At 41.5% G+C, this 40,903-nt stretch carries 27 protein-coding genes; 14 read left to right on the forward strand and 13 right to left on the reverse strand.

Annotated elements, in window-relative coordinates; all coding sequences use genetic code 11:
- The 10 genes from AC1DND_RS00005 to AC1DND_RS00050 all read left to right on the forward strand — a co-directional run.
- Positions 1-3,144: two-component regulator propeller domain-containing protein (locus tag AC1DND_RS00005; RefSeq protein WP_477578065.1), on the forward strand; the 3,144-nt coding region annotated here is incomplete at its 5' end.
- Positions 3,145-3,834: 690 nt separating this feature from the next.
- Positions 3,835-6,114: a fasciclin domain-containing protein gene (locus AC1DND_RS00010; protein ID WP_477578067.1), complete on the forward strand. Its 2,280-nt coding sequence runs from the start codon at positions 3,835-3,837 to the stop codon at positions 6,112-6,114.
- A 68-nt stretch (positions 6,115-6,182) separates the two neighbouring features.
- The gene (locus tag AC1DND_RS00015) at positions 6,183-9,422 is read left to right on the forward strand and encodes a SusC/RagA family TonB-linked outer membrane protein (RefSeq protein WP_477578069.1); all 3,240 of its coding nucleotides are present in this window, start codon (positions 6,183-6,185) and stop codon (positions 9,420-9,422) included.
- 10 nt (positions 9,423-9,432) lie between these two features.
- A complete protein-coding gene (locus AC1DND_RS00020) occupies positions 9,433-10,986 on the forward strand; it encodes a RagB/SusD family nutrient uptake outer membrane protein (RefSeq protein WP_477578071.1) in 1,554 nt (517 codons plus the stop codon).
- A gap of 22 nt (positions 10,987-11,008) precedes the next feature.
- Positions 11,009-12,763, forward strand: a complete 1,755-nt coding sequence (locus AC1DND_RS00025; RefSeq protein WP_477578073.1) for a fasciclin domain-containing protein — start codon at positions 11,009-11,011, stop codon at positions 12,761-12,763.
- 245 nt (positions 12,764-13,008) lie between these two features.
- Entirely contained in the window at positions 13,009-14,481 is a 1,473-nt protein-coding gene (locus AC1DND_RS00030; RefSeq protein ID WP_477578075.1) for a fasciclin domain-containing protein, read from the forward strand.
- 16 nt (positions 14,482-14,497) lie between these two features.
- Positions 14,498-17,695: a SusC/RagA family TonB-linked outer membrane protein gene (locus tag AC1DND_RS00035; RefSeq protein ID WP_477578077.1), complete on the forward strand. Its 3,198-nt coding sequence runs from the start codon at positions 14,498-14,500 to the stop codon at positions 17,693-17,695.
- 21 nt (positions 17,696-17,716) lie between these two features.
- Positions 17,717-19,429 (forward strand): RagB/SusD family nutrient uptake outer membrane protein, encoded by a 1,713-nt coding sequence (locus AC1DND_RS00040; RefSeq protein WP_477578079.1) that lies wholly within the window; start codon positions 17,717-17,719, stop codon positions 19,427-19,429.
- Positions 19,430-19,475: 46 nt separating this feature from the next.
- Complete coding sequence (locus AC1DND_RS00045) at positions 19,476-20,780, forward strand: pectate lyase family protein (RefSeq protein ID WP_477578081.1); 1,305 nt, start codon at positions 19,476-19,478, stop codon at positions 20,778-20,780.
- Between the two features lie 5 nt (positions 20,781-20,785).
- Positions 20,786-22,930 carry a hypothetical protein gene (locus tag AC1DND_RS00050; RefSeq protein ID WP_477578083.1) on the forward strand — a complete coding sequence of 715 codons (2,145 nt, stop codon included), beginning with the start codon at positions 20,786-20,788 and terminating at the stop codon, positions 22,928-22,930.
- A gap of 171 nt (positions 22,931-23,101) precedes the next feature.
- On the opposite strand, the gene AC1DND_RS00055 is transcribed toward AC1DND_RS00050, so the two are convergent.
- A complete protein-coding gene (locus AC1DND_RS00055) occupies positions 23,102-23,491 on the reverse strand; it encodes a winged helix-turn-helix transcriptional regulator (RefSeq protein ID WP_477578085.1) in 390 nt (129 codons plus the stop codon).
- Between the two features lie 99 nt (positions 23,492-23,590).
- Between AC1DND_RS00055 and AC1DND_RS00060 the strand changes: the two genes are divergently transcribed.
- The 3 genes from AC1DND_RS00060 (at position 23,591) to AC1DND_RS00070 (ending at position 27,971) form a co-directional block, all read left to right on the forward strand.
- Entirely contained in the window at positions 23,591-24,565 is a 975-nt protein-coding gene (locus tag AC1DND_RS00060; protein ID WP_477578087.1) for an NmrA/HSCARG family protein, read from the forward strand.
- 247 nt (positions 24,566-24,812) lie between these two features.
- A complete protein-coding gene (locus AC1DND_RS00065; RefSeq protein WP_477578089.1) occupies positions 24,813-25,787 on the forward strand; it encodes a glycoside hydrolase family 5 protein in 975 nt (324 codons plus the stop codon).
- Positions 25,788-26,147: 360 nt separating this feature from the next.
- Entirely contained in the window at positions 26,148-27,971 is a 1,824-nt protein-coding gene (locus AC1DND_RS00070) for a glycoside hydrolase family 2 protein (RefSeq protein ID WP_477578091.1), read from the forward strand.
- A 204-nt stretch (positions 27,972-28,175) separates the two neighbouring features.
- On the opposite strand, the gene AC1DND_RS00075 is transcribed toward AC1DND_RS00070, so the two are convergent.
- From AC1DND_RS00075 to AC1DND_RS00130, 12 genes are all read right to left on the reverse strand, one after another.
- Positions 28,176-28,790 (reverse strand): TetR/AcrR family transcriptional regulator, encoded by a 615-nt coding sequence (locus AC1DND_RS00075; protein WP_477578093.1) that lies wholly within the window; start codon positions 28,788-28,790, stop codon positions 28,176-28,178.
- A gap of 131 nt (positions 28,791-28,921) precedes the next feature.
- On the reverse strand, positions 28,922-29,245 hold the full coding sequence (locus tag AC1DND_RS00080; RefSeq protein ID WP_477578095.1) for an SRPBCC family protein: 324 nt from the start codon (positions 29,243-29,245) through the stop codon (positions 28,922-28,924).
- The gene (locus tag AC1DND_RS00085) at positions 29,229-29,957 is read right to left on the reverse strand and encodes an SDR family NAD(P)-dependent oxidoreductase (RefSeq protein ID WP_477578096.1); all 729 of its coding nucleotides are present in this window, start codon (positions 29,955-29,957) and stop codon (positions 29,229-29,231) included. Before AC1DND_RS00085 ends, AC1DND_RS00080 begins: the two co-directional genes overlap by 17 nt.
- Positions 29,958-30,022: 65 nt before the next feature.
- Positions 30,023-30,919, reverse strand: coding sequence for a 3-hydroxyacyl-CoA dehydrogenase (locus AC1DND_RS00090; protein WP_477578097.1), 897 nt, complete (start codon positions 30,917-30,919; stop codon positions 30,023-30,025).
- An 85-nt stretch (positions 30,920-31,004) separates the two neighbouring features.
- A complete protein-coding gene (locus tag AC1DND_RS00095; protein ID WP_477578099.1) occupies positions 31,005-34,058 on the reverse strand; it encodes an efflux RND transporter permease subunit in 3,054 nt (1,017 codons plus the stop codon).
- A 10-nt stretch (positions 34,059-34,068) separates the two neighbouring features.
- Entirely contained in the window at positions 34,069-35,115 is a 1,047-nt protein-coding gene (locus AC1DND_RS00100) for an efflux RND transporter periplasmic adaptor subunit (protein ID WP_230143762.1), read from the reverse strand.
- 5 nt (positions 35,116-35,120) lie between these two features.
- Positions 35,121-35,420: a hypothetical protein gene (locus AC1DND_RS00105; protein WP_477578101.1), complete on the reverse strand. Its 300-nt coding sequence runs from the start codon at positions 35,418-35,420 to the stop codon at positions 35,121-35,123.
- A 26-nt stretch (positions 35,421-35,446) separates the two neighbouring features.
- Positions 35,447-36,199, reverse strand: a complete 753-nt coding sequence (locus AC1DND_RS00110; protein WP_477578103.1) for a TolC family protein — start codon at positions 36,197-36,199, stop codon at positions 35,447-35,449.
- A 206-nt stretch (positions 36,200-36,405) separates the two neighbouring features.
- Positions 36,406-37,014 carry a TetR/AcrR family transcriptional regulator gene (locus AC1DND_RS00115; RefSeq protein ID WP_477578105.1) on the reverse strand — a complete coding sequence of 203 codons (609 nt, stop codon included), beginning with the start codon at positions 37,012-37,014 and terminating at the stop codon, positions 36,406-36,408.
- Positions 37,015-37,309: 295 nt separating this feature from the next.
- Entirely contained in the window at positions 37,310-38,206 is an 897-nt protein-coding gene (locus AC1DND_RS00120; protein WP_477578107.1) for a helix-turn-helix domain-containing protein, read from the reverse strand.
- A gap of 59 nt (positions 38,207-38,265) precedes the next feature.
- Positions 38,266-39,084, reverse strand: a complete 819-nt coding sequence (locus tag AC1DND_RS00125; protein ID WP_477578109.1) for an SDR family NAD(P)-dependent oxidoreductase — start codon at positions 39,082-39,084, stop codon at positions 38,266-38,268.
- Between the two features lie 284 nt (positions 39,085-39,368).
- Positions 39,369-39,596, reverse strand: coding sequence for a winged helix-turn-helix transcriptional regulator (locus tag AC1DND_RS00130; RefSeq protein ID WP_477578111.1), 228 nt, complete (start codon positions 39,594-39,596; stop codon positions 39,369-39,371).
- 178 nt (positions 39,597-39,774) lie between these two features.
- Here AC1DND_RS00130 and AC1DND_RS00135 point away from each other — a divergent pair, with 178 nt between their 5' ends.
- Positions 39,775-40,569, forward strand: a complete 795-nt coding sequence (locus AC1DND_RS00135; RefSeq protein WP_477578113.1) for an NADPH-dependent F420 reductase — start codon at positions 39,775-39,777, stop codon at positions 40,567-40,569.
- The last annotated feature ends 334 nt before the right edge of the window (positions 40,570-40,903 follow it).

The raw sequence follows: 40,903 nt of genomic DNA on the forward strand, positions 1-40,903 counted from the left end.
CTTTGGATGAGCGCACGTGATGGTGGGATTAATAAAGTGGTTTCGCTTATTGATAAATTTAATTACCACCGTTTGGTTAACGACCCCAATAACCGTTCAGAAAATGAAGTAAGGGCTATGATGCACGATCAGAAAGGGCGCTTATGGGTTTGCAGTAAAGATGGCAGGATTCGGGTTTATGAGAATGACAAAGAAGTTGATGTTTTTGGAAGAGGAAATAAACCGATTGGTACCGTTTACAGCATTATTGAAGATAGCAAGGGCAATGTTTGGTTGGGGACAAAAGGCGATGGCCTGTTTAAAGCCACACCAACCGATCAAAAACGGAATCTTTATACGCTTAAGAATTTTAGAAATAACCCAACAGATGTAAACAGTTTGAGCAGCGATCTGGTATATTCAGTTATTGAAGATTCAAGAGGGCGCATTTTGGTAGGCACGCTGGGTGGTGGTATTAATTTGTTGAGCAATATTGATGGCAAAGAAGGTTTTAAGAATTTTTACAATGCTTTTCATCATTATCCATTTGGTTGGGCCAAGGTTATCCGATATTTATTAGAAGACAACAGTGGCAGGATCTGGATTGGAACAAGCAATGGTTTGTTGCGCTTTGATCCGAACAGGCCTGTTGCCAATGGTTACCGGTTTTTAGCTTACCGTAAAATCCGCGGAGACCATGCCAGTTTGGGGAATAATAGCGTACAGTATATTTACAAAGATAAAGCTGGGGGAATCTGGATTGCTACTTTTGGTGGCGGATTAAACAAAGTAATTGCCGATCCGAAAAATCCTGATCTATTACGCTTTGAGGTTTTTACTATACAAAATGGACTGGCGAATGATGTGCTGCTAAGCATGAGTGGCGATAAAGAAGGTAACATCTGGATTGCTACCGAACGCGGTTTATCCAGGTTTAACCCAAAACATAAAACATTCAAAAACTACGATTCTTTCGACGGATTGCCAAAAGTTGGTTTTTCTGAAGCTACCTGTTTTACGGCAAACAATGGGCAGCTTTATTTTGGTCTTACTGATGGTTATATCAGATTCAATCCTTCAAAAATTGCCGATCAGCGTACTTCAGCGAAAATGGCGCTGACCAAAATTCAACTGTATTATAAGGATATTGATCCCGGAGATAAAGATTCTCCTTTAAAATTTACCATAAACGAAACCAAGTCGCTAGTGCTCAACTACGATCAGAATGTAATCAGTATTGATTACACGGTGCTCGATTATCGTGCTTCCAACAAAATAACCTATGCCTATAAACTCGAAGGTTTCGATAAAACCTGGCACCAGGTAAACGACCTGCGGAGGGCAACCTATACCAACATTCCGCCAGGCACCTATACCTTTAAAGTGAGGGCTACAAATGATGATCTTTTTTTAACCCTGCCCGAAAAAACGTTAGAAATCATTGTCCATCCACCTTTTTATTTAAGCTGGCCTGCCTATCTGGTTTATTTTTTGCTGGCTATTGTTGTTGCTGTTTTAGCAAGACGGATTATTGTAACCATGATCAGGTTACGCAACAAGGTTTTGGTAGAACAGAAATTAACGGAGGTTAAACTCTCTTTTTTTACCAATATCTCGCACGAACTCAGAACGCCACTTACCCTGATTGTAAATCCATTAGAAGAAATATCACGTAACGAAAAGTTATCAGACAGGGGAAGGGAATTTATAAATGTGATCCACCGAAATGCGAACCGGATGATCAGGTTTACCAATCAGCTACTTGATTTTAGAAAACTGCAGAACGGAAAGATGCAGCTTAATGTTGCTGAAATTGATTTGGTGGCTTTATCAAAGGAGGTTGCCAGTCATTTTTCTGCCATGGCCGACGAAAAGCAGATTAAATTCGATGTTTTTGCCGATCAGCAACCGGTTTTGGCCTGGATAGATGGAGAAAAGATTGAAATTATCCTTTATAATTTGCTCTCCAACGCATTTAAATTTACACCACCTCATCGAAAAATCTGGATCGAGATTAAAACAGAAGAAGAAACCGGCGACATACTGATTCACATTATTGATGAGGGCAAAGGTATTTCAACAGATAAACTGGAGGAAATATTTGAAATCTATCACGAAGAAAGTATTACCGCAGATACCAATTTAAAGGGAACAGGAATTGGTTTGGCACTAGCCCGTGGATTGGCTTTAAGTCACCATGGCAAGCTGTGGGCCGAACAGCACAGCAGTGGCGGCATGATTTTTACCCTGCAGTTAAAATCTGGATATGGCCATTTCGATGCTTCGGAAGTGAACTTTACGGTAAAGAGCAGCCTGGAAGAACCGTTAAGTTTAAGCGTGCCTGCTGGAAACCAGGTGTCACCAATCAATTCGAATACCAATGGCCAGCACCCGCAATTGTTAATTGTAGAGGATAATCCAGACCTTCGAAACTTTCTGGAGCTTAGGTTTAAAGATCATTATCGTGTTAGCACAGCTGGCGACGGCGCTGAAGGTTTTGAAATGGCATTAGCCATACTGCCCGACTTGATTATCAGCGACGTAATGATGCCTAAAATGGATGGCATCCAAATGCTCGATCAGTTAAAAAATGATGCTGCTACCAGCCACATTCCCGTAATTTTACTCACCGCTAAATCTTCTATTGAAAGCCGGATTGAAGGTTTAAAATATGGCGCAGATATTTATTTAACCAAACCTTTTAATACCGATTTCCTTTCTGCGGCGATTGATAATTTGATCCTGTCGAGGAAAAAACTCTTCGAGCAACTCTCCAATAGACAAGAGCAGCGTATTGTATCCCTTCAGCCCGATGAAATTGTAATTACCTCAAAAGACGAAAGCTTTTTGAAAGAGATTATCAAAATTGTGGAAGAGGGGATGATCCAATCTGATTTTAACATTGATGAGGTTGCGGCGGCAATTGGTATGGGAAGAACAACTTTCTATAAAAAGCTAAAGAGTTTGACCTCATTGAGTCCTGTAGAATTTGTACGCGATATGCGCCTTAAACGAAGTAAACAACTGTTAGATTCGGGCAAGTGCACCGTTTCAGAAGCGGGTTATCTATCCGGTTTTAATAGTTTGCCTTATTTCAGTACCTGTTTTAAGGAAAAATATAGTGTTTCGCCATCGGCTTATCTAAAAGCAATGGTACATATCTAAATTGAAATTAGTTGTGGTTTTCCCGCAGATTTAAGGTGATATACGCAGATTAGATTGTCTTCCCCCTGTGTTGGTCTACGAAATCAGCGGCAACTAAAAAAGAAGCAAGGTTTATATTTTCTCCCGCAGATTTAAGGTGATTTCCTAAGAATTATGATTGATTTTACTCTGCATTAATCTGCGAAATCAGCGGGAACCAACGGCAGCAAGGTTTATATTTCCCCCCACAGATTTAAGGTCATTTCCTAAGAATCATGATTGACTTTCCTCTGTGTTAACCTGCGAAATCAGCGGGAACCAAAAAGTAACAAGCTTTATATTTTTCCCCCCACAGATTAAGAAGAACCCCGCAGATTTAATAATTATTGTTTTACTCCGCGGTAATCTGTGAAATCAGCGGCAAAAACCTCCAAAGCCACACTTTCACCAAATAACGAAAGCAATTCGTCAATTTCTGAAAACTCATTTTAGCGGTTTGAGATAGATTTGTATTGAATAACCAAATATATAACTGAACAAGTAAGCCGATAGCTTAAAGATTTACATTGAATTTTATTAGAAGGATAGCCATCTATAATGTCCTGGGTTTAGCGCAGAAATGAAAAGCAATTTTATTTCTCAACCGCTTTGCTGTATTCAATTTTTCTCTTCCGCCACTGCTTGCTTAAACCTGTACTAACCAAATAATCTATGACCAGACTTTTTACAAGTTCGTGTTGTTTTCTGTTTTTTCTTGCCGTTTTATCAGGATGCCAGAAAAAAGAATTTGATGCATTTTATGAGCGCCCAGCAGGTTTGGGAGATCCTATTTACCAACAGCTTGAAGCAAGGGGCAATTTTAAACACTTAACCGCGGTAATTGACAAAGCGGGTTATAAAGATATTTTAAGCAAAACAGGCTGGTGGACTTTCTTTGCACCGAATGATGCGGCTTTCGAACGTTTTTTTAAAGATCAGAATATTAAAGGTACTGTCGAGATCAGCGATTCGATGGCTACCTCAATTGTAAAGTATGCCTTGGTATACAATGCTTACCGCAAAGATCAGTTGAGTAACTACCAAATGGCAGGCGGGGCCGAAACGGGTCTTGGTTTTGCCTTTAAAAGAAAAACTGCTTATTACGATTGGGTACAACAAAAAGGTGATGGAGTGCGGGCAAAAGTTATCGCCACCAACCGCAATGTACAATCGGTTAGAGGCGTAAATACTTCTGCTTATGTAGATGGTGATAACAACAATAAATACATCCCTTATTTTACTACTGCATTTATGACCACAGGAGGTATGAGTGCTGGCGATTATAACGTATTTTATCCAGGTTCTACCTATAATGGGTTTAACGTGGCAGCAGCAGCAGTGGTAAATATGGATATCAGTGCTGAGAACGGCATGATCCATGAGGTAGACCGTGTTACCCTGCCTTTAAAAAGCATCGACCAATATATCAGTAGCAATGCCAATTACAGCGAGTTTAAAGCACTGCTTGATTCGCTAAAATTTTATGTCTCTAATGCATATCAAACCCACCGCAACTTTGTAGCTACAGGCAGTTCCGATTCGGTATATGTAAAAGGCTATAACGGTTTACTGGCTTATTCTATCAATAATGAGAATTACCAGCAGCCTGGGGTAAACAGTTATCTGGCTAATGAATCTCAAAAATCAAGCTGGACCATCATGGCGCCAACCAACGAGGCTTTTAGGGCTTACCGGAAAAAAATATTGGCCAAGTATGGCAATTCCTTCTTTAAAAGTACTCCACCAAGCATAGTTATCGATTTTATCAATTCGCACATGTGGCCAACAGCTTTATGGCCAAGTAAATTTGCCCAAGGTCAAAATTACCTGCTCGAAACCACCACGCTGAGCTTAGATAATGCCGTGGATAAACAGATTTTGAGTAATGCCGTTTTTTATGGGGTAAACCAGGCACACAGCTCAAATGTATTCAGAACAGTTTATGGTGTACCTTATCTTGATCCGACTACCAATCTTACTTTATTAGCCTATGCTGACGGAGGGTCAGGCGTTAAAATATATACCACACAACCTGGCGTAAGGCAAACCTTATTGGTAATGCCCGATGCGGTGGTAACAGCAGCAGGTTACCGCTACAATGAAGGCAGTATCGGTACCACAACAACTGCATGGGGCTATCGTACTTCCCCAACAGCCAGTTATTCGCACAACCAGATTTACCGTGATAATGCCTTTCGTTTATTTAAAACAGGTGTTTTGCTTACGGCAACTGGCGAATTAACCAGTTTAGGTGGTTCAGGTATTGTTGAAAGTCAGAGTGGCGATTATGTACGCTACCGAAATGGAAAAATCCAGACCAGTGGAACAGTTGATACCGGTATCGATATCAACATTACAAAAACTGATGCGACTTCGATAAACGGCATTGTATATTATGTTGATGCGCCATTGGCTTTTACCGATAAAAATGTAGGGCAGCACCTGCAAAATCTGGCCACCAGCGATCCTACACGCTTTTCGTCTTTTTATTGGTTTGTTTCTACCTCTTCACTCTACAATGCAACAACAAAAGCCATCTCAGGTATGAATACAGGTATTGATAATAAATATACCATGCTGGTACCGGATAATGCTGCTATTACGCAAGCCATTAAAGATGGTTTATTACCTGGAACAAAAGCTACCGGCGCTTTACCTACAGCAGCACCAACCGCTGAAGCCCAAAAAGATCAGGTAAGAAAATTTATCCTTTACCACATCATTAATGGCGAATCAGTTGCAGTTGACGGTAAAAAAGCCGACAACTATTTAACCTTATTACAAACAGAGTCTGGAGACAATACTTTGCTGAACATTTTGAATCAGCCGAGCAACCTGATCATCACCGATCGGGCGGGGCGCACCACACAGGTAAATTTCAGTTCGAGTAACCAGCTCTCTAACCGTACCCTTATCCATTCCATTTCCAATTATCTCAATTACAATAAGTAACACTTACAGATAAAACTAGATTATATAAGATGAAAATATTTCTATATAGAATTTTCTGTCTATCTGTTATGATTTTAACAATCATGGGATATTCAGGAACCCTCCGTGCACAGCAGCCCGTTACCGTGCGTGGAAAAGTAACCGACAAAAAAGACAAACTCGAAATTATAGGTGCCTCGGTTATTGAGGTAGATCAGAATAAAAGAACCATTACTGGGGTAAGTACCGATATCAATGGGAATTTCGCCCTAAGGGTAACCAACACCAAAAACCAGTTGGTGGTATCATTTATTGGCTATAACAGCCATAATGCAGGTGTAATTGGTAACCGCACAACCATAAATGTAATATTGGAGCCTAGTTCGAACAGTTTGCAGGAAGTGGTGTTAACCGCCAAAAAAATGGTGAATAACGGAACAGGCTTAAACATAGCCGAACGTAACTCTACTATTGCATCAGCAACTGTTAGCGGGAAAGCTTTGGAAGAACTGGCGGTAACCTCCATCGATCAGGCTTTGGCCGGACGTTTATCAGGAGTAGATTTTGGGACCACTTCAGGAGATCCGGGAGCAGGAATGTCGATCAGGATCCGTGGTACTTCATCCATCAACGGTTCTGCCGAGCCGCTCATTGTACTTGATGGCATGCCTTATGAAACAGAAATTCCTTCTGATTTTAATTTCGGAACAGCCGATGAGCAGGGTTATGCGCAGCTTTTAAATATTGCACCATCCGACATTAAAGATATCACCGTTTTAAAAGATGCAGCCTCTACAGCAGTTTGGGGATCGAGGGCAGCCAACGGCGTACTCCTGATCAATACCAAACGTGGTGAAAGGGGAAGACCTGTGGTATCGTACAATTTTAAGGGTTCGATGGCGCAGCAGCCTAATCCCATTCCTTTTTTAACAGGCGATCAATACTCTATGCTCATTCCAGAAGCGGTAATGAATGCCACAGGTTTGCCACTCGACTTTTTAGGCAACAACGGACAGAATAAAGCTTTCCAATACGACCCGTCTGATGCCTATTATTACTACAACTATAGCAACAACACCGATTGGGTAAAACTGATTACCCGCAATGGTTATACACAAGATCACAACGTTTCGATGAGTGGGGGTGGTGAAAAAGCACGTTATTATGCATCGGTTGGTTATTTAGGTCAAACCGGAACTACTTTGGGAACCGATTTATCTAGGATTACGGCTAAGATTAATTTGGATTATATCGTATCGAGCAAACTGAGGTTCAGGACAGATGTAACCTATACACATGTGGATAACAACCTCAACTACGATAAATCCTTGCGTAGCACGGCGATTAATAAAATGCCGAATATGTCTGATTATGAGTATGATGAATATGGAAATAAAACTTCAGCTTATTTCTCACCGATTTCCAATATCCAGGGCCGTTATAGTGCAACCTACAATCCTTTGGCCATGGCAAATGAAGGTGCAAGCCATTTAATAGGCGAGCGTATTACACCAAAATTTAATCTTCAATATGATATTTCTCCGGTTTTATTTTCGACGGTAGATGTTCAGTTCGATATCAACAATACCAAATCGAAAACCTTTTTACCTCAAATTGCCACCGGGCAACCAAGTACCGAACCAACCGTAAACCGGGCTTCTGATGCTGATGGCGATTCATACAACATTCAGTCGAAAATTAACCTGATTTACCGTCCGCATTTAAGCGAAAAGCATAATCTTCAGGGTTTGCTTTCTTTTCAAACCAACGATACTAAATCGGCCTCTTATACAGTTGCCACAGCAAATACAGCCTCTTCTGAATTTCAAGACCCATCTAATCCATCCATTACCAATGGATCTGGTTTGGGCTTAAACTCCAGTCAGGCGCAATCCAGAAGCGTTGGGGTGTTGTTGCAGGCACAATATGAATTTTTAGACCGCTACATCATCAACATGAATGGCAGGGTAGATGGTAATTCCAAGTTCTCGCCAGATAACCGTTTTGGTCTTTTTCCGGGGATTTCTACCCGATGGAGAATTTCGGGCGAACCATTTATGAAAAACCTCAAGTTCATTGACGATTTAAGTTTACGCTTAAGTTATGGCGCAAGTGGAAAAGCACCAGGCAGTAACTATGCTTATTTTAACAATTATACGCCGTTTTCATGGTCATATGCCGGTCGTGCAGCAGTTTATCCTTCTAACATCGAGCTTTCCAGGTTAAAATGGGAAACCGTAGTAGGTAAGAATCTGGGTTTCAATTTATGGCTGCTCGATAGTCGTGTTAAAATCGACGCGGAGATTTATCAGAACACCACTAAAAATATGTTTTACAATGACCTGAGGATCGCCGCTACCACTGGTTACAATGCCATTGATATGAATATTGGTACCATGAACAACAATGGTTGGGAAATCGGTATCAATACTACGCCTGTTAAAACCAAAAAATGGATTGTAAACTTTGATTTCAATATTTCGAGGAACATCAATTCCATCCAATCCATTTCAGAGTTCTATCCAAGAGAAAGCTCTGTAGGGCTTCCGGCGCAAGGATCTTATAAATCTTTCCTGATTATCGGTAACCCATTTGGCTCGTATTATGGCTTTAAGTACAAAGGGGTGTATAAAGATGCTGATGCGACCATTGCCAGAGATCAGAACGGGAAAGAAATTGTTGGGCCAAACGGCCAGACCATTTACATGCGTTACAATTACCCAACGGTTGATTATGTATTCCAACCGGGTGATGCGATGTATGAAGACATTAACCACGACGGAAACATTGATGAAAAAGATATGGTTTATCTCGGCAATTCGGTGCCAAAATTTACCGGTGGTTTTGGGCCAAGCGTAATCTTTAATGGCAACCTGAAAGTACAGGCATTTTTTAGCTACCGCTATGGTTACGATATCGTAAACACCGCTAAAATTACCACCACCAATATGTATGGGGTTAACAACCAGAGTACTGCGGTTTTAAGGCGCTGGAGAAACCCTGGTGATGTGACTGATATGCCACGCGCTTTATACGGTGTAGGTTACAACTGGTTAGGCTCCGACCGTTATGTAGAAGATGCTTCCTTTATCCGTTTAAGCTCGGTTACCGTACGTTACAACTTTACCCAGAATATGCTGAAAAGGGTCGGTGTAAAAAGTGCCAGCATTTATGTAACCGGACAAAATTTATATACCTGGACGAAATATACCGGACAAGATCCTGATGTAACCTCTGTAGGGAGCAGTAATCCTTTTTCTTATGCAGCTGATGGTTCGCTTACACCACCCTCTAAAACCTTTACGATGGGCCTAACCCTTGGACTCTAAATGATTAACCATGAACAGAAAAATTAAATATACGCTACTGGTTTTCATTACACTGCTTAGTGTTTTTGGAACATCGTGCAAGAAATGGTTGGATTTAAAACCTCAGGACGGTTTAATCCGCGATGAATACTGGCAAACCAAAGAACAGCTTGATGCTGCGGTGATGGGCTGTTATGCCTCGCTTTTAGGCGGAAGCAATATACCCTTGGCCAAATACCTTTTTATCTGGGGCGAGCTCCGCGCCGATATGGTGGTGCCTGGTTTAGAAATCTCTTCCGATGATGACGAATCGAAACTGAGTGGATTGCTGAGGGATGAATATGATATTATGCGCACACAGATCGCCTCCACCAATACGCTGGTAAACTGGGAGGCCATTTACAAAACCATCAATTATTGCAATACGGTAATCAAATTTGCACCTGAGGTAATCAATAGGGATAAAACTTTAACGCAAACGGCTTTGAACGGTTATTTAGCCGAAGCCCATGCTTTACGCGGATTAATGTATTTCTATCTGCTCCGTTCGTTTGGCGAAGTACCACTTAAACTCGAACCCACTTATAACGATTCGCAGATTGGTGCTATTGCCAAAAATACCCAGCAGGAAGTGTACCTGCAGGTGATTAAAGATTTATTGTTTGGCAGCGAAAACGGACAGGTAACCTATGGCAGTATGGCCGAAGATCGGGGCAGAATGACTAAATTCTCTGCTTACACCGCATTGGCCGATGCTTATTTATGGAATGAGGAATACCAAAAAAGTATCGATGCCTGCAATAAGGTAATCGAATCGGGTAAATACAGATTATTGCCAAATGGCACGCAGCAGACCGATTTTTACAATACGGTATACCTTAACGGGAATTCGGTAGAAGGGATTTTTGAGTTTCAGTTTGATAACCAAAAGCTCAATCCCTTTGCACCCATGTTCGGCATAACCGGAAGAGAGTTTAGGGCAGCAGATTGGATTGCAGAAGGTGGATTGTTCGGGACAGATCTGGCTAACCTGAGTAATAAAGATATCCGCGGAAATGGTACCTCGATGTTCGAAGCTAATTCTGCCATCTGCAAATTCACCAATTTTAGAACGGCAGCTACTTCCTTCACCCACTGGTTTGCCTATCGTTATTCGGACGTGTTATTAATGAAAGCTGAAGCCTTAACCTGGCTGGTACCTGGCAACAGTGCCAATGGAACCCAGGCCATTGAATTGGTTGGTCAAATCAGGGCAGCCCGCAACGCACAAACTTTTGTAGCTGATAAATTTATCGAAATACCCGATCCTGCATTAACAGCTAATGTTTCGCAATACGTATTTGAAGAACGGGCACGCGAATTTGCTTTCGAAGGCAAACGGTGGTACGATATTCTGCGCAATGCCAAAAGAGGTAACTATGCAAACGAAAAACTACTGATCGACATTGTTTCGGCCAGTGCACAACCAAGTAAACAACAAACGGTAATCAATAAATACCGCGATCATAGAAGTCATTATTTCCCGATCTATTCGTATGAGTTGCAAACAAACAAGGCGCTTGTTCAAAATCCATTTTATCAATAATTGCTAACCAAAAAATAAAGCTATGAAACAGAATGTTAAAATAGTGCTGCTGGGATTATGCAGTTTATTTATGTGTCTTTGGGCTTGCCGTAAAGACTCGGTAGTACAGGGAACATCAAATGTGGTAAATATGACCCAGTATTTAACAAATCACCCTGAGCAGTTTTCAGAATTGTCAAAGATCCTCGAAATCTCCGAAACGGCTTCTTTTTTGAATGCTTATGGATCTTACACACTTTTTGCACCGACTAACGATGCCATTAAAGCCTATTTGCAAACTAAAGGGAAAAGTGCGGTAGCCGATATTTCCGCTGCGGACTGGAAGAGTTTTATCCGTTTGCACCTGTTGGAAGATTCCATACCCACATCGAGGTTTACCGATGGTAAGCTGTTCGATTTAACGATGTACGGCCAATATTTAACCACTTCTTCCGAGCTGATTTCAGGGGTGACGAAAATCCGTATCAACAGGCAGGCAAGTGTAATCCAGCCTAATATTTCAGTAGGGAATGGTTTGATCCACAGTATTGATCATGTATTAACTCCGGCTACTTTAACCGTTGCGCAAACCGTTGCTGCAAATCCTGATTATTCGATTTTTACCGAAGCGCTCAGGGAAAGTGGTCTGTATGATAAACTGAACATCCTTCCAGCCAATAATCCAGACGAAAAGCAGAAATTTTTAACGGTAATTCCCGAAAGTAATGCCACCCTCGCAGCCGCAGGCATTAACAGTTACGCGGCTTTAAAAGCCARATATTCGGCTACGGGAAATGTAACACAGCCAACAGATGGTTTACAGCTTTTTTTAAACTATCACATTTTATATGATGCCAAATATTTAGCCGATATCATTACCGCGAGTGCGCACAATACTTTAGCACCTTTGGAGGTTTTAACCTCAAAACTTTCTGGCGAAACCGTATTGATGAACGATGATACCTTTAATGGTGTTTACGAACCTGGTTTTTCACTCCTTCGCGATAAAAGTGATGTTACGGCCAGCAATGGTGTAGTACATCAGCCTTCTGCACATTTCGATATTAAGGTACGCGCACCATTCAGGGTAGATTTTGATGTTTGCGCTTTCCCCGAAATGTTGAAGAATACACAGTATTATAAAAAGAACAATTATTTCTTTACCGGAGATGAGGCTGCTGCTTTAACCGAAATTAAATTCTCGGGAAGAGAAGAAGGAAAAGATCCAACCAAATCGCTGATTTACAGATACGGCAGCGCCGGAACCTCGACCAACTCGTACAACAAAGATATTTTGGTTATCCCTTTGGCTACCGGCGGAACCTCAAATACTTCGGAATGGGTAGAATTTAGAACACCGTTGCTGATTAAAGGAAAATATAAAATCTGGGTATGTATTTATGCCCAGGCCGAATCGAATACCACTACCGAGGTTCAGGCGAGTATTGGTTTGGATGGCACTACTGATAGGGCTCCTTTATCCAATTCGCGCATTTTAAACTTTACGGTAAAACGCCCGGGAATAAACAAAGTAGTAAATGGGGTAACGGTGATTGATGCTGATGCAGAAGAAGCTGTAGGTTTTAAAACCTATATGTCGAGTACGGCAGGCGCACAGATTGGAAAGTTAATGGGCATTGCAGATTTACCACAAACAGGCCGTTATTGGTTACGTTTAAAAGCCATAAACGGCTCGCAGGCCACCAATAATGTCGATATGATTCACATTATTCCGGTTAACGACGATCAGCAATACTGGAAATATAATGTTGATGGATCTAAAATATTAAGGCCATAATGAAACTTGTATCGTCATTCCCAACTTGATTGGGAATCGTAATGCAATAGGCTTTAAGATTCCCGCCTGCGCGGGAATGACGACCCGGTATGTAAACAAATGACTTCGATTGCTTGACTGATATTATGGGCAAGTTCAACTGATAACAATTAAAGTAAATGACACCGCCTCTTATTGAGGAATGACTTAAATAAAAAAATATACCAACCAAAATGATGATTGATTTTAAACCAAGATATTTTGTTTTGATATTTCTATGTACCTGTTTGGCTTTTGCTGGCTGTAAGGATGCATGGAAAGACCATACCGAGATCAATATCGAAAGATTAGACCGGACCCTTTTTGAGCAGATCAGTAACGATGCCAACCTGAGTACTTTTACTTCTTATGTGGTAAAAACGGGTTACGATGCTGTGCTGAAATCGTCTAAATCTTTTACTGTATGGGCACCCAGTAACGAAGCATTGAAAAGTATCGATGCCACAGTAGTAAACGATACAGCTGCATTAAAGCGCCTGGTGGGGAACTATATTGCCAATCAGAGCTATTTCACCACATCGCCAAAACCTTCTATGGTCATCAGGATGCTGAATGGCAAGAATACCATTTTCACCAAAACTACTTTCGAGGAAGCAAATATTAGTCAGGCTGATGTTTACGTAAAAAATGGCGTTTTGCATACCATAAACGCCGCATCAATGCCCAAAGCCAATGCCTGGGAATTTTTGCAAAGCCTTGGTACTGCTAGTTTGCAGAAAGACTTCATCAAAAGCCAGGAGCAGGAAGAGGTAGATACCAGCAAAGGTGTTTTGCTGTACAAAGATCCGGTGACAACTAAAGGCGTTTACCAGGAAGGCACAACCTTTAAAGTAATCAGGAACAGGTATTTTCAACGCATTTCCAATATCAGCAGCGAAGATAGTTTGATGACGTATATCATTTTAAATAATACGGCTTTTACCGCTGAGCAAAATAAACTGGCTGCCTATAACAAACATGCCAATGCTCTTTATGCCGATACCTTAACCAAGTGGAGTGTAGTGAGAGACTTGGTTGTAAATAAGGTATATGGATTAAATGAACTACCCGATTCGATGACTACCGTTACCGGAGTGAAAATCCACCTAGATAAAAGTGCAATTGTGGAAACCCGTTTGTTAAGCAATGGTATTGCCTATGTGGTAAATAGCATTGGTTACAAACTGATGGAGAATAAAATCCCAACGGTTATCATCCAGGGTGAAATGCCCGATTCGTTACGTGTACCTGCCAACCCACTGGCTAGGATCAAAAATGATCCACAGGGTAAACGTTTCACCGACCTGCAAACAGGAAGTATTACCTCAAGTCCAAGCCCACTTTACTACTATCGCTACAAATCGACCGTTCATTCAGTAAAGTACGAGGTGTATTGGAGGGCGATAAACGATATCCTGGTAGCGCCAATCAGTATGAAAGTAGATTTTAATACCAGCAGAAGTTTTGGTAGTGTACTTTTCCCGCTGGCAACTGTAGGTTACCGTTCTGTGCCATCCATAATTGGTTTGGCGCAGGGTAGTGATGCTTACCGCGATGCCTATAAAGAAGTCTATTTAGGTACTTATACTGCTGATACTTATGGAACACTGTATACTTTTTTGGCTTCATCTTTAGCCGCATCGAGTACCGCACCAACCGCCCTTTCTTTAGATTATATCAAACTAAAACCAGTTAACTAAGCCCTTAAAAGAATTTATGTACAACTATACAAAAACGGTTATCAAAGGAATTTTACCGTGTTTATTGTTCTTTGCACTGAACAACTCTTTGTTGGCTCAGGAAAAAGATTCGGTAAGCACCACGGTAATCAAATTTAAAAGGCCTACCGGACCGCAGGTGAGTGGTGTGGTAATCGGTGCATCGAGCAAAAAGCCATTGCCCGGTATCAGTGTTTCGGTAACAGGTTATGCTGCTGCGCTTACAGATGAAAAGGGAAATTTTAAAATCGGTGTACCCAATTACAATGCCGTGCTGGTGATTTCGGCGCAAGGTTACCAATCTAAAGAAGAAGCATTGAAGGGACGTAAAACGATCAGCAAAATTGCCTTGTTTGAAGAACGTTACGTTTCGGTATATGATGCTGCAGTATTGCCATTTGGCACTGCTTTAAAAAACCGCACACCCTACTCGGTTAGCACGGTAAACCTGAACGGAAGCTGGGAGCGCACTAACGAAACACCAGATTCTTATTTGCAGGGAAAAATTGCCGGGTTAGAGGCGCTTAGAAGATCAGGTACACCCGATATTGGAGCCGATCTTTACCTGCGAGGGTATAATTCTTTATATGCAGCTAACCAACCCTTAATTGTGGTTGATGGTGTAATTTATGATGTAAATACGTATGGAAGTTCCATTATCGCTGGTCACCAAAATAACCGATTAGCCAATATCGACCTTAAAGATATTGACAATATTACCCTCATTAAAGATGGCACATCGATATATGGAACCAAAGGTGCCAACGGTGTATTAATGATTACCACAGGCCGGGCTAAAGATGTGGCCACGCGATTGGATTTTTCGGCCTATGGGGGCTACAATGGTACAGTAAGTCGGTTACCTGTAATGGAAGCTGATAATTACCGTATTTTCTTGTCTGATCTGCTTAAAACCAAGCCGGGCATGACCGATGCGCTGATTAAAGCAGAACCTTATATGAACGATAATCCGAATCCAGGTTATTACAATTATCACCAGAATACCAGCTGGCAGGATCAGGTAATGAGTAGTGGCATCAGTCAGAACTATTACCTGAAAGTAACCGGAGGTGACGATATTGCTACTTATGCTTTATCTCTGGGCTACCTGAATAACGATGGTTTAACCGATAGTACCAATTTAACCCGTTACCAAACCCGTTTTAATGCCAATCTGAATCTTTCGGCTAAATTAAAATCGCAGGTAAACCTCGCTTTTACCCGTAGCGAGCAAAACCTGAGAGATCAGGGACAGGCTTATGCCACCAACCCACTATACCTGGCGTTGGTTAAAGCACCTTTTCTTTCTCCTTTTGAGCTGTCAGAAACTGGTGTTCAATCGCCAAACCTTGCCGATACTGATATATTTGGTACAAGCAACCCCAGCGCAGCGATTAAAAACATCCAGGCACTTAACCGCAGTTACCGTTTTTCAGGTTCTGTTGGTTTTAATTATGAATTTAATAAAGCTTTCAAAGCCAATACACTTGTAGGTATTACTTATGATAAAGTACGCGAAAATTATTTTACGCCCATGTTGGGTATTGCCCCGGTTTTATTGCCCACTGCAGTTGGTTACAATAAGGCTGCAGCAGGTGTACAGCGTTTGTTTACTGTAAATACCGATACCTGGGTATCATACAACAAGGATTTAAATGAGGTAAGTAAATTAAGTGCAAACTTAGGTTTCAGGTTGCAGCACAGCAGTGCTGAAGTAGATAACGGTGCTAGTTTTAATACGGCCAGTGATGATTTCGTAACCCTGGGCGGTGCACAAAGTACGCTACGTGTGGTAGGCGGAACTTTAGGCAAATGGAACTGGTTGAACAATTATTTTAATGTGAATTACGAAGCATACAATAAGTACTTCATTTCGTTCAATATTGCCGCCGATGCTTCTTCGCGTTTTGGCAAAGATATACCTAATGTGTTGAATTTTAATGGTGTGAAAATGGCTTTGATGCCGTCTGTTGCAGCTTCTTGGCTGATCTCATCAGAAAGTTTTATGGCTAATAACAACTTTATAGAAAGCCTGAAACTGCGGGCCAGCTATGGCTTAACCGGCAATGACGATATTGGCAATTATACCGCCAAATCGTACTATGTATCGCAGAATTTTTTAGGCAGACAAGGATTGGTTAGGGGAAATATTGGCAATACTGCCCTAAAATGGGAGCAAAATGCCAAATTAAATGTTGGAGTGGATGCTTCCTTTTTGAAGGAAAGATTAAACATCAGCTTAGATCTTTACAGGAACAAGATTAGCGATATGCTGATTTACAAGCCACTGCTAACGGCAACAGGTTTCAGCTATGCCCTAAGTAATGGCGGTACCATGACCAATAGGGGGTTGGAACTTTCTATAAACGGCAGATTGATAAACCATACCGATCTGAAATGGGATATGGGACTAACCTATAGTTTAAACAGGAACAAGATTAGCCAGTTGGGTGGTAACGATCAGTTACTTACACAATATAGCGGAGCCACCATTATCACGCAAATCGGCGACGCCGCTAATTTATTCTACGGTTATAAAAGTAATGGTGTATATACTTCAAATGCTGATGCCATTGCCTCGGGCCTGAGCAATAAAACAACCGATGGTGCTTTTATTCCTTTTCAGGGTGGGGATATGAAATTTGCAGACCTGAATGGCGACAAAGTTATAGACGAGCGCGACCGCCAGGTGATCGGTAATCCAAATCCAGATTTTGTTGGCGCTTACAGCAATAAACTAAGCTATAAACGCTGGTCGTTAGATGCACTTTTCACTTTTAGTTATGGCAACGAAATCTATAATAGTACACGTGCCATTTTAGAAAGCATGAACGGTTACAACAACCAAAGCCTTGCGGCGGTAAACCGTTGGCGGGTTGGTGGACAGGTAACCGATGTGCCGCGTGCATCCTGGGCCGATCCATCGCGTAATAGCCGCTTTTCCGACCGTTGGATCGAAGACGGTTCATACCTGAAACTAAGAACCGTATCCTTAAGCTACAATGTGCCTATAAAAGCCAATTTTATCCGTTCGGCAACCGTTTATGCCATCGCCAATAATGTATTTACCGTGACTAATTATCTGGGTTACGACCCTGAGTTTAGTGCCGGAAATAGCGTATTTGCCAGAGGTGTAGATATAGGTTTAGAACCCAGCTTTAGATCGATGTTCCTGGGTGTTAGAATCGGCTTGTAACTTTTAAAGAAAAATATTGAGATGAATAAGAATTTATATATCACCATTACCAGCTGTTTATTGTTCCTACTGGTATTGAGCAGCATCTTGTCCTGTAAAAAGGCATTCGATATTGAACCCGAAGATGCCTTAGAAGCTTCGCAAACCTATAGAAATGTGTACGATGCCGATGCAGCTGTATTGGGCATTTATGGCAAATTTGCGAAGCTTGCCGATAAATACATGCTCTTGAATGAGCTGCGTGGCGATTTGCTGGATGTAACCTCCAATGCCAATAACTATTTAAAACAGCTGGGCACGCAAACCGTTGCAGCCGATAATCCCTATGCCGATCCGAAACCTTTCTACGAAGTTATTATCAACTGCAATGATGCCCTGAAGAACTTCAACATCATGCGGGAGAAAAAGCTGTTGGATAATACTCAGTATTACCAACGTTATACTGATATCCTGTTTCTGCGCAGTTGGTTATACCTGCAATTGGGCATCCATTATGGCACTGTTCCTTATGTAACCGATGCCTTAACCACCATTGCCGACCTGCAGGATGAAAGCAAGTTTCCAAAACTCGCTTTTGAAGATCTGTTAAGTCGTCTAATAGCTGAGACAGAAGCCACTCCGAGAGAATATTTAAATCAGAATACTTCAGCAGCAAGTCCAACGCTCATTTTGCCAATGGATGTATATATCGTTAAAGATGGTGTTTTTAAGTTTTTTATCCAGCGCCGCTCATTTTTAGGCGACCTGAACCTTTGGAAAGGAAATTACCTCAAAGCTGCAGGTTATTATAAAGATGTAATGGAAACAGGTACCAATTCGAGTACAGGCAGCGACCAGCAGATCGATTTGTACGATACCTATCGAGTAGGTGATGACAACTCGCAGGATCATTCTTTAAAAACCACAGCTGTACTTAATCCATGGACAAAGATATTTTCTGCACCATTGGCCGATCGTATTGCCAACTGGGAACGGATGTGGACATTGCCTTTTAGTAGTAACTTTTCACCGGGCAATCCATTGTTTACACTGTTTTCAAAATCAGGCGATTATCTGGTCAAACCATCCAGTTTGTCAATCCTCAACTGGAACAACCAGGTCCGTACAGATGGAAGTTTAACCGACAGAAGAGGTTTAGATATGTCGTACCGTTTAGTGAATGGCATTGAGCCTGAGGTATTAAAATATTCGCAGAATTATAATTTAAGCACACCTTTTGATAAAACAGGCGTTTGGGTAATTTACCGCGCGGCGGTTTTACATCTGCGTTATGCAGAGGCGGCCAACCGGTTAGATCGACGGGTTTTGGCTGGTGCTTTGGTAAACAGTGGAATTAAAGCTGCTTTTGGTACCAAAGCACTTTATAATGGCGTACCTGATAGCTATCCTTTTGATTTTAATGGCGATGGTGGAACCATCCGGGGCAACTGGTACCGTAATTCGGGCATCAGGGGTCGTGCTGTAAACCAGGATTATCCAATCACCRTAGCCAATACCGTTTTAGAAGTAGAAGACCGGATTATGCAGGAGGAAGCCTTAGAGACCGCATTCGAAGGTTATCGCTGGCAAGATCTGTTGCGCATCGCTTTACGCAGGCAGGCTACTGAGCCAAATTATCTGGCCGATAAAATTGCCGCCAAGTTTGAAGCCGCAGGCGATGGCGCATCGGCTGCTCTGGTACGCTCGCGTTTGGCCAATAAAGAAAACTGGTATTTACCTTTTAAATTAAAATAAGATCCTACATCATCCTATTATATAAATCGCAATTAAAATCTACCTAATGTTAAATAGAAAGAAACCCGGTCAGTTGATGACCTACCATAGTGTGAAAAAATATTTTAAAAGTTTAGTATGTATATTGTTTTTAGGCTTAACGGTGCATATGGCCAAAGCGCAGCAACTGGCTTTTCCTGGTGCGGAAGGTTTTGGCCGTTTTGCCATTGGCGGTCGTGGAGGCACAGTGTATCATGTAACCAACCTGAACGATGCCGGTGCCGGCTCTTTTAGAGATGCGGTTAGCAAACCGGGCAGAACGGTTGTGTTTGATGTTTCAGGTGTCATCAAAATCGGTGGCAAAATTGCCGTATCGCCAAGAACTACCATAGCCGGACAAACCGCTCCAAAAGAGGGAGTCACCATTTATGGTAATAGTGTTTCTTTTAAAGATTCGACCATCGTGCGTTATATGCGTTTTAGGGGCAGCATTAACATGTCTAAAGGTTCGTGTACGGTAGTTGCCGATGACCTGAACGATATTATATTCGACCATGTTTCAATCGAATGGGGGCGTTGGGATAACCTGCACATCAAAAAAAGTAAAAATGTAACGCTACAATATTGTGTGGTTGCCGAGAGTATCGATCCGCAACGTTTTGGCGCTCTTTTAGAAGTGCCAGAATATGTAACGATGCATCACTGTCTGTTTGCAGGCAACCAGAGCCGTAATCCCAAAGCAAAGGCCAAAATCGAATTTATAAACAATGTGGTGTACAACTGGGGTAAAAGTGGTTTTGTAGGCGGACATTCGAGCGCTGTTCATTATCAGGATCTCGTAGCTAATTATTTTATCTCCGGACCAAGTTCTACCGATAGTTTTTTAAGCATGTTCAGCAAAACTGATCATGTTTACCACCGCGATAATTATACCGACCTCAATAAGGACGGAAAACTAAATGGCCGTCTCATTACTGATGAAGACTTTATCAAGGAAACAGCCACGCTTCTCAAAGAACCTTCACTTCTGCCAAAAAGCAGTGTTAAAATAAGCACGGCAGTAAAGGCTTATCAAACAGTTCTGGCAGAAGCAGGTTCTTCATTAAAAAGAGATGCTGTAGACCTCCGTATTATGGGCTATTTAAAAAGTATTGGCACAAAAGGTGCTATATTTAAGACGGAGGCCGATGCCGGGGGACAACCAGAGGCGAAGCTGGTTAAATTAAGCGTAAAGGATGCAGACCAAGACGGGATTCCAGATGCTTGGGAAAAATCAAAACGCTTAAACCCGACAGATGCTATGGATGCCCAGAAAATTAATGCAAATGGCTATAGCAACCTGGAGCAATATTTAAATGATTTAGTAAAATAAGCGGTATGTGTAGAATCAAAAACCAATTTAAGCGCTTGATGCTTTTCGTAATGCTCTTCATCTGCACGACTGTTTTTGCACAGATTGATCGGGAGGCATTGGTAACGCGGCATACCGTTATCGTAAAAAAAATAGACTCCCTTTCTTCCTTATCGGTTGGCAATGGTCGCTTTGCTTTTACCGTTGATGCTACAGGGCTGCAAAGTTTTCCGGATCGCTATGCCAAAGGCGTTCCACTTGGTACCCAATCGCAATGGGGATGGGGATCGTACAAAAATGAAGGTAAGTTTAACATCACCGAAGCCTATAAATATTACGATCAATACGGCCGCAAAGTACCGTATACCGTACAGTTAAATACACCACTTAGGGCTAAAGAGGCTACTAATTATTTCCGCCAGAATGTACACCGTTTACAATTGGGGAATATTGGTTTCGATCTGATTAAAAAGAACGGACAGCTCGCCAAAGCCAACGATATCAAAGACATTAACCAAAACTTAAACCCCTGGACGGGTGAAATTAAGAGTAGCTTTACCTTAGAAGGAATTCCTGTTGAGGTAACTACGGTTGGACATCAGGATCTTGACCTGATCAGCGCATCGGTTTCGTCGCCTTTAATTGCCGTTGGAAGATTAAAAATCAGGGTTAGGTACCCCGTAGCTACTGGCGAATGGGCAGATGTAGGAAATAATTGGAGCAATAACAACAAACACCATTCACAAGTAGTGGCGCAAAGTGCCGATGGGGCAGTAATTAAACGTCAGATCGATTCTGCAGTTTATTATACTTCCTTTTCGTGGAAGGGTAAGGCTCAGTTGACGGAGAAACAGGCACATTATTTTACCATTACACCCAATAAAGTTAGTCAACAGTTCAGCTTCAGTTGTCTTTTTTCACAGCAGCGAAGCACACAGGCTGTTCCTTCTTTTGGATTGAGCCAACAAAATAGCCAGGAGCGATGGAAAGCCTTTTGGATGAGTGGTGCTGCGGTCGATTTTAGTGGAAGTACTGATAAACGTGCATTTGAACTCGAACGCAGAATAATCCTTTCCGAATACCTCACCAAAATACAATGTTCGGGCGATTTCCCCCCACAAGAAACCGGCTTAACCTACAACAGCTGGTTTGGTAAACCGCACCTCGAAATGCATTGGTGGCATGGGGTTCATTTTGCACTATGGGGCAGACCAGAATTGTTAAACCGGAGTACTGACTGGTATTTTAAGGTTGCGGATAAGGCAAAGAAAATTGCGCAGATACAAGGATTTGATGGCTTACGCTGGCAGAAAATGACCGACAATAAAGGGAATGAAAGCCCCTCATCAATCGGTGCCATGTTGATCTGGCAACAGCCGCACCTCATTACCTTTGCCGAACTCGAATACCGTGCACATGCAGATGAAAAAGTATTGCAGAAATACAAAGACCTTGTATTTAAAACAGCCGATTTTATGGCTTCATTTGCCCATTTCGATGCTGCAAAAGGATGTTATGTACTCGGGCCTGGGCTAATTCCCGCCCAAGAGCGTTTTAAGGCCGAAACTACCTTTAACCCTACATACGAGCTGGCTTACTGGGAATGGGGTTTGAAGACCGCTCAAGAATGGCGTTTGCGTTTAGGTTTGCCACGCAACCCAAAATGGGATGAAGTGATGGCTAAATTATCACCTCTACCAATACAAAATGGCGTGTATCTGGCTGCAGAAAGTGCGCCTGATTCTTACACCAATCCCGAATATAAAACCGATCACCCTTCCGTATTGGGGGCATTTGGTATGTTGCCGGAAACAAATTTATTGGATAAAGCAACTATGCGTAAAACCTTTGATCTGGTTTGGAAAGACTGGAGCTGGAATGATACCTGGGGATGGGATTTTCCGATGACGGCCATGACGGCCACACGCTTAGGAATGCCCGAAAAAGCGATTGATGCCTTGCTGATGCCAGTACAAACCAATACTTACCTTATTAATGGCCATAACTACCAGGACGACCGCCTGCGCATTTATTTGCCTGGAAATGGTGGTTTACTTACCGCTGTGGCTTTAATGTGTGCTGGCTGGGACGGAAATAATACTACAAATCCTGGCTTCCCTAAAGATGGAACATGGAAAGTGCAATGGGAGGGCTTTAAGAAGATGATGTAGGAGGGAATGGAATAGGTAAGATGAGATGTATGATGGGAAGTGTGGGATGTGAAATCGAATAGGTTAGGCTATTAGTCCGGAGCCGGGTATTAACCGGGCTCAAGACCAAAACCTTAAAGGGTTGCTCGTTAAAAAGGCAACCCTTTTTGTTAGACTTTCAGTATGTTATCGTTAATGGTTATTTTCAATAGGATTTTTAACAAATTCGCCTTCTTGCATCGCAATCTGATTACCCCATGAGGTAATCGCTTCTAAAATTGGGGTGAATGTTTTTCCAAAATCGGTTAGGTTATAAATCACTTTTATCGGCGGTTTATCGCCGTAAACTTTTCTCGACACCAGGCCATCTTTTTCTAATTGCTTTAATTGCAGACTCAATGTCATTTCGGTAACAGATGGTATGTCTTTGCGAAGCTCATTGTACCTTTTTGCTTTATCCTTTAAATGATAAAGAATAACCGCCTTCCATTTGCCACCCACCAAGCTCATTGCAAGGCTAACCGTACAAGGATAAATTTCCTCCTTTAGTTTTACGTAATCGCTAATACATTCTGTTTTCATCCTACTGTTTTAACCTATCCTTTTGGATAGTTATTGCAAATTTATATTACTATAGATAGTTTTGCAACTATAATTTTTATAGTTTATAAAATCATATAAATGAAACCGGATTTTAAAGCAAACGAGGTAATCGAAAAAGACAAGCCATTGATCACTATCGTTGGCGTTTTGGGCAAACAGGGGCGCAGCGCAGCACTGACACTATTACAAAGCGGGCGTTATCGTGTACGGGGCATTACACGCCGTGTAGATTCGCCAGAGGCACTTAATTTGACTGAAATGGGCGCTGAGCTTTTGAGTTTACCGCTTGATTTGGGGCATGAGAAAGATTTCGTTGAAGCATTCCGGGGATCGGAAGGCGTTTTCATCATGACACCAAGTATTGTGCCGCCGCATACCCACGAAATGGAGCTGGGTAAACAATTAGCGGATGCGGCGGTTGAGGCCGGAGTTAAGCATATTATCTTTAGTAGTTTGGAAAATGTAGAAAAAATTACAAACGGAAAAAAGTTTGCTCCTCATTTTACTGATAAAGCAATGATTGAAGCATATATCCGCACGCTTCCAATCACCAGCTCGTTTATTTACATGGCCTTTTTCTATACCAATCTAATGGAGTTTTATCCCCCGAAATTGTTTGGAGATACGCTTGTATTTCCGATTTATTTACCTGAAGATTTTCGTGCCCCATTTGTTGATCCCCTTACCGCTACGGGGCCAGCGGTTTTAGAGATATTTTCTAATCCGCATGAGTATGCAGGTAAATCTTTGCCTGTTATCGGCGACATTATTTCGCCCCGGGAAATGATAGACACATTTATTCGGGTCACCGGTAAAAAGGCTGTCTATAGTTCCGCATTTACACAAGAGGCACTGCTTCGTCATTTCCCTGAATTCGGTACAAATGAGCTTTTGGTAAAGGAAATTTTAGGAATGGCAGAATATGCTGTCGATTATGGTTATTTCGGCAAGGAACGTGATTTGTTATGGAGCCGCAATATTAACCAAAGCAGTTTAAGCTGGGAACAATTTCTGTGCAGTACCGGATGGCAAGGCCAAAAGCAAACTTACTGATTGCTTTCAATCACCTACTTCATCGAAGGTAGACTTTGGAAATAGTTTGATAATGATTATTTTAAATTTTATTTAGTTGGGATATGGTGTTTTTTTAGCTTATTGCAGGTTAAAATACTACCATCAAAAGTTCTAACCAGTTTTTCTGTGTAAAATTACCTCCGGGGTAGCCATAAGAGCAGTTTAGATGATGGTTTACTTTTTGCCGATAAATACAGTCAATGTACCGTATTAAATAAATTTCCTTATGAAAAGAGTTTTGTTACTTTCAGTTTTTGCCTTTTCCACCATCATTGCCTTTGCACAAAACGTAAACTGGGTTGAGCGGAACGGCGCCTTAAAAGTTGTTGGTGGGAAAATCTTAAACCGTAAAAATATTGATCCACAGCTCCGTGGTGTAAGTTTGTCATGGAGTATCTGGGGAGGCAAAAAGTATTATAACCAAGATGTTGTAAACTGGCTTAAATCTGATTTTAATATCAATTTATTGCGTGTGTCTATGGCGGTTCAGCCAGATAATGGTTACCTGCAGGATCCCCTTGGACAGGAAAAGCTCATAACCGAGACAATCGATGCTGCCATTAAGAAAAATCTGTATGTACTGATTGACTGGCACGATCACCATGCAGATGAGCATCTGAATCAATCAAAAATGTTCTTTGCAAAAATGGCTAAAAGGTACGCCGGGAAACCGAATATTATTTATGAGATATTTAATGAGCCAGAAAAAATGGCATGGCAAACCGTTAAGGATTATGCCGTGCAGGTAATTGCCGAGATCAGGAAATACGATGCTGAAAATGTAATTGTTGTTGGTAGCCCGCATTGGGATCAGGATATAGATGTGGTTGCCAAAGATCCAATCAAAGGATTCAGCAACATTGCTTATTCTTTTCATTTTTATGCGTCTGAACCAAGCCATCAAGAAGTTTTAATGAGGCGGGCCGATGATGCAATTTCTGCTGGTCTGCCCATTTTTGTAACAGAGTGGGGTGTGGGCGAGGCTAATGGCGATGGTATATTCGATACCAGTAAAACCAATAAATGGTTTTCTTGGATGGAGAAAAATAAATTGAGCTGGGCAAACTGGAATATTACCGATAAAAAAGAAACAACTGCACTGTTAATGCCTGGTGCATCTCCAAAAGGAAAATGGAAGGCAGAAATGCTTAGTCCGGCAGGGAAATACATTAGGACGAAGCTCCGGAACCTGAACAAATAAAATCAGGTTTCCTGGCTTAAATAGATAAGGCCATTCCTGAAAAATTCCACGCAAACGGAAAATTATTCCCATCAGATAACCGGCAATTTCTCCTTGTGATTGTGAGCACTTCCCTGATTATATTGATATCCCCTGAACTGATTAACGCTATACAACCAGTTCATAAAGGAACGTCGCGATTCCCTATTCTTTTATGTTATGTCCATGGCTTCAGGTGGAATGAACTTTATAATCCATTCAAAAAAAGTTTCATAATAAAAAGATGCTTGTTGGGTGTTTTTTTATGTAATAAATCGATTTAGATTGACGAAAAATAATATATTAGTGTTTTAGAATCAAAGATCCTAATCTCCAGATAATATGAAAAATATAGGTTTGCCAATCCTATTCCTGATAACACTATTGCAGGTATATGGTGAAAATGTTTGCGCCCAGACTGCAAAACTACCAACTAAGTGGACTGAGCAGGCGATGGCGGCCCAAAATCCTTTTCCAGATTATCCCCGGCCCCAGATGGTACGCGGAGAATGGAAGTCGTTAAACGGTAAATGGGATTATATCGGTGGAAAAAATAAACTTAATGCATTCAATCCGAAAATGCCGATTGCATTTGATGGAAAACAAGAACAGATACTTGTTCCATACTGCCCTGAATCTGTGATCTCAGGTATTGAGCGCAATCAGGAGGTTAACATGTGGTACCGCAGGCGTTTCGAAATCCCACAGAATTGGAAGGGTAAAAATATTTTAATCAATTTTGAGGCTGTTGATCATGATGCAACTATTTTCGTTAACGGAAAAAAGGCAGGGTCTCATGCGGGTGGCTACGATGCTTTTTCGCTGGATATCACCCCATTGCTAAAATCTGGGCTTAATGAGTTAATTGTTGCCGCTTACGATTCCAATGACGGCAGAATGCCTTCGGGCAAAAATGGACCACGGGGAGATTATACCTTCAGCTCGGGCATCTGGCAGAGCGTATGGCTTGAACCGTTGGGCGCAGCTCACATCAAAAATATTAAGCTATTGCCCGATCTGGAAAATAACAGGCTCAAGGTAACTGTCGATGCAAATTCCTCTATGGTATCCGCGGTAGCACTTGATGGCAATAAGATCGTATCCCAGGCGCAGGGAAGTAACGGAAAGACTTTTTATCTGCCCATCCCAAATCCAAAGTTATGGTCTCCCGATGAACCTTTTCTTTATGATCTTAAAATCACGCTCAAAGATCAGAACGGTGAAACCGTTGATGAGGTAAAGAGCTACTTCGGTATGCGCGACATCAGGTTGGGCAAGGTGTCTGGTGTGATGCGTCCGCTGCTGAACGGAAAGTTCATCATGCAGGTTGGCCTTCTCGATCAGGGCTATTGGCCAGATGGAATTCTGACCGCTCCCACCGAGGAGGCGCTGAAATCTGATCTGGAATTTACAAAAAAGGCAGGTTTTAACCTCATCCGTAAACATATGAAAACCGAGCCGAAACGTTTTTACTATTGGGCAGATAAACTGGGCGTGCTGCTTTGGCAGGACATGCCTGCAATCTGGTACCAGAATGAGGATACCGCAAAAGTACGCTCCGTTTTTCGCAAGGAGCTCAAGGCGGTAATGGATGAATATTACAACTCACCCTCAATTATTGCCTGGGTACCCTTTAATGAGAACTGGGGTGCTTTCGATGTACCGGCGATTACGGACTGGGTAAAAAATTACGATCCCTCACGACTGGTAAATGGAAATTCGGGATTTAACAACAATCCCGGTTATCAGAAAGCGGCCGGTGATCCGGGTAATGGAGACTTTGTGGATACTCATATTTATATAGRCCCTTATGATGCCTCCAGACCGGACGATAAAAGGGCGGCATCTTTGGGAGAGTTCGGCGGTGTGGGGCTCTTTGTTAGGGGGCACATGTGGCCTGTGGAAAACAATGCATATGCCTATGAACCTACCAGTGCTGCGTTGACGGATAGGTATGTACTGCTGATGAGCCAGGTTGAACAGCTGATGAAGTACAAGGGCCTTAGTGTAGCCGTTTACACCCAGACAACCGATGTGGAACATGAGGTTAACGGATTGCTGACCTATGACCGTGCAGTTGAAAAAATGGATATTAAGCGGGTAAATGAAATAAACAGGGCGGTGATAGCTGAGGGAAAAAGGTTAAACTCTCTGGGTGGGCACTAGAATAGATGGCAGGATGGGTTATTGAATTATTGATAAGAATTTCATTTTTACTGTTAGGAATTTCATGGCAACCCGCTCTGTGATGAGGCTTATGGTTAGCATATGAGGCTAATACTGGGCCATTGTTAAATTTATCTCTATTGCCACGATCGATAAATTTACTTGTTTTTATTATCGGCAACAAAATTGCTTAAAACCGGACATTTAATTTTGATATTGAACCATGATGTTTTTATCCATTATTTCAGATAGAAAAGAACAGGTTTTTTGGCTTACGAGATCAGAGATATCATTTCTTTTCGCAATGCCTGATCCTTGAAATCTCGATCTTGTGGCTGCATCGTTCAGAAATATCATATCGAGTTCCCTTAAGAACTGGATGAACACCCCCTTAAACATATGGGGGCTATTGTCATCTCTCCCAAAGACAGCTTTTGAAACCAAATTCATATTTTCAGTCACACATACCCTTCTTGATAAACCCAGGTTGTCTAAAAAACCTATTTTTCTTAAGTAATCCGGGGAATGGTATAGCCGACTATATTTTTCAAATGTTAAACGCTTTATTTCAACCAGTTCATCGATAAAATTGGATAGCGACTCATATCTTATACACTGCTTTTTGATCAAAATACGTTCTTCATTCGTTATTTTTTCTAAAACACAGATCACCAGCTCGTCTTTGTTCTTGAAATACCAATATAGAGATGGAATACTCACCCTTAACGATTTGGCTATATCTTTAAGGGGAGTTTTTTTAATTCCAAAATGTGAAAAAAGCTGTATAGCGGCATCTATTATCTTACTTCGATTTAACATATCATATAAATTTTATAAGGATATCAGACAACGCTAACTGATCAAAATAATTTACAAATGGTCTAAACTCCCATTATTAATCTGTATGTATCTCTATGTTTAAATATAATTAAAGAGGGCTCCTAAGTATATTAATTCTTTGATTGTTGTTCTGATCGTTCTTTCAGGTTTATTAGCCATTCTCCAATATGGTTACTAACCATATTTGGTGCAAAAATCTTCTCCATTTTTGTTTTTGGTCCATTTTGAGACTCGTTTGAAACAACTTTGCAGCCATCTTTGGTTGGGATAATCACCCACGCATTGTAAACGGTCATTTTTTTGTTATCGGTTTCACCTAACCAAGCGATTTGATACGGAGGATTGAATTCCCTGATGGCTGAGGTGAATTTGCCCGCCGGATTCCAGATAAAGACACTAGATAAATTAAGTCTGCCTTCAGGCGAATTGGACAATTTGATGCGCGTTAAACCAGTTTTGAAAACCAACTACTTTTTTTCCACTCCCTTCTAGTAGATGCTTTACACCCTGTATTGCCACTTCTTTGGGAGTCATCGGCTTGGTTTTATGAAGGTTGGTAGTTTGCATCTCAGGTGTGGTAAATCCGGTATCCACAGTACCAGGATAAAGAGACGAAACGGTAACTCCGGTACCTTCCAATTCGGCAGCGAGTGTTTCACTAAATGCCTTTACGAAAGCCTTGGTGGCAGAATACACAGAAAAATAAGGCATCGGTAAAAATGCGACCACCGATGCTGTGTTCATAATCCGGCCAGATTTGCGGCTGACCATATCTTGTGCAAAAAGTTTAGTCAATACAACCAAACTGGAAATATTTAATTGAATCATACTCAATTCTTCTTCCAGTGGCGTTTCAGTAAAATTGCCATAGTTGCCAATACCAGCATTATTTACCAGGTGGGTCACCAATAGGTTTTCATCTTTCACCTTTTGGTAAAGGTTTTTAGCAGCATTCACATCAGAAAGATCTGTAGCGAAATATTGAACCAGAATGCCAGACTTGTTTATTAGTTCTGATTGCATTTGCTGTAATTTGTTCTCTGTACGGGCAACCAAAATCAGGTTCTTTTTTTGTGCTGCCAATTGATTGGCCATTTCGTAGCCAATTCCGGATGATGCTCCGGTGATTAATATGTATTCTTTCATCTTTAGTAAAATTTATGTGGGTAATGCTTTAATTCGTTTTACAGGGTACTTCTAACCTTTATTTTCTATTTCAGGAAATCAGCGTTTTGATAAGCTGGGTTTGGATAAGTATAAAAACCTTCTCCTGTAGAAATACCGAGTTTATTTTGATCAATGAAGTTCTCTTTCATAAAGCCCTGTCTTTGCTTCCAGATCTCGTCTCCACTTGACTCTGCAATTGAGCTCACTACATTGTAGGCTGTATTCATTCCAACAAAGTCTAACATAGCCATTGGCCCCAGATCAACCCCCAGGCTTTTCATCCAGGTCTTGTCAATAGAGGCCACATCGGCAACACCATTTCGGTAGAGGTCGAACCCAGCTATCAATAAAGGCAATAAAAGCGAGTTCGTGATGTAGCCGGGCTGTTCTTTATAGATTGGTATGGATATCATCCCGATCGATTTAGCGAATTGAACTATCTGCTCAAAAATTTCGGGATCTGTACTGGGATGTCCCATAATTTCCGCCAAGTTATTCTTTAGCAGATTAGTGGCGAAGTGCAAAGCCAAAAACCGTTCAGGCCTGCCTGTTTCAGCCGCAAATTGGCTTGGCAACAATGTAGAAGTGTTGGTGCAGAAAATTGTTTTCTCCGGAGCCAAAGCACCCAGTCTGGAATAAAAATCTTTTTTTATCTGAATGTTTTCCGGAATCGCTTCAATCGTGAGATCGGCATCTTTTACGGATGCCGCCACATCTGTTGTAAAGTTTATGGTTGACACTGCAATATCCAAATCGGCAGGTTTCGCGTTCAAATCCTGCTGATACGATTTTTTAAACTGCTCGAACTTCAGCTTTGCATTCGCCAATAGTTCTTCGTTGATATCGAACAAAGTCACATTATAGCCATGGTAAGCGGTTTGAAAGGCAATCTGCGCACCCAGTACGCCAGATCCAAATACGGTAACGTTTTTAATTTTCATCTTTTAATTTTTAAGTATGCGTTAATAAGGTTAATCAAGAACAGTCTCAATTCCAGAAACAAGTCTTCCCATCTATTTTGACATATCATATCTTTTCGTGCAATTGTGGAGGTATAAGCTTGTACATTACCGGGGTAACGATCCTTGATAATATAGTAGAGCTGATCAGCCCTCCAATCAGTACAATGGCAAGTGGCGCTATCTGCGGATTGGGATTCATGGCAATCGGGATGAGACCGCAAATAGCTGTAATAGAAGTAAGTACAACAGGAAGAAATCTGGTTTCACCGGCAATATGGATCGCCTCATCTATGCTTTTTCCATCTTCCCGCAATTGGTTGGTAAAATCAACCAGTAACAACGAATTCTTTACCTGTATGCCCGATAAACCAATGAAACCGATGATCGATACCAGCGACATCGGATTTCCTGTCATCAGCAGAAATATTACCCCACCCAAAACGCCCAAAGGAATAATTGATAAAACGATAATGATCCCCTTAAATGTCTTAAACTGTAGCAGCAGCACAGCGATAAACAGGAATGTACTCAGGATGATCACTGAAAGGAAATTTCCGCCAAGCGCATCACCTTCCGATTCAGCCTCCCCAGACAGTTTATAATAATAGCCTTTGGGCATTTTTAATTTGTTGAGTTCGGGCACAATATCCTTGAGGATATCATTTGCCAAAACATTATCCTTGGTGAGCGAGGTAACCTTTGCAAACCGTGATTTATTGAAATGATTAATTGCAGTTGGAGAGGTTTCCAGCCCAATGGTTGCAATCTGATCGATCTGAATTGGTGCACCCTGGATATTGTTCACATAAAGGTTCTTTAATGCATTTAGATTTGAAAACTTATTACGTGGAATGGTAATCACCACATTCCTCGAATCACCCCTGTCATCAATGTAATCCCCAACAGTTAGTCCGGCAACAGCCAACCTGATCACCTTGTCAATGTCGCTGGTCAGTACGCCCAATGTCCGCGCCTTTGCCTTATCAATCTTGATCTTTACATCTGACTTATAGGCATTGAGTTCATTGTTGATGAAAAAAGTACCTGGATGTTTACGTAACAGCTCCTCCACTTTGAACGAGAGCGATCGCAGGGTATCCTGATTCTCTCCAAAAACCCTGACCACAATATTCGCCTCTATCGGAGTGCCTTGTTCAAAATCCTTCACCTCTATTTTTGCATAGGGGAAATCAGTGAATTTGCTTCTAAGCGTTTTAATCAGTTCAGTTTTGTCATTTGGGCTTGTCTCTTCTTCCAATTGCACAAAAATCTGAGCAAAATCCGGTTTTATATCCTGCTGATGCACGTTGTAATAGATCTGTGGGTTACCTTTTCCTACATTTGAGGTGTAGTAAACGATTTCCTTATGCTTTTTCAGTTCCATTTCCACCAGCTTTGCGGCGCTATCGCTTTCTGGGATATTTGCCTGTAGCGGCATTTTAATATTGATCAGAAACATTGGCTTTTCTGAGGTTGGAAAAAGTTTAAATCCTGCCAGTGGGAAGAGTAAAAAGGCTAATACGCTTAATGCAATGGAAATACTAATGGTTGCCTTTGGCCACTTTAGCGCCAATGGCATAATACCACGATACGACCAGGTCAAAAAGCCCTGCAATTTTTTTAAGAAATAATTTCCTTCCCCATGGGTATGGGTTTTCAGGATCTTGCTGCCGATAAAAGGCACGAGTGTAAGCGCCACGATCATAGAGGCCAGTACACTGGTAATAATGGCCATAGGTAGGCTTCGGATAAATTCTCCGGCCATATCAGGCAGAAAAGCCAATGGTAAAAATGCAATCACAAGCGTTGCGGTACAGCCTACAACAGCTGCCCCAATCTGTTTGGTACCCTTTAAAATAGCATCCTTTCTGGAATGGCCTTCCCTTAACCACCTTTCTATATTCTCTACAACAACGATACTATCATCAACCAATAGCCCCAATGCTACCACAAGCCCAACAATACTGAGCTGGTTGAGTGAGAAGCCTAAAAGGTTCATTGCAATAAGACCAAGGGCCAGTGAGAGTGGAATGGAAATCATTACGATCAGTGATGGTCTGAAGCCCAAAGGCAACAGGGTAACCACTACTAATAGTATGGCCAATCCAAAATCAAAGCCCAGGTGTCCCAGCCGCTTTGATACCATATCTGCCTGGTCAAAATTTTTAACCATTTTAATGTTCTGCGGCAAGGTTTGAGAAAATTGTTCCAATACTGGAGTGTACTCTTTCTTAACCTGACTGATGTCCACATTGTTCTTCATCGAAGAGGTAACCAATATACAGCGTTGTCCATTGATCCTGGTAATGTGGTTAATGGTACCGTCCATATAGCTAACATGGGCCACATCCTTTAGGTATATGATTTTTCCATTGGAATTATAGATTATCGTATTGGCCACATCTTCAACATCTTTAAACTTACCACTGGTCTTCACATTAAAGACCTTACTATCTATATTAATACTTCCTCCTGGAATGTCGGCCGCTTCACTTTGCAGACTGCCTATAACCAGGTTCAATGGTATTTTTAGCTGTGCTAGTTTATCGAGTTGCATGTCGATGCGGATTTCCTGCTCTGGCATTCCGGTATACTTTACCTCTCTCAGATTGGTGATCTTTTCCAGCTGGGTCTTCAATTTGTCTGCATTGTCGCGCAATATTTTGGACGAAGCGGTGTTTGAGATCAGCGCAACCTGAATAATCTTTACATCTGACGAAGCAATTTTTTCGGTTTTGATCTGATAAATGTCCTTTGGAAGTTCACCGTTTTTCAGCGCATTGATTTCCGTTGATATTTCCTGGTATTTGTTATCCACATCAACACCATATTTGAACTTGATCTGTATCGCTGCTACACCATCTTCAACCGTGGTCAGGATCTTATCGATGTTCTCCAAGCCATAGATTTTATTTTCTATGGGCTTTACCACTTGTTCTTCCATATCCTTCGGGCTGGTACCAGGGTAGATTACCGTTACCAGATATTGCGGAGGGTGGGTAGTAGGATCCTCCGAGCGGGGCATGGTAAAGAGCGTAAGCAGGCCCACCACTGCCACAAGCACAAATATGATCAGGGTAAACTGGTAGTTCTTTACAGCAAAATTTGTAATTTTCATCTCGTGGTTTTTATTTGATAATTTTTACGGTGGACTGTTCGTTGAGGTAGGCGCTATTAGAAATAACTATGCGATCTATTCCTTCCAGTTTATCTTTTAGGTAAACATTTTTATTGTCAAACTTCAGGATGGTTACAGGCACTTTTCTAACGCTGTTTGCATCCTTAGGGGTAAAGATGTAACCCGTCTCTCCATCTGCCTCTACAAGGGCACTGAATGGGATCACGGTCCTGTTTTCTGAAGCATTGGTTTCGATTGCCGCCTTCCCAAACATGCCAATTGCAGGTTTCAGATTGCCCATCTGAAGCTTCAGCTCTACCTGAAAAGATCCGATAGCGGCATCAGCCGATTGAAGTTTACGCAGTACCGTTGCCTGGAATGGCTGTTCGGGATAACCATCAAGATAAACAACCGCCCGTTGCCCTGCACTGATTCCTGCCCACTCCAGGTCGGTTACCCCAACCTTTAACAGGTAGCTGTCAGTTTTTTGGGTTGAGCCCGTCATCAGCACCGGCATTCCGCCACCAATCACTTCGCCTACACTGGCAACCTTTTTGGTTACAAAACCATCAGAGGCCGCGTAGATTCTGGCATAACGCTGATTGAAGGCGGTTGCCTCACTTGTTTTTTTTGCAACATCCAATGCCGTTTTGGTGTTCTGCAGCTGTTCCAGCGTAAAAACGCTGTCTTTATAAAGGTTTACTGCTCTGGCATAGTCGCGAGCGGCCTTATCTACACCAAGATTCGCTTGGGCCAGACCGGCTGCAATCTCGGTGGTATTCAGGGTGGCCAGCAATTGCCCCTTTTTAAAAAATTGTCCCTCATTTACCAGGATGCTACTGATTACCCCACCAATTTTGAAGGAATAATTGGCATCATTTTCAGTGCCGACTAATCCAGTGACCTGAATGGAATTTGTTACCCCAAAAGAGGAAAGGGGCGCAACTTTTACAGAAATGATATCTGGCTGGCCAAGAGGATTTGTATTTTTCGGTTTTTCTTTGCAGGCAAACAATAGTGATGTAAGCGCAATAAGTGTGAGTTGTGTCTTCTTCATGATATTTATTGTATGTTGAAACTGGCGTTGGCACGTTGGATAGCGGTAAGGGATATCCAGGTGTCGAATAGGGCAATGTTGGATTGAAGTTGGGCATCTACCCATTGGTTCTGGGCATCAAGTAGTTCTATATAAATGGCCATTCCCTCTTTATAGAGCTTGGTCATGTCATTATAATAGGTCTGACTGGTTTTTAGTTGTGATTGGGCCGCCCGGTACTGAGCTGAAGCACTTTGCAGGTTTGCCCTACGCACATTCAGTTCGGTAAGTAGTTGCTGGGTTACATGATTGGTCTGCGCCGACACRGCCTGTTCACTGGCAATAGCCTGTTTTATCTTATAACTGTTCCTTCCTGAGGGGTAAGGTTTTTATTTATTCCTTTGGCAATTTCAAGCTTCGCCAGTTCCTCACGACCGTTAACATCATTAAGCAATAAATTATCCTGGGCAGGCAGCAATGGAACATCGTCGGTCAGAATGGGATCCGTTAATGGCCTGTTTAAAAGAAAATTGAAATAATAACGGGCAGATTCCTCTGTTTTTTGAGCAGCGGTAAGTGATGCGTTTATTTTTGATACCTCGTTCTGGCTGCGGATCACAGCCGTACGGTTGATCTTGTTGTTCTCAAAGAGTTTCCGGTTTACCCTTTCACCTTCTTCGAGCAGTTTCAGAAAGGATTGGTAAATCCTTATTGCATTGGTAGCTTTAAGATAGTTGTAATATGCCGTTTTAATTTCTTTGACCAGTTCACGTTTATACATCTGTATTTCCGCTTTTTGCAAGTCTACCTGTTGTGCTTTGATCCGCTTGTTATATACGAGTTCGGCATTTAGGATGGGAAGACTGGTGCGGAACTTGGCATCGTAGAAGTTATCGGGATTAAGCAGTATGCTCTGGTTCTCGAGCTGGGGAAAAGAGTTACTTCCTGTGAGCTGGTTCAACGTGGAGTAGGCGGCGTTAAAAAGATCACCTGTAGGAAAATCAATTGTTCTGCCTCCGTCGGCTTTCGTGTAAGTTGTAGAAAAAGTTACGCTGGGCAGGAACATGCTTTTTGCCTCTTGAAGGGCATAGATGTTCTTTTGCAAAAGGAAGTTTTGCTCCTTGATGCTCTGATTTGACGCTAGCCCCTGTGCGATATAGTCGTCCAAACGATTTTGGGCATTTAGCCCCAATGGGAGTAAGATGACTGAGCACTTTAAGACGGTCAGTCTGTAAATAGTAGGCAGGTTTCGAATGTAATTAATCATTGTAATAAAATTAAACAGTGTTCAATAAAATATTAAAAAAAAGGTTAACCCTTCTCAAGTAGTGAAACAAAACATGCATAACCATTCTCCATAAGTTCCTTGTTGGTCTTGTGTTCAAAACTCATAGTTCTGTCTTTGCAGAAAAGAGCACAGATGCCATGAGTAGCAGATAGGATCATAAATGTAAGATACTCTGAATCCATGTCTTTAAAGCGGCCAGCCTGTTGGCATTCTAATACCAAGTCATGCAGGTACTTTATTGCTTCTTTTGCAATCTGGAAACCGCTTTCTTCTGAATTTTTTAACGGCTCTTCTACCAGGAACATGAGGTTATAATAATCCTTATTCTCCTGGGCAAACTGGATGAACGCACGTCCAGAGGCTTTCAGGCGTTCAAATGGATCGATAACCGAATCCAGCACCCGAAGTTGTCTAAGAAGTAGGCTAAAGCCCTCTTTATGGAGTTCCTGAAAGATTTCACCCTTATCCTTAAAATGGAAATAAATTACCCCTGCACTATAGCTGATCTCACTGGCAATGTTACGCATACTGGTCTGCTCATAGCCATTCTGAAGAAATACTTTTCTAGCACCATTTAATATGCGCTGTCTCATTTCTTGCTTCTCTTTTTGCTTTCTTTCTGTAATGCCCATTGATAAAATAATTTATAAAGATATTAACCTGATTTAGGAAATAACTTTTTCATTTGCAACTTCTCATTTTAATTGACGGTACAAATATATTGAACGGTGTTCAATAATGCAAATGTTTTTTTAAATGATTGTATATTTTACTTAACCTTGATGATTTTGGTGAAAAGCTTATAATTTAAGATTCAGTATCTCTAACAACGTTTAGAGTTCCTTGTTGCAAGCCCCTCAACCGAGACTTTTCAAGGAGTGGAAATTATATCATAACTTTAAGAGGGCTACCTTATCAACGTTGCGATTAATTTAGGAAGTGGTCTTTGAATTGAGTGGGTGATGTTCCCACTTCTTTTTTAAACAGCCGGGAAAAATAGGTGGTGTTTTCAAAACCAAGTAAATGCGAAATCTCCGATACATTCAATTCGCCTTCGGCCAATAGATTTTTAGCTTTACCAATCAGGAAAAGATGGATTAGCTCTAATGCCGTTTTTCCCGTCTCTTCCTTTAGCAGATCGGTTAAATAGCGCGGAGATATATGAAGCTTTTCTGCCATTAGAGAAACAGAGGGAAGTCCAATATCTTTCGTTTTCCGCTCTTCAAAATTAACTGCAAGTAATTCGTTGAACTTTGTTACTGTTGAGCCGGATAAATGTGTACGGTTGATAAACTGTCTTTTATAAAAGCGCTGTGCATATTTGAGCATGGCGTCAAGATGACTAACTATGATGGCCTTGCTAAGTTCATCGGTATTATTGTGATATTCTTTATCAATGCTGAAATACAAATTCCAGATGATTTCCTCCTCTGCAGGAGAGAGATGCAAGGCCTCATTCACCTCATAATCGAAATAGCCGTATTTCTTAATGTCGTGGTAAAGGATAGTTCCGGGTAAGAAGTCTTCATGGATAATAATCAGAAAACCTTTCTCTTCAAGTTCGACATTTTTAAAGGCTACTTTCTGGTGGGGCTTTACAAAAGACATCGAGCCACGGTCGTGGTCATATTTTGTTTTCCCATATTGCATGCTGCCCGATTTCAGCTTCTTAAATCCTATGATGTAAAATTCTGAAGAAAATTCGAGTATACTATTTCCGTCACAGGTGCCCCGCTCACCGTATGCCACACTAAAAAGCGGATGCTCCGGAGGGTTAACGCCAAGCGCTTCATGCAGCTCGCTTATTTTTTTAAAGTGATCCATTTTTCAGCAGTGATAAAAACAGAATCCAGCAAATCCGGATCCTGTAAAGTTAACTTTCATTAGCCATGTGCTGCCACAGAAACGTCGTGCCATGATTCCCATGTTTTCAGGCGCTCTTCGTAAGTATATTTTACCCAAGGGTAAGCAGTCTTGCCCAGTAGCAACCTCAATGGCGGATTTTCTGTATCCACCAATTTTAGAACCGCTCCGATAGTTGCAATAGGATTCCCGGAATCTTGCTCTCCGGCATGCTCATAAAAATCTTTTCTCATCTCATCGTAAGCATTTACTATTGCACTTAAGGCAAGCGAATTGGTACCAAAAAAATCTGTGGAGAAACCAGCCGGTTCCAGTATGGTTACCTTAATGCCAAAACCACTCACTTCGCCGGCCAATGTTTCAGTAAGACCTTCGATTGCGAATTTCGATGCACTGTAAAGCCCCATTAATGATACCGTATTTAGTCCCAGCGCACTTGAAAGCTGAATGATGTGCCCCGATTTCTGTTCGCGCATAATGGGCAGGACAGCCTGCACAGTCCATAATGAACCCAGTACATTCGTTTCAAATTGCGATCTCACGTCCTGCTCGCTCAACTCTTCTACAGCTCCAATATGTCCGTAGCCAGCGTTATTGATTAAGACGTCGATGCGGCCAAAGTGTTTTTTTGCAATTTCGATCGATTCAAAACTCAACTCTCTATCGGTTACATCAAGTTCTAAGACCAATAGATTCGAAGGGAATTCCTTTGCGAGTTCAGCCAATGTTTCCGGGTTGCGCACAGCCGCAACAACATTATCGCCACGTTGTAAAAATGCTTCTGTCCAGATCCTGCCGAATCCGCGTGATGCACCAGTTATAAAAATTGTTTTTGCCATTATATTATTCTTTAATATTTGATGATGACAAAGTTCAGTCAATTGTTAACAGCTATTGTGATACAAAAGTAGGCAATAATGGAACGTTTCTACGTTTGACCTATATTATGCTCTTTTACTTCAGTGCTTTACAAAAAAAAAGGACAGTTCTTGCAGAGCGGTTGCAAAATCTGTTTTGCCATATATGTTTTACCGGAAAGGAGCAGAGCTATGGAATCGTGTTGAGCACTTTTGAAGGTATTTTGATATGATTGATTAACTGTTGCGAATAATAGTCAAGTGCATTACTCTTTTGTGACTACTTTCCTGTGGTTGATTCCCCAATCTTTTAAGGAATATATTATCGGTGTTAAGGTATCTGCATAAGGTTGCAGGGTGTACAGGATTTTGACGGGGTAGCCATCTAAAACGGTACGCTTTAATAGTTTATGCTGTTCCAGGTCCTTGAGTTCTTTAGCCAGGACTTTAGGGGTTATCCCTGGAATGCTTTCCTGTATGTCTGTAAAACTCATCCTTTGAACAATATCACTTTCCTTTGGGAAAGTACTATACAAAGGAAAGTAAAATGTGATAACTTTGCAATAATTATTTTAAATAGGCTGGTTGATAAGGATTAATGAAACAATTGAATTTTTTATCTACTAATCAATATGATATGAAAAGACTTTAAGGAAAGGTTACCATAATCTGATAGCACATTTATCAAAACAAATATTAAAGATACTGAATATGAAAATAGGAATAATAGGTACAGGTGCCATTGGAGGTACAATTGCGAAAAAAATGGTTGCAGCAGGACATCAGGTTTTTGTAACCAATTCGGCTGAATTTGCTGAATTGGAAAAGCGGGCAAATGAATTAGGAGCATTACCTTCGCCCTTGGAGGATCTTGTTAAAGGTAAAGATGTGGTCATACTATCAGTGCCGACCATAGCTATTCCTGGCCTGTCAAAAACTTTATTTGACGAAATGCCACCAGATACCATTCTAGTGGATACGTCCAACTACTATCCATTCCGCGATGCCGACATCGAGGAAATCAAAAACGGTAAAGCGGAGAGCGTGTGGGTTGCTGAACAAATTGGGCGGCCTGTTATTAAAGCATTCAATAATCTGCTGGCAGAAAGCCTTGTGTATGGAGGGACACCTAAAGGTGCACCCGGGCGTATAGCAATGGCTATATCAGGAGATGATCCAAAAGCAAAAGAAATTATATCCGGACTTATCAATCAAGCAGGCTTTGATGTGGTTGATGCTGGTAATTTGGAAAGTTCATGGAGGCATCAGCCAGGAACTCCGGCCTATTGTACAGAATTAAATGCAGTGGATCTGAAACAGGCACTCAATGATGGCGTGAGGGAAGTTGCTGCTCAAATTAGGGATTCTGTGATTAAACTATTCGCTGAACGTACTACTCAGCCCTCGCATGAGGAGATAGTGAAATTTAACCGCTCCCTATTTCCTAAAAATCCAAAATCGGAGTAATTAGGGGATACAACCATTAGCTAAAAATTAATTTGTCGCCGTAAACCTAAATTATATTGTTAATTGATAGGTCGCGAAGAATCGTCATCTCCACTCCGCGTTGCTCCGGTCGAGATGACGCAGATTTTTAGAATCTGTCATTAATAGTCGAACACCTGTTTTTCGATATATTAAAAGCAATCGACTCCGCTACTATTGACGGGCTCTAATAGAATGGTCGTCATTGCGAGGCACGAAGCAATCTTAGAGCGCTCGTTACTAGCGATAGTTGTAAGATTGCTTCGTTGGCTGAAAAAGCCTTCTCGCAATGACGATAATCTGAGGAGATTTAATT

The organism is Pedobacter sp. 01N416, assembly GCF_056399685.1.

What these genes read in the sequence shown, in the direction of transcription:
- AC1DND_RS00125 (WP_477578109.1), bottom strand. Translation starts at nt 39,084, where the DNA reads ATGGCAAAAACAATTTTTATAACTGGTGCATCACGCGGATTCGGCAGG.
- AC1DND_RS00020 (WP_477578071.1), top strand. Translation starts at nt 9,433, where the DNA reads ATGAACAGAAAAATTAAATATACGCTACTGGTTTTCATTACACTGCTT.
- AC1DND_RS00010 (WP_477578067.1), top strand. Translation starts at nt 3,835, where the DNA reads ATGACCAGACTTTTTACAAGTTCGTGTTGTTTTCTGTTTTTTCTTGCC.
- AC1DND_RS00075 (WP_477578093.1), bottom strand. Translation starts at nt 28,790, where the DNA reads ATGTTAAATCGAAGTAAGATAATAGATGCCGCTATACAGCTTTTTTCA.
- AC1DND_RS00050 (WP_477578083.1), top strand. Translation starts at nt 20,786, where the DNA reads ATGTGTAGAATCAAAAACCAATTTAAGCGCTTGATGCTTTTCGTAATG.
- AC1DND_RS00045 (WP_477578081.1), top strand. Translation starts at nt 19,476, where the DNA reads ATGTTAAATAGAAAGAAACCCGGTCAGTTGATGACCTACCATAGTGTG.
- AC1DND_RS00095 (WP_477578099.1), bottom strand. Translation starts at nt 34,058, where the DNA reads ATGAAAATTACAAATTTTGCTGTAAAGAACTACCAGTTTACCCTGATC.
- AC1DND_RS00115 (WP_477578105.1), bottom strand. Translation starts at nt 37,014, where the DNA reads ATGGGCATTACAGAAAGAAAGCAAAAAGAGAAGCAAGAAATGAGACAG.
- AC1DND_RS00130 (WP_477578111.1), bottom strand. Translation starts at nt 39,596, where the DNA reads ATGAGTTTTACAGACATACAGGAAAGCATTCCAGGGATAACCCCTAAA.
- AC1DND_RS00060 (WP_477578087.1), top strand. Translation starts at nt 23,591, where the DNA reads ATGAAACCGGATTTTAAAGCAAACGAGGTAATCGAAAAAGACAAGCCA.
- AC1DND_RS00100 (WP_230143762.1), bottom strand. Translation starts at nt 35,115, where the DNA reads ATGAAGAAGACACAACTCACACTTATTGCGCTTACATCACTATTGTTT.
- AC1DND_RS00090 (WP_477578097.1), bottom strand. Translation starts at nt 30,919, where the DNA reads ATGAAAATTAAAAACGTTACCGTATTTGGATCTGGCGTACTGGGTGCG.
- AC1DND_RS00035 (WP_477578077.1), top strand. Translation starts at nt 14,498, where the DNA reads ATGTACAACTATACAAAAACGGTTATCAAAGGAATTTTACCGTGTTTA.
- AC1DND_RS00065 (WP_477578089.1), top strand. Translation starts at nt 24,813, where the DNA reads ATGAAAAGAGTTTTGTTACTTTCAGTTTTTGCCTTTTCCACCATCATT.
- AC1DND_RS00015 (WP_477578069.1), top strand. Translation starts at nt 6,183, where the DNA reads ATGATTTTAACAATCATGGGATATTCAGGAACCCTCCGTGCACAGCAG.
- AC1DND_RS00120 (WP_477578107.1), bottom strand. Translation starts at nt 38,206, where the DNA reads ATGGATCACTTTAAAAAAATAAGCGAGCTGCATGAAGCGCTTGGCGTT.
- AC1DND_RS00055 (WP_477578085.1), bottom strand. Translation starts at nt 23,491, where the DNA reads ATGAAAACAGAATGTATTAGCGATTACGTAAAACTAAAGGAGGAAATT.
- AC1DND_RS00085 (WP_477578096.1), bottom strand. Translation starts at nt 29,957, where the DNA reads ATGAAAGAATACATATTAATCACCGGAGCATCATCCGGAATTGGCTAC.